This window comes from Peribacillus deserti, assembly GCF_016909175.1.
Lineage (GTDB): Bacteria > Bacillota > Bacilli > Bacillales > DSM-1321 > Paraperibacillus > Paraperibacillus deserti.
Map to the genome: position 1 here is coordinate 57,672 of NZ_JAFBFI010000009.1, position 57,671 is coordinate 115,342.

The following is a 57,671-nucleotide window of genomic DNA, read 5'->3' on the forward strand; positions in this document are numbered from 1 at the left end:
TTTATTTCACGTTCAGTTAATGCCATCGGAACTCCTCCTAAACGAAGAATTATTATTATTTAGTATAGCATAGGAAGGATAAAACCCCGTATCGAGACAAAAAAAAACTCCCCAAAATAGGGGAGAAAGAACCTTAAAGATTTGCTAAACGAGTTACATCACGGGCAATCATTACTTCCTCGTTCGTTGGTATAACCATAACTTTTACTGGAGAATGCGGATAGCTGATGAATGCTTCTTCACCATGTGTTTTATTAAGAGCCGGGTCAAAATAAACGCCCATGAATTCAAGGCCTTTCATAACTCTCGCACGGACCGCTTCACTATTTTCGCCGATCCCTGCAGTAAAGATAATGGCGTCGACTCCATACATGCGCGCAGCATATGAACCAATATACTTATGAATTCGATTCGCAAAGACTTCCAGTGCTAATTCTGCACGCTCGTTTCCTTCATTAGCAGCCTCAGTAATGTCGCGAAGGTCGCTTGAGAAACCGGAAACAGCCAGCATACCGCTCTTTTTGTTCAATACATCAAGAACCTCTTCAGCTGTTTTGTTCGTTTTTTCCATGATATATGGAATCAAAGCCGGGTCAATGTTACCGGAACGAGTCCCCATTGTCACACCTGCAAGCGGAGTGAAGCCCATTGAAGTATCAATAGACTTGCCGCCCTGAATGGCCGCGATACTTGCCCCATTCCCAAGGTGGCAGGAAAGAAGACGCAATTGTTCCACCGGACGTCCAAGCATTGCCGCTGCACGTTCTGACACATACTTGTGAGAAGTTCCATGAAAGCCATATTTCCGGATTCCATAATCTTTATAATACTCATACGGCAAACTATATAAGAAAGAACTCTCAGGCATGGTCTGATGGAAAGCTGTATCGAATACAGCTACTGCTGGAATGTTAGGCAGAATCTGCTGGAATGCTTTTATCCCTGTAAGATTTGCAGGGTTATGCAATGGAGCAAGATCAGAAAGTTCAAGAATTTTGTCCATAACTGAGTCATCAATCAAAGCTGAGTCATTGAAGGCTTCTCCGCCGTGTACTACACGATGGCCGACACCCGTAATTTCATCATACGACTTAATGATTTCATGCTTGATTAATTTTTCTAATAAAATTCTAACCGCTACATCATGGTTAGGAATTTCAGTTGTTTCTGTTATCTTTTCTCCGTTGACGCTTATAGTGAAAACGGCATCATTTAAACCAATTCGTTCAACAAGCCCTTTTGTAATAACTTCTTCACTCGGCATTTCAAACAACTGAAATTTTAAGGAAGAGCTTCCGGCATTGATCGCCATAATTTTAGACATGTATAACGCTCCTTCAGATATAAAAAATAAGTTCTCTATTCAATAGAATGGGTAAAGACACTTGGATTAATCCGAGATTTTTTCACAGGGAAAGTTCTTATTTCCCTTACCATACCCAATTTAAGCACTGTACTAGCATCTTTTCAAGGTTGGCAACGTTTTCATATAAAAAGTAATTATATTCTGAGTATTCGGGAGTCTAAGCGGCAGGAAATAAATAAAAAAGCCCTATCTAGAACTGATAGGGCTTCACATTTATTTCGATTTTTGTTCAGTAAACCATGAGTTAATATTCTTCATCATCGACTGCATAGCATCCACATTCGAAAATTTTGGAAGTTCAGCAAGCAAAGCGTTCTTTGGAGCCGTTACACCTTCAGCCTTCTTTTGGAGAACAAAAATGCTCTTGGCAGCGGCTTTACTTTTAAACATGGATTGAGGAAGCTGGATTAAACCTTGAATGTAAGCCTGTTCCGTAATAAAAGCATTGAGTTTCGGCGCTTCCTCAGTTTCAAATAATGAGTTAGGAATAACCAGAAATAAAAATCCGCCCTTTTTCACATGGTTCATGCTCTTTTCAATTAGTAGATGGTGGGCATATGAATGACCTTTATCCGATTTCAACTCATATTCAGCAGCCCTGACATCGTTTGGATAATACCCCACAGGCAAATCACATACCACTGCATCAACAGGATCAATAAGCAGCGGTTCTAGACTGTCCTGGTTATAAAGCTGAACAGACTGCTCCTGCAGGTTAGCCCCCACATAAGCAAGCCTTATAAGCAAATCATCAATATCTACCCCAAATGAGTCAATATTCCTGTGAGCCTGATTATTTAAAATAGTGAACAGCAGATTACCTGTTCCTACTACAGGATCCAGCAGCGTATAATGCTTTTTGCCCTCCATGAACTTATCCATGATATAACTCACAAACATTCCGACTGCATCAGGAGTCATCTGATGATTAGGCTGCACATTCTCCTGCATCCCTTTCAAAATGGCAAGCTGAAACCCTTTTCTAACATCCTCGTGTGAATAAGATTTGAGCTGCAGCGAATTGTACTGCTTCAACAGCCGCTTCTTCGTCATTTCACTAAGCTCATCCTGTAAAACATCTCCGTGGAATATATTCTCGCCTGTTTCTGCAAGAGCTTCCAGATATGAGCTTGGCAGCTCTTCCTGCAGAATCACAGCTGTTTCATTAAAAAGATTAAATAACTTCTCTACCTTCGATATACTATTCAAGAGATTCTTCCTCCCGGACTATGGTTCATTATAATTTTAGCTTGTTAGGGATAAGGATACAAGTTTGAGGATTTTGGCAGGCTGGGGATGGTAAGGTTAAATGTTGTGGTTGCGGACAATGTATGAAGTTAAAGGCAAGAGAATATTTAGTAGAGGGCCGCGGATTTTTAGCGGCGGGGTGCTGTTGCTGTAAAACCACGTGTAATTAGTACCAGGGTCACTTTTGGTTATGTTCATAGGTAACTGCTAACTTTATCTCTCATTTAGCAGGATGGCGGGGGGAGGATATAGGTGGTTCCTTTTTTGCTGCCAGTTGAACTTAGACCAAGATTATGTAATAGCTGATATGCTACAAATCTGGTTTCAACATGTAAAAAAGAACGACATTGTGAATTACTAATCACATTTCCAAATAATAAGGAATAATCGTTCAGAGCTTCTATATGGGCATCATTACATTTATGACCACAATTCGGACAATGCCAATTTGCTGTAATCCTCTTCATAGGTAAAAAAGAGCAAACAGAGCAATACACACCGGTAAGGATACTAGATTTTTCAATCGAATAAAGATTCATCACATCAGTTTGTAATGGGTTGTGATTTTTTATCAATACTCTAATAAGCTTTTGGATGGTTTTCTGTCCTAATATATCTGCCTGATGATTACGTTCCAGATAAGTTATTTTATCCTCCAGATTTGCTGCATGAGTTATTCTAGTTACTAATTCAGGATGGTTATCACTGAACTTAAGGACGGTAGAGGAATTACTTATAATAATTAAATACTCAATTGGCAATTCTGGAATATTAAATCCTGCTAAAAATGACTTTAATTTAGTACGAAGTTTTTTTGCCTGTGTAATAGGGTCTTGGAAGCCATCTTCTTGTTCATTTTTCGTTCTAATCATCTGCTGAGTAGTTTTATCAAAATAGAGTGTTCCTGATATATTTTTTACTTCAACAATTAGGAGATACCGGGAAGTAATGAGGAGAGTATCAATTTGGAAATGGTATTTACCGTGAGGAAGACGGAGATCATGTAAAATGAGGTACTTTAGAGGGTTCAATTGCTCCAAGTGAAAGTTTAAAGACTCTTCCCCTTTATAACCCGCAACCCACTTAGCTAAATCCTTCTTAATATCCGCCCGTTTTAGGTGGTGCTTAGGAAGCCTCCGTAATAATACCTCGAGTTTTGGAATAATCAGCGGTGTTTGTCTTTGTTTTTTTATCAAAAATTTATCAACTCCCTACTGTTTTAATTAGAAATTCTATGCTGAGGTATAAGAATCCTGCTATATTAGATGAAATTATAGCGGCGTTTTCTACAAAAAAGGACTTTCAAAAGAAATTAAGAGCGAGAATCAAAATATAAGAGTGAAGTTTGAAATTTAAGAGTGAGAAATGAATTTTAAGTGCGAGATTTAAAATTTATGAGGATCTTGCCTTTTTATGTTTAAATTAACCTATAAGGAATGCTGTCCAGATAAAAAAAGCCCAAGTCCCAAAAACAGAACTCAGGCCATGAACCACATATTTATTTAGCTGCCTTAACAGCTTCAATAGCTGATTCGTAGTCAGGGTGATCAGTTGCTTCGCTTACATATTCGGCATAGATAACTTCATCGCTGCTGTTCACTACAAATACGGCGCGGGCCAGAAGTCTTAATTCTTGAATGGCTACACCAAAAGCTTCTCCGAAAGATAAGTCGCGGTGATCGGATAAAGTTTGGACGTTTTCAATACCATTAGCTCCGCACCAGCGTTTTTGAGCGAATGGCAGATCTACGCTTATCGTTAAGATCTTTACATTTCCGAGGTTTGAAGCTTCTTCGTTAAAGCGGCGTGTCTGCGCATCACAAACACCCGTATCTATTGAAGGAACTACACTGATTAGACGAACTGAACCTTTAGAATCCTCTAGAGATACTTCTGATAAATCGTTTGCTAATACTGTAAAGTTTGGAGCCTTATCCCCAACTTTCACTTCATTTCCAAGCAGAGTTACCGGATTTCCTTTAAACGTAATAGCCGCCATTATAATTCCTCCTTTTTCCTTTTAAAACTGTATGTATTGTACAGTGTAATCATATTCCTTCCCCCAAAAATATGCAATTAATTAATCGGAAAATTCATTTTTAAAAGAATGCCTGACTCTTTCTATCTTCTCGCCAAATAAGGGTCCCAATAAAAAAGTTAACTTCACAAACGAAGTTAACCTTACTCTCATCTTTAGATATCAAAATCTATATTTGAAGTGTCATCCTTCTTTTGGCCTTGATCTTTTTTTTCCGAGGAGCTTCCTTTGTCATCTCCAGATTGCTTTTTGGAAGGATCTTTGCCTTGGTCTTGCCCCTGGCCTTTATCCTGCTGGCCTTGTTTTTGATCCTGATCCTGCTTTTGACCTTTATCCTGACCTTGCCCCTTTTTATTCTGACCCTGTTCCTGACCGTTCATCTTGGAAAACATGCTTTGTATTTTTTCAATTGCTGCTGGAGCGGCATCGAGCAATTTTTCATAAAGGTGGGTGCTTTGATCAAGATGAAGCATTTGGACTCCATTTGAATTCACAACTAGGAAGGCTATCGGAGTGATGGAGACTCCTCCGCCGCTGCCGCCGCCAAAAGGGAGCGCCGATGAGTTTTGGCTATCGCTGCCTGAGGAACTGCCCTGCATGTTAAATTCACTGCCGCCTGCCGCAAACCCAAAGCCCACTTTAGAAACAGTAATGATTACACTTCCGTCAGGTGTTTCAACTGGATCTCCGATGATGGTGTTCACATCAATCATTTGTTTGAGACTATCCATGGCAGAATTCATTAAGCCTTGAAGCGGATGTTCTGACATTCTCTTTTATCCTCCTATTTATATAGACTGATCCTTTGCCCTGCTTGACGCCTTTTCAGCCGGCTTGCGCCTGCCAAGCATCCAATGTTTAACAAGCAATAATCCTGTTAATATAGCATTTCCGATTCGAAACTCAATTATGCAATTCATTCTGGTTTTGGAAGTAACGCCCTGATAGATAGAGTTAACTGAATAGGATGGTATTTTGCTAAAGGTAAGGTATTGGGAAATTACACCGATAATCGTGCTTTTAATTCCATATGCCGCACCAGTCAGGACTGCGGTTTCCGCAGCATTTCCAGTACCAATCTGACTATGCCAGTTCAATTCTTGTATGTTGATTTTGATAAGGAATTTCTTTAAAGCATGAATCATACCGCTCTTTCGGCTGAATCCCCCTCGCATGGCATCTATGAAGGATTGTCTTTTTTCTTTAGCAGGCCTCATCTTCTTTTTTTCAAGATTGTCTTCTTTTGTCTCCTTGCTGCCGCTAAAGCTGACCTTTTTTGTATAACGGAGGAGGCCGAACCATGCTCGAAAAGTTAAATGAATTTGCCCTGGGGCTTGATATTGATTATAAGTTATATGAATTCTTACTTTCGTAAACAGAAACACTATTATGATGCCTAATAAAATGATGCAGACTAGTAAAAATATCATGTCTTCACATCCTTTCAGGCTTCCATTATCACCGATTTTCCATAAAAATAAACCCGGAGCAGCAACGCCCCCGGGTTATAATACAGAATCATCTTTTCTCAAATACTACAGCCGTATCTGCAAATATATCATGAAGACCCTGCTTTTTTGGAAGAAATCCCGCGACCGCATATCCTATTAGGATAAATTTCGATATAAAGCGGCCGACCAATTCGCGAAAAATAATGGTTCCCCAGGTCAGACTGTGGTGTTTTAGGCTGATTACCTTTAAGCCAAATACCATCTTACCAATCGTTTGTTTAAAAAAACGAACCATTAGAACAAAATACAAATAAAAGACAATAGCACTTCCAGCTTCATACAAAGAAAAACCAAGTACTTCTTTATGAGCTGGATTTAACAAATAAACGGCAGGCTTCACCAGCAGTCTGCTGATACTCCAGATAACCAGCAGATCTAGCAGATAGGCCCAGAATCTCATCCAAAAACCTGCAAAGTGATGTGGATCAACTTCCACGTTTAGCGTTCCGCTATCAACCAGATTATTCTCATATGTTTCTTCTTCATTCACAACGGTACCTCTATTAGCTTGGTTATTTAATTCGTCCATATTAAATCCCCCTTTTTATTCGGCATAGAGATACATCAGGCGGGGAGAATTAGGCTTAGACAACATTTTCATCAAACCTAGCATTTCCATATCCTGACCTGCTAATTTTTTTGCACCCATACTGAAAAGGGAGTTCAGCCCTGCTTCTTGTGTATAACGGACCACCTGAGCGTCCTTAATCTGAAGTTCATCTTCCATGCTCTTCCATACATCATCCATATACCCAAACTCATCAATAAGGCCAAGCTCCTTCGCCTGTCTGCCATCATATACACGCCCGTCTGCGATTTTCTTGACCTGCGGCTCTGTCATGCCTCTTCCTTGTGCTATGACCTTCACAAATTGCTGATATGAGTTATTGACCATAGATTGCATAATGGCTCTTTCTTCTTTTGTCATTTCGCGGGTAGGGCTCATAATGTCCTTATGTTCCCCGCTTTTTATCGTTACGAATTCAACTCCGTACTTTTCCGCTAGTTTTTCATAGTTATATCCCTGCATAATGACTCCAAGAGAACCGGTCAATGTTTCTGGCACAGCAAATATTTTATGGGCAGGGGCGGAAATATAATATCCGCCTGACGCGGCCATGGAGCCCATTGAAACGTAAATCGGCTTTTTTGTCTCCTTTTTAATGTCCATGAGACTGTCATGGATTTCAGCACTTTCCACAACCCCGCCGCCAGGAGAGTTAACCCGCAAAATAATTCCCTTAACCGTATCATCCTCTTTAACCTGTTTCAGCTGATCGAGAAAGGCTTTGTGATTATACCCGGCACTTCCTAAAAGAGAAGAAGTATCCGTTCCTCCCTGAATGACTCCTTCCACTTCCAGTACGGCGATTTTTTTATTGTCATCCCCTTCTTCTACAATTTCTTCAATAAATCCGTCTTCCTCACTTGAAAAGAATTGGTCTATAACACTCTCCGTATCTGTAGTAGCGTACGAAAAAGCGATATTGAACACAATGGAAACAACAAATAATACGAATGCTGTTCCAAGAGCTGCCCACCTTTTACTATTCATTTCCTCGACCTCCCGCACTTGCTGTAATTTTCAAAAAAATTAAAGACATGTTAAACTAATTTCATCTGACAATATTGTAACAAAATATTTTCAGTACAGAAAGAATCTGGAAACTGTTTCGACCTCTACGATGAAAGGAAGGATTAATACATGCAAGATCGCAGAAATTTATATTTTTACCATAATAAATCAACTGAAATGATCGCTACAGCACAGCCTTTATATGAACTAGCCGAACAGTACGGCTTTCAAATTGTGCAGGATTATAGAAAAGCCAATATCATTGTCAGCCTGGGTGATGATGGTACCTTCCTTCAGGCAGTAAGGAAGACAAACTTTCGTGAAGATTGCCTTTATGCAGGCATCTCAACTACTGGCAATTTAAATATGTACTGTGATTTTCATAGCGATGACACTGCAAAAATGATTGATGCCATGTCAAATGAAAACCTTGAAGTTAGACGGTACCCTGCTCTTGAAGTTACCTTGAATGGGGAAAGCTCCTTTTACTGTTTAAATGAGTGCAGCATCCGTTCATCGATTATTAAGACGTTTGTCATTGATGTACTGATCGATGATCTCCATTTCGAAACTTTTAGAGGCGATGGAATGGTTATCTCTACACCTACCGGAAGTACAGCCTATAACAAGTCCATCAATGGGGCCGTTGTTGATCCTCTGCTTCCCTGCATTCAAGTCAGCGAAATGGCTTCCCTAAACAATAATACTTACCGAACGCTCGGCTCCTCTTTTATTTTAAGCAATGATAGAACCTTAACTCTTAAAATTAATCAGGATCTTAATAATTATCCCATTATCGGAGCAGATAATGAGGCGATGAGTATCAAACATATAGACCAAATTGAAGTGAAATTGAGCGACCGCAGAATAAAAACGGTTAAATTAAAAGATAATTCCTTCTGGGAAAAAGTAAAAAGAACATTCTTGTAAACATCTTTTTCGGTCCGTCTGCAAACCGCTTCCATATCTTCAGCAAGGAGGCGGTTTATTCATTTCAGCTGCCAATCATGGGCCGCGCCCCATTGATTTTCTAGTATTCCTATTCACGCATTCACGGAAAGAACCAGCAACAATCCTAAACTGCCTAATCTAAAAAGGGCCTCATCCCCTGATGGAATAAGTCCCTTTTTTATGTTACGCACTATTTTTTTCTTTTACTTTGGCTGTACGCATTCTCGGCCATTTCGTTTTGGAAAGAGTGTATATGGTTAATGCGCTCCAGATAAACATAAATGCCAGCAAATGGACTCTGGTAAACGTTTCATGATAAACAAATACACCGAGAATAAGTGTAAGAGTCGGCGCTATATATTGCAGAAAACCCAGCATGGATAAAGGAACCTTTTGTGCACCTTTAGCAAAGTACAGAAGCGGCAAAGCTGTGACCACGCCTCCTCCAGCTAATAAAAGACCTGTTCCTGCGGAATCAAAAAACATTCCTCTTGACTGGAACAACAGATAAATAAAGTAGCCTACTGCAAATGGAGTTACCATTAAGGTTTCCAGAGTAAGACCAATCGCAGAATCAGCATTAATCATTTTTTTTGCGAGGCCATACAAGCCAAACGTGATGGCTAGTAAAAGAGAAACCCAGGGTACGTTTCCATAATGAATAGTTAGCACAAGCACCCCGACTGCGGCTAGGAGGAAAGATACAATCTGAGCCGTGCCCAGCTTTTCACGAAGCACGATTACACCTAAGAGAACACTCACAAGAGGATTTATATAATAACCCAGGCTTGTTTCTAAGATCCGGCCGGAGTTTACTGCCCATATAAAGATTCCCCAATTTGCACTAACCAGTACAGAGGCGGTCGTCAGGGCTGCCAGTTTACGAGGCTGTTTCATAATTTCTTTAGCATAAATCATAAATGCAGGCCACTTACTAGTTGACACTAATAATATAACCATAAAGATGAAACTCCAAAAAACCCGGTGTGCAAGTATCTCATCTGCCGGGACCTCCTGTATCCATTTCCAATAAATCGGAACGATCCCCCACATGGCATACGATAAGGCAGCAAAAAAGACACCGTCATTTTCTTTTATTGTTTTCAAAGAAATTATCCCCCCTTTTATTTCTGATTCCGAAATAATATCTATTATAAACCTGTGTACAAACAAATTCCATTTTATTTTTTTGAAGTTTTTGTTAATAAACCGTCAGCCCTAACTGCTGCACCTGCAGCTTGGGGCCTAATGGCTTGGTTTAATTGTGACCTGCCAGAAACAACCCCATTTTTCAAAATATAAAGAGTCCCGTATCTTTGATAGATCAGGGTATTTTGACAAGATAATCACGAGGATATATCCAGCAGCATCTATACCTCGTATACGATTTCCCCATTAATGACAGTCATTACAGCCCTTGTGTGCAGCAGCGCTTCAGGAGTTACGGTAAATGGATCTTTATCAAATACTGTAAAATCAGCATAGAAGCCGCGCTGGATCATTCCTCTTTCATACTCACTGTTAATGGCAAAAGCACTTCCTTTCGTAAATAAGCTTATAGCTTCGTACATGGACAGCCTTTCCTGTTCACCATAAACCGCAGGATCGCCATTTAATTTTGTTCTATATACCGCAGCATATATGCCTAGCAGCGGATTCAGCTCTTCAATCGGGGCGTCTGAGCCGCCGGCACATTTTAATCCTTCTTCTAGCAATGTCTTCCAGGCATAATTATATTTCATATGATCTGAACCAACCCGATCAATCACCCATGGAAAATCAGATGTAACGAATACAGGCTGAATATCAAGAACGACCGGCAGTTTTTTTGCTCTATCAATGAGTTCCTTCCTTAATATTTGGGCATGAATAAGCCTGTCTCTCTGCGGCTCCTTAGGAGGGTGTTCTTCAATTGCATCTAGTAAATATTCAAACGCCAGGTCACCGATCGCATGAACAGCGACAGGCATCTCATATTCACGAGCCTTTTTCACAAGTTCCATTAATCTTTCCGGAGTATGAATAGCGACTCCATTTGTAGAAGGATCGTCTTGATACGGATGCGCTAATAAGGCAGTTCTTCCTCCAAGAGAACCATCGGCAAATATTTTCATCGGGCCAAATTCGACAAGTCCTTCTGCCGTTTTAAACCGATAGCCTCTTTCCTGCATTTCATCCACGACCTCATGGTGTACCAGCAGATGAGCTTTCAAAGCAAGTCCGTCTTTTTCAATCACCCTTAAAAAGGTATTGTATGTTGGCTCAAATCCAGAATAGTAGTTCAAATCCTCAGTATGAACGCCGGTTAATCCAAGGCGATGGCAGTCCTGAATGGCCATTGTCATGCTTTTTCTTAAATATTCCTCAGAGACCGGCGGCATTGCTTTCAAAACAAAATCCTGTGCTGTATCCTTAAACAGCCCGTTCAGCCTGCCGTTTCTATATCGCCCTATTACTCCTCCAGCAGGCTCTGCCATATCCTCTGAAAGATTTAACATGTCCATTGCTTTTGAATTCACGACAATTGCATGTCTGCAGACTCTCTTTATTAAAACAGGATGATTGGGTGCTATGCGGTCTAGATCATCCGCCAAAATTAGCTCAGGTGCATTCCATTCATTTTCATTCCAGCCCTCTGCTATAATCCATTCATTATCAGAAAACTGGCTGCACTGCTGCTTTAATGAGTTAAGAACGTCCTCTTTTGACTTCATTCCGGATAAATTTAATCTCATCAATTTTTCGCCGTGGCCGATTAAATGCATATGGCTGTCAACCAGCCCTGGAAACATCGTTTTACCTTGAAGATTAATTTTACGTTCGATGGAATCCCCGTATTTTGATAGCAGCACCTCCAAATTACCTGTATCGAATACTTTTTTCCCATCTGTGAGGACAGCTTCTGCTTTTTCGTTTTCTTTTCTCATTGTATAAATCGTACCGCCATGCCATAAGGTTATTGTCATATAGTATCTCCTTCTAAAAACAATTCTTGCTTTTTAATTTTAAAGCCCGCCGTTCGGCGAGCCTAGTAATCTGCTTATTAATAGCTTATTTTTGCTTCTTTCTCTTTTTGCCGCAGCTCGATTCTTCTTATCTTTCCAGAAGTTGTTTTAGGCAATTCTTCAAGAAACTCAATTTTCCTTGGATATTTATAAGGTGCTGTTAATTGTTTTACATGCTCCTGCAGACCTTTCACTAGTTCAGGGTTACTCGGATCCGTACCTTCCTTTAGAACAACGAAGGCTTTAACAACACTTCCCCTTACTTCATCAGGACTGGCTACAACGGCGCATTCTTTTACAAGAGGATGTTTCACAAGGGCATCTTCAACTTCAAAAGGTCCTATCGTGTAACCAGAGCTGATAATAATATCATCGCTTCTTCCCTCGAACCAGAAGTATCCATCCTCATCTTTTACTGCCTTATCGCCCGTAATATAATAATCTCCCCTAAACTGCATGGCAGTGCGTTCCGGGTCTTTATAGTAATTTTTAAATAATGCAGGTGTCTCTATATGAACGGCAATATCTCCAGCGGTTCCAGGTTCGCAGGGTCTGCCTGATTCATCTATGATTTCGACAGAGTTTCCAGGTGTCGGCTTGCCCATAGATCCTGGTCTGACTTCCATTCCTTTCGTAATCCCTACCAGGAGAGTATTTTCAGTCTGCCCATACCCATCCCGGACTGTTACATTAAAGTGATTTTTAAAAGTATCAATCACTTCTCTGTTTAAAGGCTCGCCTGCTGAGACTGCGCTGTGGAGGCTGGTAAGTTTATAGTCTTCTAAATTATTGACCTTGGCCATCAGTCTGTATTCAGTTGGAGTGCAGCATAAGACATTTACTTCATGTTTGTCTAGAAGCTCCAGATATTTATTTGGATCAAATTTCCCTTGATAAACAAAACCTGTCGCTCCTGATCCTAATACGGATAGAAAAGGGCTCCAAATCCACTTCTGCCAGCCGGGGCCTGCAGTTGCCCAGACTACGTCTCCTTCATTTATACAAAGCCAGGATGGAGCTGCCGTCCTTAGATGCGCATACGCCCATCCATGAGTATGTACCACGCCCTTTGGATTCCCAGTTGTCCCGGAGGTATAAGACAAGAAGGCCATATCTTCACTGCAAGTATCCGCAAACTCTAGTGTATCCGGAGCGTTTACGAGTAATCGGTCAAGATGCAGCCACCCCTCAACATCCTTTCCTAAAGAAAATCGCCGGATATCTTGTGCTTCTTCCAGGCTGGCAAATTGATCCGCATACGGATAATAGCTTACCACCGCTTTTACATCACCATGTGAAACCCTGTATTGAAGATCTTTCGCTTTGAGCATTTCAGAGCTTGGAATAACAGCTATCCCAGCCTTTAACGCTGCTATATATACTTGATACGCCTCAATAGAACGAGGAATCATAATTAATATGGTATCACCCTTTTGTAACCCTTGTTCTAAAAAAACATTTCCGATCTTATTTGCTTGTTTCATTAACTCAGAATATGTAATTTGAGTGATTTCACCGTTTTCAGTTTCCCACTTCAGTGCAATATTTTTTGGATTATCGGCATACTTTTCAAATTCCCTTACCAGGTTATATTTGTGGGGTGCAAGCAGATCTTCTCTCTTCATCCAGTTGTTCCTCCTCTTTCTCTTCTGTGTTTCCTATCGCTTATAGTATACAAAATATTAGAATTTTTAGAAAATATTTTCGTGTTTTAAGGCCAAAATAAAAAAGCGGGCTTTCACCCGCTTTCTTGCAGCCATCTTATTGAATTATCTCTATTAAATCTGCCCACCCCTAAAGACGGAAGGCGAAGGCCGTCTGTGAAGTCCAGCAAATCTCATAAAGTCAGGGTTTTATGCCCTGTACATATAACATACGAGAAAAAGCAGCCGGCTATTCAATGTATTATTGGTAACTTTTCTTGGGTGGCTTAAAATAAATCTAAACCATCGCCTTCTTCTATCTTTTGCTCCGGATAAATAGTAACTGTCTCTACTCCATTAACAGCTTGCTCGACTAGCTCATTAAAGTCCACAAAGCTTTCGTAAAAATTTACCTTTTCTCTCTTCGGCTTTGTTTTTGGGTTTGCTGGAGTGAAGACGGTACAGCAGTCTTCATAAGGCCTGTTGGAGATCTCCAGTGTGTCGATTTCTGTTGCAATTTTCATAATATCTATTTTATCCATTGTAATAAGCGGACGGAGAACGGGAGTATTTGTGGCTTCATTAATGGCAAACATACTTTCAAGTGTCTGGCTGGCAACCTGGCCCAGGCTTTCTCCGGTTACTATGGCCAAAGCTTTTTGATTTTCACGGATCCTGTCGGCTACACGAAGCATCAATCTTCTTGTACTGGTCATCGTATAATTTTCCGGGATCTGTTTTTGTATCAGCTTTTGAATGTCTGTAAAAGGAACAATATGCAGAGTGATACGGCCGCTGACTGCAGCCAGCTTTCTGCAAAGATCCAATACTTTCTGTTTAGAGCGCTCACTTGTGAAAGGAGGGCTGTGAAAATGCACACATTCCAGGTCCAAACCTCTCTTCATCGACAAATAGCCTGCCACAGGACTGTCTATTCCTCCTGAAAGCATAAGCACAGCTTTGCCGCTGTTTCCTACAGGCAGTCCTCCCGCTCCCGGAATTATTTCGCCAGAGAGATATACCGCTTCTTTCCTGATCTCAACGCGTAAAGTTAAGTCTGGATTCTTCACGTTAACCGATATCCCCTCTATATTTTGCAAAATGTGGCCGCCCAGGATATGATTCACTTCATCTGTGTTATACGGATAGTTTTTATCTGATCTTCTGGTATTAATCTTGAAAGTAGAAATTCCGCTTAAATCCGATACATAGGCAAGTGCTGATTCTTTTACTGCCTCTATATCTCTTTCGGTTTTCATAGCAGGACTGAAGTTTTGAATGCCAAAAATACCTGTAAGCTTACTAGCGACAGCCTTATGATCTTCACCATTTAATAACACATACATTCTATCTCTATCTGCCTCTACACGAATGCTCTTAAATTCCTGCAGAGCCCTTTTTATGTTGCTTTTCAGTTTATCTATAAATCCTTTTCGATTTTTTCCTTTTGTTGAAATTTCTCCATAACGGATTAATATGTGATCATATATCATATTTACCTCATTACCTCTCGTAGTTTGATAATCGCTTCTTTTGCTGCAGCAATAACAGATTCTGCCTCGGCAGCCGTATTGTGATAGGAAAGACTGATTCGTACTGTACTTTCTGCACGCGCTTCATCCTTAAACATGGCAAGCACCGTGCTGCTTATCGTTTTTCTTTTAGAAGAGCAGGCACTGGTTGTAGACACAAAAATGTTTTTTTCTTCAAGGGCGTGTACGAAAACCTCTGATTTAAGCCCGGGAATGGAGAAATTTAAAATATGGGGAGCTGAATCTTTTTCGGGCGAATTAATTACAGTTCCTTCTATTTTGTTCAATCCTTCCTTAAGCTGATTCCTGACTTTAATCATTTTGGAAATTTCTCTATCCCGCATCTCCATTGTCATCCTCAATGCTTTTGCCATGGCAACAATCCCCGCTACATTTTCAGTGCCTGAGCGAAATTTCCATTCCTGGCTTCCTCCTGAAAATAAAGGAGAAATATGGACTCCATCTCTTATATATAAAACTCCGCTTCCCTTTAATCCATGAAATTTATGTGCTGAAATAGTGAGCAGATCAATTTTACACTTTTTTATATCAAGCGGAACCTTACCAGCTCCTTGAACATAATCCACGTGGAATATTACTTTCGGATATTTGGATAATATGTTCCCGATTTCCTGGATAGGCTGCAGCGTTCCGACTTCATTATTAACATGCATAACAGAAACTAGAATCGTATCAGAGCGCAAGGAACGCAAAAGGTCCTTTGCTGAAATCCTGCCCTGTGAATCCACCTCCAAGTACGTTACATCAAAATCAAATTCTTCACTTAGCTGTCGGAAAGCCTCCAGTACGGACGGGTGTTCTACAGCAGTCGTGATCATATGCTTCCCGCGCTTTGCATGGATAAGAGCTGTTCCCTTAACAGCCAGGTTATTGCCCTCCGTACCGCCAGATGTAAATAACACCTCCGACTCTTTCACCTGTAATAAATCAGCAATCTGCTGCCGGGATTTAGAAAGAAGCTTCTCGGACGCTGCTCCTAATGAATGCAGTGAGGATGGATTGCCGAAAAAGTTTTCAGAAACCTTCATAAATGAGTCAAGTACTTCTTTATATGGTTTTGTTGTTGCACTGTTATCGAAATATATCAACTTATACACCTTCATTCCTGCTCGAAAAATTGCGATTATTTGTAGTATGCTTCCAAAAAACGATTCACTCTATAAAAAACCCGCTTTCTAATATGTTTGATCATTAAAAAAGAAAAGTCTCCTTTAAAAAAAGAGACTGATGTTCATTATATATAGTTAAGATTCAAGTTCAAGTTCAATTCTTTTCAGGCAGCCCGGCTCTACCTTTTCAAGTACCGCAGCAGCCTGTTCTAAAGCTTCCTGGTATTGGAAATTATGAAAGTTATTTTCTGCTTTTCTCAGTCCTTCAGCGACCGAAGGATATTTACTTCTATAACGGTTGCCGTATTGTATAACTTTTTCCGCAATAACCATATGCTCCACAAGGTCTTTTGATAGATCATATAGCTTTTCTACGGATGTCTCAGCCTTTTCCAGATAAATGCGTACGGAAGCCATATCAAGCGGTATTTCTTCCAGTTTATCCTCCACATCAGACAAACTTTCCCTTACCTCACCAACATAGGACACATAGTCTGAAGGAAGTCCTGGAATATTGCTTTTACTTATCATACGGGAAATTTCCGACATGCGCTTTTTAAGAGTATTTACCGTATCTCTTGCTTCGAGCTCATCTTTTCTCAGGGCATGAAGCTTAGCCGTAAATACAGCCTGTTCTTCTTTTAGCTGCTGCATTTGCTCCTCAAGCTCTCTCAATTCATCGCTAAGTATAGATTGAGCCTGATTATCTTGATCAAGCTTATTTTGAATCAGCAGAAACCTCTTAGAGACCTGGCTGACCATTTTATCCATATTCCTTTGGAATTCAAGGTCATTTTCGGGTAAATGATAACTTTGAAGCACCTTGGATGTTTCCGTTTTTAATTTCTCATTTTCAAATTCGAGAATCGAGATATCTTCATTCAAGACTGGATGATTTTGATAAATATATTGTCTTGCCATAACTTCCTTCTCAAGCAGATCATATAAATCATTAACGCTTTCTTGCATGTCTGCAATTCCATTCTTAGCTTCAGATGTTTCTCCTGCTTCTAAATAGCTTCGGTAAACGTCCAGCTCACTTTCAAGCCTGTCCATTTCTGTTTCAAATTGAATATGCTCCAAAAGATAGCCCTGAGCGCTCATTTCAGCAAAACCGGATTTTAACTCTTCTAATTGTGATGGGATTCCCGTCTGGGTTTCCAGCAGTAATTCAGGGATCAGCTCCATTTTCTCCTGTACACTATTCAGCAAGGACTTAATCAGCAATAAATGCTCCCTGGCCTTCAAATAATTCCCATTCACTGTGCATTCATCGAATTCCCCAAGCTTCTGAACTACTTCCTCTAATATACTTTCAAGCTTCCCAGCGGCTTTAGAGTAGGAATGTCTGTGCGCTAATAACGATTTTTTCAAGCTGCGGTATGTTTCTTTTAATTCTTCAATTTCTGCCCTGTTTTTTTCTTCACTGCCTACAAGTTCATTTAGCTCATCTAAGATCTTTTGAATACTTTTCTCTATTTCTACAAGCTTAGTTTCTATCAGTTTTTGAACCTCTTTGGATCTTTTAAAGCGGAATCGGTCAGCATATTCCTCTCCGTCGAACAATAGCTCTTCTATTTGGGGCATATGAAGAGTGATAATTTCGTCCCACTCTCTTCTCCACCGTTCAAACATCTCTTCTGTTTCACCAGTCATATTTAATTGTTTCACTTTGGACAGCTCATCCAAAACAGGGCGGTTCATAATGTCCATTTTCCAGGCTTCCAGCCTGTCTAGTTCTTTATAGTGTTTCTTTTTTGAAAAATAACCTAATGTAAAAAATAACAAAATGATCAGTATGGCAATAATTATGTATTCCATCTCAGGCCCCCTGCTCTAAGGAAAAAATCAATCTATATACAACATCCATAGTTATAATTAATGTCAATGCTTTTATGATACCATGTTCACAATCATTTTTAACTAGAAAAATGATTTTTTTTGGATAATTTATTTCCAAATCTTGTTACTATGCAATTCCTTGTATTATTTTTCATCTCGTTTCACCAAAACTCATTCTAATACTATTACAGAATAGTTATGGCAAAAGTGTAATAAACAAAGAATCAATTTAATTATAGCAACTTTAGCGGATGATTACCCTTAATACATCTTTAGTAATATTATATTAAAATTCGGCTAAGGGAGAATGGACCTAACTTCTTTCAATCGAAGGGGGCATTTCTTTAAAGGAACTTAAAAATTCAGGTGGAAAAATAGAGGATTAACTGTTATGAAATGATTTTTTGAGCAGAATGAGGTCTTAGAGAAGCTAGACTTTCATCTTTATCTTATTCTTCTCATTGGAATGGGAGGCTGCATTTCTAAGTACAGCCTTACTATAAGACCACTTCCTCACCTGCAAGAACAAGAGGAAATTCCTTAGGTGCGTCTATGATATTTCTGTCGATAAACTCATATAATTCTTCGAGATATTTCATAGTGAAGTATTCTTCCTGGGGAAATTGATATAAAACTTCCATTGAATATTGTGCATGCAAAAGCGGGGCAGACATAAGCCCTTTTAATTGCAATATAAAGATAGGCAGAGACATGCTTCTAAAGACGCCTTTTTGTATACCTGTCTCCATAAGTGCTTGAAGATAGAACTTCTCTTTCGTCCAATAGGTAGATAGAATTTCTCTATTCAGGCTTGAATCAAAAGAAATTTCACTGTACACAAATTTTGCGGCAAGATAATTCTTTCTTTGAAATAGAAGAATTTCCTTTACCAGGCTTTTTAAGCATGCAGCTGGATCGCAGGATTGTATGGTTTCGAGATGGTTTTCAATCAACTGCAGGTATTCTTCAAGAAAAGAAGTAAAGCAATATTCGAGCAGACCATTCTTATTTTTGAAATAATAAGAGATCGTTGCAGAGTTGACTCCTGCTCTATTTGAAATATCTCTTACAGATGTTGCATGATACCCTTTTATTTGAAAAAGATATAAGGCAGCTTCAATGATCGCTTCTTTTGTTTCATTTTTCCGGCTCAAAACGTTTCACCTGCTCTTTCAGAAGTCCTTTCTTAATATATTCTTGATATGACTATATTTTCCTTTGAAAAATACTCGACAAACTATATGATTAAACTACAAACCAGCCACTAAATATGTTGAAATAGATAGAAAAAGGAGAGAAACCTATGTTTAATGTTCAATCATACAGCGGTACAAAAGAAAAAGATTATGAGCTTGTGATCAAACAGCTTAAAGCGCTTATTGAAGATGAACCAAACAGAATTGCCAATCTAAGCAATGCTGCTGCGCTGCTTACCCAATTCCTAGATCGTGTTAACTGGGTTGGCTTTTACTTAATGGATGGAAAGGAATTAGTTCTCGGACCTTTCCAGGGCCTTCCAGCTTGTGTAAGAATTCCACTCGGCAAAGGGGTATGCGGGACTTCAGCCACGAAGGAAGCAACAGTCCGTGTAGAAGATGTTCACCAATTTCCTGGACATATAGCATGTGATGCTGCTTCTCAATCGGAAATTGTAATACCTCTGCTGGTAAATGGCGAGCTGCTCGGTGTTCTAGATATTGATAGTCCTGAGAAAAATAGATTCGACGAAAAGGATCAGGAAATGTTGGAAAAATTCGTAAAAACTCTTGTTGAGCACTTGTAATATACCTCAGACAAAACGCCCAATCCATTAGGATTGGGCGTTTTGTCTCACATCATTTTCAGGGCAGCAGCACAATGTCATCTTCATGGATAATAAGTTTGTTTTTTCCGGATTTTTTTGCTCTATATAATGCTTCGTCTGCACGCTTGAAGAGCGATTTGGCTGAATCCATACGGCCTTTTTTCCAATGTGACATTCCGGAGGAAATCGTAACCTTTGGATTTGAAGTCATATTAACCTTTTCCACCAGCCTCTTTGCAATAGCTACACCGATGGACAAAGGAACATCCGGCAGATACACAGCCAGCTCTTCACCGCCCCATCTGGCTCCTATATCTGTACCTCGGATATTTTTCAGAATCAAATTGGCAACCTGCACAAGAACCTCATCCCCAACCTGATGCCCATACGTATCATTAACAATTTTAAAATCATCAATATCCATAAGAATAAAAGTTCCCTGTTCGTCTTTTTCAAAGGAAGAGGCAATTTTCTCATCCAGAAAGTTTCTTGAGAACAGCTTTGTCAGGGAATCAGTGATAACCATTTTTTCAAGCTCTTCCCTCAGCATCGAATTAGCAAATGCAAGAGTGGAATGATGAATGAGAGACTGCAGCAGTTTAAACATATCAAAAGTAAAAAAATAGGGGTCCTGATGCAAAACCACAGCATACCCTTTAAGTGAATCAATTTGGATCATCGGAACAGCCATAATAGAACGGTACTTCTTATTTAATATCGCCTCCTGTACAGCCGTATCCCCAATATACAAAGGCTCTCTGTCTATCGTTATTTTTTTTGTTAAAAACTCAATGTAAGAAGCTGAATCCTGCCTATGGAAAAAATCCGTACTTTCCACCAGAACAGCAGGCTGTTGATTTGAGCCCAGTGTAATAAAGCCAATCTCCTCTGCCTGAAAGCTTTTGCTAATCTGATTTCGCATATAAAGGATAGTATCACTTAGACGGAGATTAGAGTTTAATTTATGAGACGTTTCATTTATCAGCTGCAAATCGGCAACAAGGCGCTTGGACTGCTGATACAGCTGAGCATTTTCAAGCGCTCCTCCTGCCGTATTGGCCAAAAGCCTTATAAACTCTACCTCATCCTTTGGAAAAACGACCGTATTGGCTGCAATAACCTGAAGAACTCCATATACTCCCTGTTTCCCTTTCAGTGGAGCATATAAAGAAGATATTCTATGAAGCCGCGAATCTTCCATTTGAATAGTGCCTGTTAAAAAGGCTTGCATAGCTGCTGTATTTTCACTGTCATATTCTAATCCCTTAATCGGCAGGCCCTTATGGCTGCTGTTGTCATGAGAAAGGAGCAGGTAATAGGTAAAATCGGGATACACATCTTGAAGAGTGTGAATAATTTCTTCAAGAACAGCATCCATATTCATGGAAGAGTGAAATTTTTCTGTCACTCGAAAGAGCTGTTTATAGCGCTTTTCTTCCTGGCCCATATTGGAAAGGCTTTTAGCCGCCTTTATTAAATTCGTACATTCCCCCGCTAATCTTTCCAGCTCCTGGAATTCTATTAAATCCAAAGAGCCCTGATCATTTTCCTTGATTGCTAATATACCCACTAATTGATGATGCGCTCTTAATGGCAATACCAGCCTAAATTCGCTTAGACCAGGACAGGGAGGTTCATTATAAAAGACTTTCATATGAGTTTTTTGAATTAAAGGATCGGCTGGATTCACATGTAGACTGCTGCTGCCTTCCATGAGCGTTGAAGATGCTTCCGTTATAAGTTCCTGCTTCCACTCGTCATATTTCATAAAAATAATCGTTTCAGTATCCAGGATTTCTTCCAGAGACTTGAGTAAAGCTGATATATATTCTTCAAACCTTATGTATCCATTATCAACGTCCAGTAAATCAAAAAAGGAACTCTTTAATTCCCCAGACCATTTACTTTTATGCAAGTTCATTCCACTCATCCCTATTTCAATATCTGCCAGCTTGTCTCTGATTAACCGCAACAATGTATATACATCATTATAAACTTTATTTAGTAAAATTTCCCTTAAAAATGTGTAGAAATTTTTTTACCTTTGGTTAAACAATATGTGTTGTTTATCAAACAAGCTGATGCTGTACAGCTGGATCCCCTAAAAACCTGAGACTGAACGATAATGATTTTCTAATCTTGGCACCAGTAACACCGCCATCCGATCCTTTTTGATTTACGATATTATTATCAACTCTATCTTTTAATTTGGTTTACCCTTTTAAAAATAACGAAATGCTGTCTGTAAAGGCTATTGACTTTATTATCATTAAGTAATATAATGACTTTTGTGTAAAATATCGCAGCCTATGTGAATACTTATACGTATTTCATTTTGTTCCTCGCATATGTGAGGTGCATCTCGTAACCCTGTGCTGCTAGGGCGAAGGTGCATGAAAACATAATGGCGTATAATCTTAATCACATCTGTTTTTATTTTACCAAAATAAAAACACTTAAAGGAGGAGTCATTCATGGCTCGCTATACTGGCCCAAGCTGGAAATTATCCCGCCGCCTAGGCATTTCATTAACTGGAACTGGTAAGGAATTAGAAAAACGTCCTTACGCTCCTGGACAACATGGTCCAAACCAACGTAAAAAGCTTTCTGAATACGGATTGCAACTACAAGAAAAACAAAAACTTCGTCATATGTTCGGAGTAAATGAGCGTCAATTCCGTACAACTTTTGACAGAGCTAGCAAAATGCAAGGTAAACACGGTGAAAACTTCATGATTCTTCTTGAAAGCCGCCTTGATAACCTAGTATACCGTCTTGGCTTAGCTCGTACACGCCGTCAGGCTCGTCAGCTAGTTAACCACGGTCACATCACTGTTGATGGAAGCCGCGTAGATATCCCATCTTACCGCGTGCAGCCTGGCCAAACAATCGGCCTTCGCGAAAAATCCCGCAACCTTGATATCGTTAAAGAAGCAATCGACGTTAACAACTTTGTTCCAGACTACGTAACTTTCGATGCTGACAAATTAGAAGGTACTTTCACTCGTTTACCAGAACGTTCTGAAATGCCTGCTGAAATTAACGAAGCTCTTATCGTTGAGTTCTACTCTCGTTAATGAATATGAAAGACAGATCCTCTTGGATCTGTCTTTTTTTCTGTTCTCTTATATATACGCCTGGTATTGTCCACAAATTAAACATATGCCCTGGGCTGTCGAAAATTCAATCTCACTGCTGATACGCCCCAGAACATAATTAACATACGAGTAAAAATATAATGGGCAGGCAAGTTGGAATGGAGAGCAGAACGTCAAAGTAAAAAACACCGGAATATATTCTCCGGTGTTCTGCCCTCTTATTTATATTGAATCATCGTGTATTTCTTCTTCCCTCTTCTGATAATCGTAAATTGGCCTTCAATGCGATCTTCTTCGGAAAGAATATGAGCTAAGTCCGTAACCTTCTCTCCATTAATGCTGACAGCACCATTTTGAATATCCTCACGTGCCTGTCTCTTTGATGGTGAAATTTTAGCCTCTACCAGTAAGTCTACCAATGTGGTTTCCTGATCTGCTTCATGTTCATAGGAAGGAACATCCTTGAATCCTTGTTTTATTTCAGCGGCTGACAGGTTTTTTATTTCCCCGCTGAACAAAGCAGCTGAAATCTTAATAGCCTGCTGCAGTGACTCCTCACCATGGATAAGGCGGGTCATTTCTTCAGCCAGAACTTTTTGAGCCTTGCGTAAATGCGGCTCGCTTTCAACTGAAGCAGCTAACGCATCAATTTCCTCATGAGATAGGAAGGTAAAGTATTTCAAATATTTAATAACATCCGCATCTGCCGTGTTGATCCAGAACTGGTAAAACTCATACGGAGACGTTTTTTCTGCATCAAGCCAAACAGCTCCACTTTCTGTTTTACCAAACTTAGTTCCGTCAGCTTTTGTGACAAGAGGAATCGTTAAACCAAACGCTTTAGCGCCTTCTTCTTGTTTCTTGCGGATCAGCTCAAGGCCGGTGGTAATATTGCCCCATTGATCGCTTCCCCCGATTTGCAGCTTACAATTGTACTCGCCGTATAGGTGATTAAAGTCCATCGCCTGTAAAATGGTGTATGTGAATTCAGTATAGGAGATACCTGTTTCTAAACGGTTTGCAATAGTATCCTTTGCCAGCATGTAATTTATCCCGATATGCTTCCCAAAATCCCGAAGGAAAGTAACCAGGTCAATAGCACTTGTCCAGTCATAGTTATTAACCATGACAGCCCCGTTTTCCCCTTCAAAGTCGAAAATCCGCTTCAGCTGAACCTTGATGCTGTCTGCATTGCCTTTTACAGTCTCAAGTGTTAATAAATTTCTTTCCTCACTTTTCCCGCTTGGATCCCCAATCAATCCGGTGGCTCCTCCGACAAGAGCAAGCGGACGGTGCCCGTGCTGTTGAAAACGGCGCAGTGTAAGGAACGGCAGCAAATGTCCTATGTGCATGCTGTCTGCCGTCGGATCTATTCCACAGTAGAGTGAGATGCTCTCTTTATTCAATAATTCCTTTAGGCCTTCCTCATCGGTCTGCTGGTAAATGATTCCGCGCCATTGTAAGTCTTGTAATAAATCCATGTTCGTTTCCTCCCGGCATCTAGTAATTTCAATAAAATAAAAAACGCCCCTTCATAATTAAATGAAGGGACGATTAATATCGCGGTACCACCCAACTTGAGAACTGCAATAGTTCTCCGCTTAAAACGTTAACGTACGTCATCCGTTTGCTGCTACACTTCTATCAGGAATTTCGCAGCAAAAGCTTAAGGAGGTAATTCATTCGTCTATTTGTACCAGTTCCCACCAACCACCGGCTCTCTGTAACAGGGATAGAAAAACTACTGAATCCTATCGTTGCTTTTATCATATTTCTATTAATGAATTTTTATCAAATTTTAGCGCTGATGTCAAATGTATTTTTACCGGCGTAATTTGAAAAATGACGAAAATTGGGGATATTACAAGTCTATTTATGCTATAATGTATCTGATTTTAGGGGGTTGATAAAGTGGAAAATAACAGAAATCCTTTTAAAGATACTTTCAAAAAAGTAACTTCTTTTTTGGAGGAAGAGAAAACAAAGAGATCGTTCAGCATTACATACCAGGTAATATGGAATTTGCTATTAATCTTTATAATCGTTGCCGTTTTAGGAGCTTCATTTGCAGGCGGAGTCGGTGCTGGCTATTTTGCCTCACTTGTCAAGGATGAGAAAGTCCGCTCGAAAGAGGACCTGAAACAGGATATTTACAACTTTAATGAAACATCAGAAATATTCTTTGCGAATAATGTGTATATGGGAAAAATGAGATCGGATTTAGAAAGAGAAACAGTAGAAATTGACCAGATCCCCGAACATTTATCCAACGCATTAATTGCCACCGAAGATGAATACTTCTATAAACATGATGGAGTAGTTCCTAAAGCGATTCTAAGGGCGATCTTTCAGGATATGACGAATGCGCCCATCCAATCCGGGGGAAGTACTCTAACCCAGCAAATCATCAAAAACCAAATCCTTACCAATGAGGTTTCCTTTGACCGAAAAGCGAAAGAAATTCTGCTTGCGCTCCGGCTTGAAAAGTTTTTTGACAAAAAAGAAATTCTTGCTGCCTACTTAAATTTATCTACATTCGGCAGAAATTCAAATGGAAGAAATGTAGCAGGTGTCCAGTCAGCTGCAAAAGGAATATTTGGGATAGACGTTAAAAACCTGAATCTGCCTCAGGCAGCATTTATAGCCGGACTGCCACAGAGTCCTTTCGGCTATACTCCATATACCCAGAATGGGACTTTAAAGCAGAACCTCCAGCCTGGGCTCGAGCGGATGAAAACAGTTTTGAGCAGAATGCACCGCGAGGGCTTTATCACAGAAACTGAATACAAAGCCGCATTAAATTATAATATTGTGAAAGACTTTATCGGAAGACACCCTGAGCCGCAGGAAAAATATCCATGGCTGACCTATGAAGTAGAAAAACGTTCTATTAAAATCCTTGCTGAATATCTTGCAAAGCAAGACGGAATATCAGTGATGGATTATAACAAGGACTCAAAGATTCGTGATAAATATCAAACTCTTGCTGATAGAAACATACGCCAGCAAGGCTATAAAATTCATACAACGATTGATAAAACAATACTAGATAAAATGGAAGCAGCAAAGAGTAAATATCGAAACTTTGGCCCAGATAAACAAATAACACCTAAAAGTTCTGCTGTAGAACCGGTTGAAGTGGGTGCAATGCTCCTTGAAAACTCGACAGGAAAAATACTAAGTTTCATTGGCGGCCGCGATTATAAAAGAGAACAAACTAATCACGCAACCAATTCACTTAGATCAAATGGTTCAACCATGAAGCCATTGCTCGTATATGCTCCAGGCCTTGAACTTGGCGCCCTCTCACCGGGAAGCATTGTTGCTGATCTGCCTATAAAGGTCCCTGCCGGCAATAGCTATTATGAGCCCGGCAATTACGGTGAAAAATTCCATGGCATAACGACCGCAAGGACAGCGCTTTTAAATTCATATAACGTACCAGCAGTGAAATTTTACATGGATATACAAAGCCGAAATCCAGTAAGTTACTTAGAAAAGATGGGTTTTAGCAGTTTAACAGAAGGCGACCATCATCATATTTCCATGGCCCTTGGAGCTTTACAAAGAGGGGTTTCCGTGGAAGAGAATGTGAATGCATATACGACTTTCGCAAATAATGGAAAGTTTGTAGATGCCTATATGATTGAGAAAATCGAAGCGGTTGATGGAAAGGTTATTTATCAGCATACGAAGAAGCCGGTAAATGTGTTCAGTCCGCAGACTGCCTACCTTACGCTTGATATGATGAGAGATGTGGTTAGAAAAGGAACAGCAGCAAGTGTAAACAGCCGTCTAAAATTCAGTGGAGATTGGGCAGGTAAAACAGGAACAGGACAGGATTACCATGATGCCTGGTTTGTGGCTTCTAATCCGAAAGTAACCTTTGGTACATGGATGGGTTATGACACACCTAAGCCGCTCGAGAAAAACTGGAGGGGTCTCACATACTCTCAAAGAAACTTGTTTCTTTGGGCAGATCTCATAAATGCTGCCTATGATGCGAATTCAGCTAAGGTCGCCACCAATAAAAGGTTTGAGATGCCAGGCGGAATTGTTACAAGATCCTCCTGTGAAGTTACCGGGCTCCCTTCAGATATATGCAGCCGTTTAAATATGACTGGTTCAGATATCGCTAATGCAAAATTTGCGGCTGCAAAAGTAAACGGCACCTATAATCAAGGCAGATTCGTCAGGGTGGGCGGGAGAAGCTACACGGCTCTGCCAACCACACCACAAGAATTCACCGAACCCGGCTTAATGCTCAGCTCGGCGATCCTGCAAAAGATCGGCAGTAAATATTTAACAGATCCCGGGGCACTTCTCTCTGGAAAATCTGGAGAAAAAAGCAGCAGCCGTGTTTCAAGCAATTCTTTAAGTGAAAACGGTAAATCTCCAGGCGCTGTAACAGTTTCTGTAAAAGCTTCCTCCATCGTATGGGGAGCAAGCCCTGATTCGGATATTATCGGATATAGAATATATAAAAACTCAGCTAAAGTCGGAATTGTAAAGTCAGGATCTCCGCTGATATTCAACGGCGGAAATGGTTCTTATATGGTTAAAGCAGTCGATATAGCAGGCAATGAGTCTCCTGCCTCTAATCGTGTAACCATTGGCGGCGGGCAAAAGCCTCCTGCTAAGGAACCGGCAAAAGCAAATCCAGCTTCAGGGACACCTGCAAAACCAAATACCCCCGCTGAAGAGTCAGAAGATGATCCTGATGAACAAGAAAACGAAGAAACTGAAGAGGAATAGAAAAGGCACGCTCACATTGAGCGTGCCTTTTCCATTATATAGCTCTAAAAAAACGTCTTAACGACATCCTGCTCTGTTTCACATTCTGTACAGCGGTATTCTATTTCAAGGGCGTCCTCTCTGGCCATCTGGACGGTTTCTTTCTTGCAGTGCTCACAGTATTTCACAATTTTTTTCTCTACCATACTAACACCCCCCCGGTTTAAGATCCGTCTCTTTTTGTTTTATCCAGAATCATAAACTCCAAACATCCTGCCGCCAAGGATGAAGAGAAGCTATTGGATTTCACCTTGAAACCGTTCATGTTTTTTTATTTGGCTGATCGTATCCTCTATCTCTGATATGTAATCAGTAAACAAACGGTTCTTACCATGAACAGTAAAACGCTCTTGATCCACAGAATTCAACAGGGCAATAACCGCTTTTAATTTCAAATCATCATAATACTCCATTTCGGAATCTCCCTTTATTTTTCCGCTTACTACCAATTCACCTTTAGAATCTTCCATTTCAAATATGTAACTCTGCTCTTCATTTGATTGCATATGCTTGCCCTGCCTTCCGAAAGAATAATAATGATTACCTTAAAGAGAGCCCCTTAGGCTATCCAGATACTATCCTGTATATAAAAACTCTAATTAATACAAAATATAAGCGAAAAAGGTGGTGAAAAGATGTTAGAAAAAGGGAAAGAAAACACCAGCATAGAGCAAAGGCGAAGCGATCAGGACTCCCAAACTGGTTTCCGTACAGATGGAGACAAAAATAAACAAACCAAAAAGAATAAGTAGGAATAAGGATGGGAACCTCTTCTGGTTCCCTTTTGTGCATGCTAGGCCGAGGCAGCAGGTTTAAGGTGATTTACTGCAAATCTCCATCAAAGCCCACCGGAGACCCTGTAGAAGTATGCTCATTCACCCATTCCCTTGCAGTATCAGATACCGATGACCAATTAGGAATTTTATCACTGTTCTGTTCAATCCAGCTCATACAAAACTGCGGATCAATACTATCCTGCTCACATTGAGACAAGAATGAGGCAACTGTAACATCATTACAATTTTCCCAGGTCCCGCATGTTGTTTTCCAAATGTCCTCCATTCTCCGCAAAACTGGGACATCTGCCGGTGCAGTTTTATATTGGTTATGATCACTCATACATTAGCCTCCTGAATACAAATTTACATTTTTCAGTATGTCCCAAGCAGACGAAAGCATGTAGATAAGGTGATGGAGGCTTGTTTTTTTAGGATGGGTTAATCATCGGGTTATAAGAATGCAGATGGTCTTCATGGTTGAGGAGCTTTATATTTGGCAAAAATTATTGATTGTTTATGTGACCAATTTGCAGCCATACGTGCTGCATTTGCAAACCTAGTTTAGTAAAAGGGAAGATGTTTACAGTTAAGCATGGCTGGATTTTAATAAAACCATTGAGGTTCTACGAGTATGCGTAGATGTGACGTTAGCATTTTCAATCATAAGCAGATAATTTAAACAATAAGCATACAACTTTCATATTAAGCAAAAATATACAAATGCTAAGCAAAGAAATTTCACTCATAAGCATAAAGTTAATAAAGTTAAGCATAAAATCCAAAAACATAAGCGTGAACTTCCAAAAGTTAATCATAAACCTTAAATTCTTAAGCATAAATCCTATGCAGGAACTTAGATTCTTCTTATACGGTGGTAAAAAGACAGATTTTTGTATTTTTTAAGAAAGAATTGTATGAACCTGTTTAATAACTGAAAGCATATGTGGCACAGCAGCGGATTTATGTGGCTAATTGATGTTTTTATGTGGCCAGCCTTGAAGTTTTAGGTGGCTAACTAATCTTTTACGTTGCCAGTTTGAAGTTTTAGGTGGCTAACCCATCCTTTTACGTGGCCAGCTTGAAGTTCTATGTGGCTGACCCATCCTTTTTCGTGGCCAGCTCGAAGTTCTATGTGGCTGACCCATCCTTTTTCGTGGCCAGCCTGAAGTTTTAGGCGGCTAATCCACCCTTTTACGTGGCAGACTATCTAGATGTGCATCTATTAAAAGCCCCACGCACTAAACTATATTTCCTCTTCGCCATAAAACTCAACCAAATCCCGCTTTGCCGCGGCCCACCCAATTACCGAAAAACCCATCTTATCATTCCCGATAATGCCCACTCTTTTAGTCATTTGCCAGCAGCCTGCCTAACAGCAGCTCCAGAACCACCACCATTCGCATCCTCCTATACACCAATTATTTCCCGACAAAAAAGCCGACCCCCTTAAGTCTATTACAACTCAAAAGGATCAGCTCTTCTAAAAATCAGTCTTCCATCGTTGACAGGTCTCCTGTCGGTAAATCTAATTCCCAGGCTTTTAAGACACGCCGCATAATTTTTCCGCTTCGTGTTTTTGGAAGTTTGTCCCGGAATTCTATTTCTCTTGGTGCCGCATGAGCTGCCAGTCCTTTTTTGACGAATTGGCGGATTTCTTCAATAAGGTCATCGGTGGCTTCATAGCCGTCCCGGAGGGCGATAAAGGCCTTTATGATCTCCCCTCGGACAGGATCAGGCTTGCCGATAACGCCAGCTTCAGCAACAGCTGGATGTTCGACGAGCTTGCTTTCTACTTCAAACGGACCCACACGTTCTCCAGCCGTCATGATTACATCATCAATTCTACCCTGGAACCAGAAATAGCCATCTTCATCTTTATAGGCTGAATCTCCTGATACGTACCAGTCTCCTGGCATAAAATAAGATTCGTACTTCTGCTGATTATTCCAGATGGTGCTCATCATGGACGGCCAGCCTTTTTTTATAGCCAGATTGCCCATGCGGTATGGCGGGAGTTCATTGCCCTGATCGTCTACAATGGCTGCCTGGACTCCGGGAATCGGCTTGCCCATTGAACCTGGCTTAATTTCCATACATGGGTAATTGCTGATAAGCTGTGCCCCTGTTTCGGTCATCCACCAGGAATCATGGATCCGCTTATTGAATACTTTCATTCCCCAGCGTACGACTTCGGGATTAAGGGGTTCCCCTACACTGATTAGGTGGCGCAGGGCACTCAAATCGAATTTCTTAATAATTTCATCTCCAGCCCCCATTAACATCCGGAACGCAGTTGGAGCACTGTACCATATAGTTACACCATAATCTTCAAGAGTCTGATACCATGATTCTGGCTTAAACCGTCCTCCAACGATCACATTCGAAGCCCCATTCAGCCAAGGACTAAAAATACCATAAGAAGTTCCTGTCACCCATCCCGGGTCAGCCGTACACCAATAAACATCATCCTCTTTGAGGTCCAGAACCCATTTCCCGGTCTGATAATGCTGAATCATTGCATTATGTACATGCAATACTCCCTTTGGCTTTCCAGTTGAACCAGAAGTATAGTGAAGGATTAATCCATCATTGCGGCTTACCCATTCAATCTGGAACTTATTGCTTGCCTCTTTTATTTTTGCATTGAAATCGATATGCGTTTCATCTTCCTGTACGTTCTCCCCAACAAGGAAAACGGTTTTCAATGCAGGAAGTTCATTTACCGGTACACGGGAAAGCAGCTCAGGAGTAGTAACAAGAACTTTAGCCTCACTGTCCTCCAGGCGGTCGCGTACAGCTCCCTCCATAAAGGCTTCGAACAATGGACCGACAATGGCACCAAGCTTAATAGCACCCAGCAGTGCGAAGTACAGTTCAGGGGATCTGGGCATAAAGATAAATACACGGTCGCCTTTTTCTACATTTCCATAAGCCTTCAGTACATTTGCTGCTTTGTCTGTATACTCCTTTAATTCTTTAAAGGTATACTTTTCATTGCGCTCAGCATCCCTATAATAAAGCGCAACCTTATTTTTTCTAAAAGTCTCAGCGTGCCGGTCAATTGCTTCATATGCCAGGTTTACTCTGCCTGTCTCGTACCATGAAAATTCTTTTTCTGCTTCTGACCAGTCGAAAGTTTGATATGTATCTTCATAGCTTTGGAGATTATAGTCCCCTCTGATTACTGATAACGCTTCCACTTTCATCATCGCTTCCCCCTCTGTTAAATATACATCTATAATTATAGTATAAAGAATTTCTATTCTCAATTTTTAGATAACTTACAGGAGTAGATGTACTGCTTTTGAAGCACCTACGATCTCACCACATTTGCTTTCAAAGAAAATGCAATGAAAATAGATTGCTAAATTACTATTTTATGTATAATAAGAGGAGAGTTGAAATAGGCGGTGAACGAATGGAATATAAAAAAATCTATAATGCCACAGAGCTAAAAACCAAACATGGAACTTTAATTATTGAAGGACCCGTAAAAGGCGAAAAGCTTAAAGCCTATGATTTCCACGAAGATTTAACTGCATTCCGGCCAGCATTTCAGCAGCACAAGGCGCTGATTGAGATTGCCGATCTTCCTGAAGGCAGAATCATCCTTGCAAGACATATGGATACAGTAGTCGGCTATGTAACCTTCTTGTATCCCGATCCACTGGAAAGATGGTCTGAAGGAAAGATGGAAGATTTAATTGAACTTGGGGCGATTGAAGTTATACCTCAGTTCAGAGGAGCCTCTGTAGGAAAAAACCTATTGAAAGTTTCCATGATGGATGATGCCATGGAGGATTATATTATCATCACGACTGAGTATTATTGGCATTGGGATTTAAAGGGGACAGGGCTGAACGTCTGGGAATATCGGAAAGTAATGGAAAAAATGATGAATGCAGGCGGCTTAGTTTATTATGCCACTGACGATCCGGAAATAAGTTCCCACCCTGCAAATTGTTTAATGGCCCGGATAGGCAAGAGAGTCAGTCCAGAGTCTATTCAGAAATTTGACAACCTGCGCTTTATGAACCGATTTATGTACTAGATTGAAGCTGTAAGGGGGAATTCCAATGATTTTAGAAGAAATCATGAAGACTGATGTAATTACGCTTGCGGAATCAGATACGATCAAAACAGCCATACAGATTGTAAACGAAAAAAAAATACGGCATATCCCTGTAGTTAACCAGGAAGATCATGTTGTAGGGCTTATCACCGACAGAGACCTGCGCGATGCAGCACCATCTATTTTTCATGCAGAAGAGCATCAGGAGGACCTCGAACGCCCACTAAGCTCCATTATGCAAAAGCAGGTCATTACCGGCCACCCGCTGGACTTTGTTGAAGAAGTCTCTGCTCTCTTTTATGAACATGATATAAGCTGTCTTCCGGTCGTTACAGAAAAAAAATTGGTCGGTATCATAACTGAAACAGACCTTCTTCATACTCTTGTTAAACTTACTGGGGCTAACCAGCCAGGATCTCAAATCGAAATACGGGTGCCGAACCGCACTGGGCTGTTAAGTGAAATTGCGACACTTATTAAAAGTAAAAATTCTAATATCAACAGCATTCTTGTCTATCCTGACAAAATGGATGAAGCTTATAAGGTTCTTGTAATCCGTGTGCAGACTATGAATCCATCCGCAGTTATCCAGGAATTGAGGGATGCGGGGCACGAGGTGCTTTGGCCAAAATTGCCGGGGTTATCTCTATGAAGAAAGCAGTTTTCGTCTTTTCTGACCAATTTTTAAGTTATAAATTCAATAATGAGCATCCCTTTAACCAGCAAAGAATCCGTTTGACTTTGGATCTTCTTGAAAAACACGGAGCCATATCAGATGATGATATCATTTTCTCGAGAAAGGCAACGGACGAGGAGCTGGAATTAGTTCATGACCCAGAATATGTAAACGCTGTCAAGCTAGCCGGCCAGGGTCTTCTTCCCGCAGAAAAAGCGCAGAACTATGGGCTAGGCACAGAAGATACCCCTATCTTTCCTGGCATGCATGATGCCAGTGCATACCTTGTAGGCGGCACACTTACCGCAGTTGACCAGGTTATGATTGGAAAAGCAGAGCACGCTCTAAATCTCGGAGGCGGACTGCATCATGGTTTTCGAGGGAAGGCTTCTGGGTTTTGCGTGTATAATGACAGCTCGGTAGCTATTAAATATCTGCAGGAGAAGTATGGTGCACGTGTGCTGTATATTGACACTGATGCTCATCATGGTGATGGGGTGCAATGGACATTTTATGATGATCCTGATGTCTGCACGTTATCTATTCATGAAACGGGAAGATATCTATTTCCCGGTACCGGAAACGTAAACGAAAGAGGCCAGGGAAAAGGGTATGGCTATTCGTTTAACATTCCGCTTGATGCATTTACAGAGGATGAATCCTGGCTTGATGCTTATCAAAAGTCATTTACAGAGGTTTGTGAATTCTTTAAGCCTGATGTCATCTTAACGCAGAATGGTACAGATGCTCATTACTATGATCCTTTAACTCACTTATCTGCAACTATGAAAGTTTATAGAGAAATACCTAAGCTCGCTCATAAGCTTGCACATCAATATTGCGGTGGAAAATGGATAGCTGTAGGCGGGGGCGGATACGATATTTGGAGAGTTGTCCCTCGTGCTTGGTCCTTCATCTGGCTTGAAATGACTGATAACCCCAACAATTCGGGCCTGCTGCCCCAGACGTGGATTAATGCCTGGCAGCAAAAGGCACCGGTCAGCCTCCCCACAGCCTGGGACGATCCTGTCGGAATATATGTACCAATTCCCCGAAAGCCCGAAATAACAGAAAAAAATGAACAGACTGTAGATAAAGCCCTTTACCCCATCCGTTCTATTAATAAAAAGGATGCTATGAACAAAATATAAAAAAAGCCGGACTTGGCTCATGCCTAGTCCGGCTTTCAGTTTCTTATATAAGATTTTATTTAGTAGAATCTCTTTCCTCAATACGGTGAGGAAGGATTACAGACTGCTCAGACACTTCTTCCTTATTCATCAACTTAGTTAAAAGCCTCATAGAGACAGCTCCTATATCATATAGGGGCTGAACAACTGTTGTGATCCTAGGCCTTACCATCAGCGTAAGTCTCGTGTTATCAAAGCTGATAACTTCAAAATCATCTGGAACATTAGCTCCCCTGTCCTGAGCGGCATGAACGACTCCAAGGGCCATTTCATCTCCACCGACTAAAAGGGCTGTTGGTTTCTCGTCATTTTTCATAAGCTTCTCAAAAGCTTCTATACCGGAATCGTATGTATAATCGCCATCGACAAGAAAATCCTCATTAAACGAAAGCCCTGATTCCTCTAGAGCCTTTCTATATCCATCAAGCTTTCTCTCGGTAGTCGGCTCTTTATGGACGCCCGTAATGAACGCAATTTTTTTATGGCCTCTGTCTATAAATGATTTAGCAGCATCATAAGCCGCCTGCTCGTTATCTATATTAACAGATGGGATTTGTCCAGATTCCTCTATGGTGCCGGCCAAAACAATAGGTACAGGGGATTTCTTAAATTCCTCAATATGCTCTTCTGTAATATTTGATCCCATAAATACAATTCCGTCCACTTGTTTTCCAAGCATTGTATTCAAAAGATGAAGCTCTTTTTCCGTGTTTTGGTCAGAGTTGCTGAGGATAATATTATACTTATACATCGTCGCAATATCTTCAATGCCGCGTGCCAATTCAGCAAAGAATATACTGGAGATGTCAGGTATAATAACTCCTACTGTTGTTGTTTTCTTGCTGGCAAGCCCTCTAGCTACAGCGTTGGGACGATAGCCCAGCCGGTCGATCACTTCCATTACTTTTTTTCTTGTAGCTGGTTTTACATTTGGATTTCCGTTCACAACTCTTGAGACTGTAGCCATGGAAACATTAGCTTCTCTTGCTACGTCATATATGGTTATGTTCATAGTCACCACTCCTTATTATTCTTTTTCCCCATAGACATTAGGTTTATTTAAAATTAATTAAGCTAAAATGAACAGAATAAAATTATTCTGGTATAGGTAAAATAAAAATTTGACGTTTCAAACCGTACCTTAATTGTTCTATTTACCGCTAGCCTTTAATTTAAACATATAATGGAATATATAACTTGTCCAATCTATATGTATTTAATATTACGATACGGTATTCGATTCCTGCAATCATAAGCATAGTTTTTCAAGATAATTATTGTAAAAAACCCGTTTTTTTCGGTATTAGGCAAAAAAAAAAGAAAAAACCTCCACAAAAGGGAGGCTGATTTGGAAATATTAAACGGTTACCCAATTCAATTTTTGAATTTCTTCCCAGAATTGATCAAATTGTTCAAAGTCCATTTGCTGAGCAGAATCTGACAATGCAACAGCAGGATCCGGGTGGACTTCTGCCATTACCCCGTCAGCACCTATGGCTAAGGCAGCCTTAGCAGTTGGAATCAGCAGGTCTCTGCGGCCGGTAGAGTGAGTCACATCGACCATTACCGGAAGGTGGGTTTCCTGTTTAAGAATGGGAACGGCTGAGATATCTAATGTATTTCTTGTGGCCTTCTCATATGTTCTAATTCCTCGTTCACAAAGGATAATGTTGCCATTGCCCTGGGACATGATATACTCAGCAGCATGTATAAACTCATCAATTGTCGCTGCAAGTCCGCGCTTTAACAGGACAGGTTTATCAACTTGGCCGGCGGCTTTAAGTAATTCAAAATTCTGCATATTTCTTGCGCCGATTTGGATAACATCTAAGTATTCAACAGCTGTTTCAATATCTGCGGGGTTTACGATCTCGCTTATTACAGCCAAATCATATTCGTCGGCTACTCTTTTAAGAATTTTCAAGCCATCGAGGCCTAGTCCTTGGAAATCATATGGAGATGTCCTTGGTTTATAGGCACCGCCCCTCAGCAGCTTTAATCCTTTTCTTTTTACTGCTTCAGCTACTATTGCCACCTGATCATATGATTCTACCGCACATGGGCCAAATACAAAGCTGGGAATTCCATTGCCGATAATTTCGCCTTTAAGGTTTATCAAAGTATTTTCAGGCTTTTTCTTTCTAGATACAAGAAGAGCTTTTTTCTGTTCGCTTTCCTGGAGGCCTAGACCGGCTTTGAAAATTTCCTTAAAAAGCTTTTCAATCGTAGAATTTTCAAATGGACCATCATTATGATCCTTAATAAGGTCTAGCATTTTTCTTTCGCGGACTGGATCAAATTTATTAACGCCCTGCTTCTCTTTTACTTTTCCAATTTCCTGTACAAGTTTTGCTCTTTCATTAATAAGCTTTAATAAATCAAGATTAATATCATCCAGCTTATTCCGCAATACATCCAATTCCTGGTTGCTCACTATCCTTCACCCTTTCATGATATCTAAATTCTTGGCCTGCCTGATTCACAATTTCGAAAAGAAGAATATTTCGCATCATCGATAAATGGAATCTTTTGTGAAAAAAAAATATATGGTACATTCATTAGTAATTAGTGTTCATTATAAATGATATTATTTTATATGTCACGAACTTTTTCTTTAACAATAAAACGCTTTTAAGCGTTAAAGCATAAAAATATAAAAGTAGGTGTGTTCATTGCCCGAAAAGATATTTGCCCTGGATATTGGAACACATTCCGTGGTAGGCATCATAATCGAAAAAAAGAATGATAGCTTTCATGTATTAGAAGTACTTACTAAGGAACACACTGAGCGGGCCATGCTGGATGGACAGATTCATGACGTCATTTCCGTTTCTTCTATCATTTCAGAAATAAAAGAAGCTTTAGAAATAAAACATGGCCCTCTCTCAAAGGTTTGTGTGGCTGCAGCGGGACGCGCGCTTAAAACGGAAAGAGCAGTTGTTTCAATTGATATCAACGGCAAACCTATGATGGAGAAGGAAGATATTCTCCATCTAGAACTATCAGCTGTGCAGCAGGCTCAATCCCAGGTGGCTGACAGTGCAAATGAACATAGCTACAACTATTATTGTGTGGGCTATTCCGTCCTTTTTTATAGACTCGACGGCCATGAAATTGGAAATTTAATTGACCAGAGCGGATCTGAAGCGAGCGCAGAAATCATCGCCACTTTCCTGCCAAAAGTGGTGGTAGAGTCGCTGATGGCTGCCCTAAAAAGAGCTGATCTTGAAATGCAGGCTCTTACACTAGAACCGATTGCTGCCATTAATGTACTTATTCCTCCTTCCATGAGAAGGCTGAATGTAGCGCTAGTGGACATAGGTGCCGGAACTTCTGATATTGCCTTAACCGATATGGGAACTGTCATAGCATATGGAATGGTTCCTGTAGCAGGAGATGAAATAACAGAGGCCATCAGTGATCAATTTTTGCTTGACTTCCCGCTGGCAGAACAGACAAAAAGGAAGTTAAGTGAAGCAGAGTCTATAAAAGTAACTGATATTCTTGGCTTTGAAACTGAAATTTTTAGAGGAGAAGCCATAAAATTAATAAATCCTTCTCTCAATAGACTTGCAGATACAATAAAAGATGAGATATATAATCTGAATAACCATAAGCCGCCTAAAGCTGTCATGCTTGTAGGAGGAGGAAGTTTAACTCCAGAGCTTCCAAAACTGTTAGCCGATAAGCTTAACCTGCCTGAAAACAGGATTGCCATTCGCGGTACAGAAGCTATCAGCCAGTTAACCTTTGAAGAAGGAATTCATAAAGGTCCAGAACTTGTGACTCCCATTGGAATTGCCATGTCAGCATTAAACAACCCGGTACAATACATTAGTGTAGTGGTAAACGGCCAGACTATACGTTTGTTTGATATGAAAAAACTTACGGTTGGAGACTGCCTTCTTGCATCCGGAATGAAGTTCAGCAAGCTATATGGTAAACCTGGAATGGCCATTATGGCTTCAATCAATAATCAATGGGTCACTATTCCTGGTTTTCATGGTTCCCCCCCTTCTCTGTTCTTAAATGGGAAGCCATGTGCTTTTAATACAGAGGTAAACAGCAATGACTCCATCCTGATCGAAAAAGGGATGGATGGAAAGCCTCCCGTTGTAAAGATAAGTGAGATATTAGACGATATTCCGCGGAAAACCGTCACGATAAATGGCACTAAATATATCGTAGAAGCAATAATAAAGCAAAATGGAATAGTGGCCACTGGGGACGAATTAGTATTGGACAGAGATGAAATTGTCTGCCGGCTCCCGGATACTATAGAATCCCTGCTTCAAGCGCTGAAGCTGAATCCTCTATTCTCTGCACTTCAGCCCTTTAAAATCAAAATTAACCATAAATTTTATATGATTGAAAGAGCCGCTGGCAAGCTCTTTAAAAATGGAATAGAAGCTAAAGCTCATTCACTGTATGATCATAATGATGAGATTTTGATAGACAAATCTGAGCAGCTTACGGTGAGAGAAGTGGCAGAAAGCTTAAATATTCTCTTAGATTATTCAATCATGGTCACATTCAATGAAAAAAAGATTCTCCTTAAGAAAGAAATCACTGAATTTTACCGGGGGGAAGAAAAGCTCTCAGATCAGGAAACTCTAAACAGCGGTGAAGAGCTCCGTATGGTACAAAGAAGAATAGAGCCCTTTATTTTTCAGGATATATTTAATGCCGTGCATATTGATATGCCTCCCAATCCAAAAAGCAGGTTTCTCCTTTTAAAAAATAATGAAGAAACCGCTTTTCATGAAAAAATTGAGGCTGGTGACGAGCTTAAGCTTTTCTGGCCGGCCGCCCAGTCAGTACCGCTGCACCTGGATTAAAGAAAGGCAGTAAAAAAGGAGCTGTCCATAAAATTAATGGATTGCTCCTTTTACATGTTACTGGGCTTGAATGGCTTCCCGAAGAGACTTAACTGTAATTTTCCAGTGAGAGGCATTCCAGACTGCTTCTCCATTTCGGAATAAAATGGCTTGAGGAGACTCATGCTTCACAGAATATTTTTCAGCTACATAGTTTGAAAGAGGACGTGCCTCTTGAACAGTTAGATAGGCTGTATTTACATCATTCTCTTCTGCAAATTGCTGATATTCTTCAAATGCTGCCTGGCTGACAGGGCAAGTTAAACTATGCTTAACTAACAAAAAAGATTCACTTTCTGCTAATTCACTAAATTGGTCTTGAGATAGTATTTTTTTTAATGACATAAAGTTATGCTCCTTTTTTCTTTATAAAATAAAGAAGGCGATGAAGCTATAATACCACTTCGCCGCCTTATATGCCAAAACGCTGCTTTAAGTTAAAGATTAACTGCCAAAATTACTTTTGGCTGGAAGAGCTATTATTCTGAGAAGACCCTTTGCTGCTGTCCTTGCTATTGGACACAGAACCTGATCCAGAAGTAGCGTATGAGCTGGTTCCAGCTTTAGCCGTACCAGAAGTTGTATTACCGGCAGAAGTGCTGCCTGTTGATGTCGTTGTACCAGCTGTAAAATCATTGGTTGAGGCTGATTCTATGCCTTCAGCTGCGGCCATATCTGCTGAGGTAAGGATATCTTCCATATCGTCTGTCGAATCAGCATAGTCGTTAGGTACAACAGCCTTGATAGAGTCTGCTGTATTTGACAGGCCATACTTTTGTGAATCTTCTTCTGTGCCTGTGCCCTTGTCTTTGCCTGTCATCGTCTTCACTTTATTCATTAAGTTTTGAGATGTGCTCGTCACAGTCTCTGTTATAGTGTTTGTGCGGTCTTTAGCAACACCTGCAATCTGCGTTCCTTTTTCCATTGCTGTCTGGCGGATCTTTTCTGTTTTATCAAGAAGATTAGTGGTTTGTGTATTTAAATCACCACGTAATTCCTTCCCTGATTTAGGAGCCATAAATAAAGCAGTGGCTGCCCCTACAATTCCGCCAATCAGTGTACCGATTAAGAAATCCTTTGTGTTAATGTTCTCTCTGTTTTCTCTGTACTCCTGGTGTAATTGTTGATTATCACGGTAAACTTGCCCGTTTTCCCGGTAAACTTGCCCATTCTCTCTAAATGCTTGATTGTTTTCTCTTTGTGTCATAATAAATTCCCCTTTCAATTTATATTAAATAAAATTTAATAACGGGATCTTAAAAATCTCTTTTTTGGAAGATTATCGCTCGCTTGTGCCTGCAATTCAATTCCGCCGGCATTAGCTTGTTCAGGATAGGCATTTTTAGTTTTCCATCTATCACGGAGCTCCATAATTGCACTGCTCCATTGAATGATTTGAGCGATTTTATCTTCATTGTGGTCTAACTTGTTTTGAGCTTTAGCCGATACTTTTTGAAGAGTAGTGTTAAAGCCCTGAATGGATGTGCCGACATTTTTGACGGCAACGAAGACCGAATCAAGGTTCTCCGTCTTTTTCTGGATATTTTCAGCGAGTGTATTGGTCTTATGTAACAGCTGAGCTGTTTCCTGAGTTACACCCTGGAGCTGATTCTCCAGTCCTGATAACGTTTGTGAAACGCTATCGAGCGTACTTTGTAAAGATTTTAACGTTTTTGCGAGATACAGTACCAATATTAAGAATGCTATTGCGATGACTGCAACGCTTAAGTATAAAATAATTCTCACTTGAACACCTCCTTGTGTATACAGTAGTTTAATTACCCGGTTGTTGACATTATAAACTACTAAGTATTTTTTCAATATAATCATAAAAAATTCCTGCTTTTCTAAGAATGAAATAAAAATATTATTTTTCAGCCTGCATATAAGTCTTAAAATAGTAAAACTTTTTGAAGATTTCGGTTACAATAAGAATTGTGAAAAGAAATTTTTGGAGGAATACATATGAAGGATCCTAGAATTCAGAAGCTTGCGAAGAATTTAATCAATTACTCTGTACAGCTTAAGAAAGGCGAAAAAGTCCTTATCGAAAATTTTGGGCTTCAGAGAGAACTTGTTACAGCTCTTGTAAAAGAAGCATATGAAGCTGGTGGCTATCCATTTGTACTATTAAAGGATGCACAAGTGGACCGCGCTATGCTTATGGGAGCACAGGAAGAACAATTTAATATGATTGCAGATTTTGAAGCAAATGTTATGTCCAAAATGGACGCATATATCGGCCTTCGCTCTGGCGACAATATCAATGAGCAGGCTGACGTACCGTCTGATAAGCTGAAGATCTACGGTGACACAGTAGGTAAAAAAGTCCACCGTGAAATCCGTGTTCCGAAGTCAAAATGGGTTGTTCTTCGCTACCCGACATCATCAATGGCACAGCTTGCCAAAATGAGCACAGAAGCTTTTGAAGATTTCTATTTTGATGTATGCAACCTGGACTACAGCAAAATGAGCGAAGCTATGGACAGCCTGGTCGATCTAATGGTTAGAACCGATAAAGTGCGGATTACGGGTCCAGGCACAGATCTTTCTTTCTCTATTAAAGATATCCCGGCTATTAAATGTTCCGGCGAAATGAACATTCCTGATGGAGAAGTATATACAGCTCCTGTTAAAGACTCTGTAAATGGAACAGTTACATATAACACTCCATCCCCTTATCATGGCTTTACTTTTGAAAATGTTAAACTAACATTTAAAGATGGGAAGATTGTTGAAGCAGAAGCAAATGATACAGAGCGTATTAACAAAATATTTGATACAGATGAAGGGGCACGGTTTGTAGGCGAGTTCGCAATAGGAGTAAATCCACATATTCAGACTCCGATGCAGGATATCCTCTTTGACGAAAAAATCGACGGAAGCTTCCACTTCACTCCTGGGCAATGTTACGATGAAGCTTTTAATGGCAACCATTCTAATATTCACTGGGACATGGTGAACATCCAGCGTCCGGAATACGGCGGCGGAGAGATTTACTTTGACGATGTATTAATTCGAAAAGATGGGCGTTTTGTCCTTCCTGAATTAGAAAAATTAAATCCAGAGAACCTCAAGTAAATAGAAAAGCGAAGGACGGTGCTTTTCTGAACAATATGTGATCAAAAGGTTAAGCTTATGGCTTAGCCTTTTTTATCTTGCCTCAGACTAATGAAAAGCAGACACCTGACAGGCATAAGGCGAGCGGCAGCGAAAGGCCGCTCTTGCCTTTTGATGGCGATTGGCTTATGACCGAAGGTGTCAGTTCGAAGCTGGACAGATAGAAAAGCGGAGAACGGTGCCTTTCTGAATAATATCTATATTCTGGGGTATTTTTAGGTTTCAAAGACTACTTATTCATACACAAAAATGATAAGAAAGGCAGCCTTCCGACAAGCATAAGACGAGCAGGCCGTGGGAGGCGCCTTTCCCTCCCATGGACTGATTGGCTTATGACTCGAGGAAGGCAGTTCGCAGCTGGACAAAACGAAAAGCAGAGAACGGTGCCTTTCTGAATAATATGTGATCAAAAGGTTAAGCTTTTGGCTTAGCTTTTCAAACAATTTTTCTCTTTCTTATTAAAAAATCCACATTCCATTACAGAATGTGGATTTCTTTTTTATTTAGGTAAAACTAGATCCTCATAGGCCACCTGGAATTTTTGAATGTCCCCTGCTCCCATAAACAAGATGACGGCATTCTGGTGTTCCATCAGCGGTGCGGTATTTTCTTCATTAAGCAGCTCAGCACCAGGAATCTTTTCTCTTAAATCCTCAATGGATAATTTCCCCTGATTTTCACGGGCCGATCCAAAGATTTCACATAAATAAACTTTGTCAGCCAGATTCAGGCTGTCAGCAAAATCGGAAAGAAAGGTTTGAGTCCTTGTGAAGGTATGCGGCTGAAAAACGGCCACAATTTCTTTATTAGGGTATTTCTTACGGGCTGAGTCAATTGTTGCAGTGATTTCCGTCGGATGGTGGGCATAATCATCAATAATAATTTGATGGCCCAGCTCCTTTTCGGAAAACCGGCGTTTAACCCCTGTAAAAGTTTTAAGCTGCTGCTTCACAGCTTCCACTTCAATATCTTCGTACTGGCACAAAGCAATGACGGCAAGAGCGTTTAGAACGTTGTGGTTTCCAAAGGTTGGAATGGAAAAGGACTCATAGTACGTATTCCTAACATATACTTCAAATGACGTACCCTCGCCAGACGTAGAAACATTTCTTGCTTGGAAATCATTTTCCTCGCTGAAGCCGTAAAACAGGACAGGTACCTTAGCTTGAACACGCTGAAGCTGTTCATCATCGCCGCATGCGATAATCCCTTTTCCAACCTGTAAGGCCATATCCTGGAACGCTTGAAATACATCTTCTATGCTTGAGAAATAATCCGGATGGTCAAAATCAATGTTTGTCATGATCGCATAATCCGGATGATAAGATAGGAAATGACGGCGGTATTCGCATGCCTCAAATACAAAATATTGAGCATTTTCATCACCCTTGCCTGTACCATCGCCAATTAAAAAGGATGTCGGCTTCGCGCCCCGCATAACATGGGCTAATAACCCTGTAGTGGACGTCTTTCCATGGGCTCCTGTAATTCCTACGCTTGTAAAGTTTTTCATGAAATCACCTAAAAAGCGGTGATACCTGATAACAGGGAGACCAAGCTCCATTGCACGCTGGATTTCCATGTGACTGTCTGGAAAAGCATTGCCTGCAATAATAGTCATTCCTGGTTCAATATTCTCCACATCGAATGGAAATATTTTAATTCCTGAACGTTCTAATCCAGCCTGGGTAAAGAAGTGTTTTTCTATATCTGAACCTTGAACTGAATAGTTCATATCATGAAGGATCTGAGCCAGTGCGCTCATTCCAGATCCTTTAATTCCAACAAAATGATAAACAGTCATAGAGAGAACCTCCAGCAATCGTCTACTGTATGACAGTAAAGGACGTGATCTTTTTTAGTCTGTAGATGTTAATAGATTTTCTTGTTCGATAGGGACAATTAAATACAGCTTGTTAATTATAACATTTTAAAACTCTCTCATCCATGAATAGCATTATAACATAGTTTAAACTAAATGCCGCAGGGCATTGATTCCACTTTTTCACGTTGATATCGTTCATAAGCAGTGTGCCTTAGTCTGCGCTGGTACAAACCAGCTTTTTGCAGACTGGATAAATAAGAATGCACAACTATAAATTTAAAAGGGTTTTAGATCATTATATACAAATGCTCCCACTGATGTTCTAAGGGCAAGCATTCGGGCCGTACAAGCTGATTTATGACCTCAGATGAAGGCATGTATGTAATTTCATGAAAGGGATCCCGATAAGACAAGCATCGTATTCTTTATACTATACTATTCTTTTTATATTTCACAGAAAGAATACCATGAACTAGGCCATGGTATTCGCATTTATATATTCAAGTTCGTCTTCGGAAATTAATACTTCTCTTGGTTTACTGCCTCTTGCTTCAGAGATAATTCCTTTAACTTCCATCATCTCAATTAACCTGGCAGCTCTATTATAGCCTATATGAAATCTTCTCTGCAGACTGGATGCTGAGGCCATAGTCTGATTGACTACAAATTCACAGGCATCAAAAAACAATTCATCAGCATCCTCAACAATCTGCGTTTTCTTCATGAGTTCTTCCTGCTCAAATAGATACTGCGGCTCCTGCTGCATCTTGACATGCTCTACAACCTGGTCTATTTCGTCATCAGAGACAAAGGTCCCCTGAATCCTAACCGTTTTGGAAGAGCCATTTTCAGCAAACAGCATATCCCCGCGCCCGAGCAGTTTTTCTGCTCCCGCTGTGTCAATGATCGTTCTAGAATCAATCTGAGATGAAACAGAGAATGCAATTCTAGTTGGAATATTTGCCTTAATAAGTCCAGTAATAACATCCACTGACGGTCTCTGGGTCGCTAATATTAAGTGAATTCCGCATGCACGCGCTTTTTGTGCAATCCGGCAGATCGCTTCTTCCACTTCTCCTGGGGCTACCATCATTAAATCAGCCAGCTCATCAATAATAATGAGAATTAAAGGAAGTTTTTGAGAAAATTGACCGGCCTGCTCGGCTTTTTGATTAAAGCGGTTAATATCCCTGACACCGGTATGAGCAAACACCTCATATCTGCGTTCCATTTCCTCTACAGCCCATTTTAGAGCAGCGGTAGCTGCTTTAACATCCGTAATTACCGGGCTTACAAGATGAGGAATATGGTTATACGGAGCAAGCTCGACCATTTTAGGGTCAATTAATAATAATTTAAGCTCATGTGGCGCGGCCTTATATAATAGACTGACTAGCATAGTATTGATGCATACACTTTTTCCTGAACCAGTAGCTCCTGCAATTAACCCGTGAGGCATTTTTCTAAGATCCGTTACAATAGGTTCCCCTGAAATATCTAAGCCTAATGCTACAGATAGAGGTGAGCTCTCTTCTCTGAAAGCATCGCTCTCAAGAACTTCTCTAAGAAAAACAGGCTTGCTTTTTCTGTTAGGAATTTCAATTCCAATTGTATGCTTGCCTGGTATCGGCGCTTCCATCCTTATATCCCTCGCGGCAAGACTAAGCTTTATGTCGTCTGCCAAATTGGTTACCTTATTTACTTTTACCCCTGGCTCCGGCTGTACCTCAAATCTTGTCACAGAAGGTCCTTGTGCCACATTTACTACCTTGGCTCTTACATTAAAATTTAATAGAGTTTCATTTAAAATTTCGGATTGCTCCAAAAGCCATTCCCGGTCATCTTCAACAAAAGCTGCAGGAGTCAGGTGATCTATGGACGGAAATGTATACTTCCCCGCCATATGGGACAGGTCTTCTCCCTCGTTCGTAAACTCCATACTGGATTCTTTTACAGTTCTATGCTCCATTTTCGCCTTGATCGGAAGCACAGTGCTCTTCTGGCTGTTGTTTGCTTTGGCAGGAGTATATTTATTCGGAAGCTTTTTCTTATCCTGCTTGAGCATCACTACATTAAAGGGTATTGTTTTCCTTTTCTTTTCGGGTTCAGGTTCATTTAACACCGCTGTCTGCTTATCTTCCTGTTCGCTGCTGCTCAAAGGTTCCGCATATACTTCTTCGACAGGAAGCTCAGGTTCGCTTTCTGCGCTCTGATACAGCTGGACAGTTTCTTCCTCTTCAATCGGGCTGTGCTGAATAGGTTCTGTTGTCTGATCCTCATATACTTCTTCGTAAGTTTCAGGGTCGCTTTCTGCGCTCTGATACAGCTGGACAGCTTCTTCCTCTTCAATCGGGCTGTGCTGAATAGGTTCTGCTGTCTGTTCCTTATATACTTCTTCGTAAGTCTTAGGTGTGATTTCTGCGCTCTGGTACACCTGGACAGTTTCTTCCTCTTCAATCGGGCTGTGCTGAATAGGTGTTGCTGTCTGTTCCTCATATACTTCTTCGTAAGTCTCAGGTTCGCTTTCTGCGCTCTGATACAGCTGGACAGCTTCTTCCTCTTCAATCGTGCTGTGCTGAATAGGTTCTGCCTCATCCTTCAGCTGCTGCTCGGCTCTATCCAGGTATTCACTGTTTAATTTCCCATCTGTCTGCAGGTCAGCACTTTCAATTCCAGAAGAATGATGTACGGGCCTGACTAAGTAATGATGACCGCTTTCCAGCTGTATTTCACTGCCTTTTTCATCTGCCTCATTTTGAGGAGTATTTGAAAATACTTCTTCCTTTTCGAACGAATGACGTGGTTCCGTGTATTTCTGAGATTCATAGATTAATCCGGGAATAGGAGCAGCCTCATTATGTCCAGTTAATGGAGCAATGTTATCCAATAAATCAGCGGACAATTGATCTTCATATACAGGTACGGACGGTACATCGGCTCTTCCCTCTTTCGGAGGCCTCTGTTTAAAGCCGTAAATTGGCGATGGTATCTCCGTTGGTCTAAAAGGGCGTTTCTTGGGTTCAATTTTGGCAGAAGAATTTCCTCTATTCCCTGTTGTATAATCAGGCAGCGGCTTTTCTGCTCCGCGCGCTTTTTGTTTCTGTTTGGAGCTCCTCCGATCAGGCTCACGGATTCCAGATTTACGTTTTGTACGAGCTTCCTCATCAGAAATAACAGGAAAGCGGAATTGTCCTTTCGGATATTGATACGAAATCTTCGCATCCACATCCCGCTTTTGCCGAGATGCCTCACCGATTATTGGCACGATTGGTTTATAATTCTTATGTTCTTTTGGTACATATTCTTCAATAATCGGTTCAGGCATGGCAGGCTTTTTCTTGCCGCCAGGTGAACCGGATTCTATGATCTTTGCTTTTGCTTGTTCAATTTTACGCTGCAGTTCTTCAGCTTCCATGGAATCATCTACAATGATTTCCTCAACCTCAATAATCTCCTCTTCATGATGGAAGATATTTGATAGCTTTTTCATTAGCCATTTCAATGAAATCACTCTTTCTATTTATGTCTTAGTCAGATTAGTTTAATGTTCTGTGTTTTTGGCATAAGTACATCCAGCCCGGTATGTATGATATCTTCCTATTAACAAGGAAAAGAAAAAGACACTGTCAAATATTTGCGTTTTGTATGCTTTTGTTCTAGTTTAACAGTATTTTAGAAAATTTCGAGTAAAATAATAAGATTAGTTAAATGTATATAAAGAATGGGTTTATCTGGATTATCACAGTGCTTCCAACCTCTTTTTTAACCCGCCGAAAACATTTTCCCTTTCCCGCTGAACCTTAAACTAAGCTTAAAGGCTCGATTTATTTCTAAAATATGCCTACTCTGCATATTTCGGCAGGTAACGAGAAATTGTTAATTTCAGCAAAGGTGTATCTTTTTGCGAAAAAATAAAAAACCGCTGCAGGCGGTTTTTATCATTTGTTCGTATTATTTTCTTGAGGCTGGTTTTTTCCAAGGATAAAAATAGGTTCTAATTCACCATCTTCATATAAGAAAGATAGCGCAGTTATAGGAACATGTCCACTTGCAAAAAAACTCATAGCCATCTGCGCCAGTATATCGTACCCAGTTTGGTTCCGGATGTCAGCAATTATAAGAACATCCTGATGAGGAACAGCCAGCGCCATCGTTCCGGAGATTTCGCTTTTAATTGCATCAAGCCACGATGAGTTCAGAATCCTGCTGGCATCATATCCATCATTTGTGTTCATAAAGTAAAATACATTTCCTGCAACCTGGTCTTCTTTTAGAGAAACAGACAGTGACCTGACATTAAAGCGGGCAATTTCTCTAATTCTTTCTTTTTCCCATCCTTCTTTGTGAATGATTTGTTCATCAATCAGACGGTAGGTTTTTCCTAAATCCAGTGCGTAATAAATTCTAGTCTCTGCCGTATGACTGTCGAAGAGAAAGGGCACTCCTTCTTTTGACTCCTGTGGAAAGGAGGCAGAACGTATAACCGGCAGGATATTCTTCTCATTTCCTTGCAAGGAATGAGTTTCCCCCATCACCGATAACCCTTCATTCACGTAATAAACAACTTCTTCAATTGCCTTTTCTTTACCTGTCTCCCAATTGGCGATAATTCCGGAAAGAGTGACCGTGATACCTTTTCCCGTTTTATCATTGATAATTCGAAGAGTATCCTTTTCCTTATCCCATTGGAAAGAGCGTTCAGGGTTTTGTAATTTTTCTATAAGGATGTTCTTCATTTTAACAGCTGTCATTTTCACCGCAATCTACCTCCCAGCCGGTGATTTTTAAAAGCCGCAACTTTCCCAAATAGCCAGCAGGCTTCAGGAAGGTGCGGGCTGATTTACTTATAAAGCTTCAATGAATTTCTCAATCTCTTCCTGAGTTTTTCGGTCTTTGCTGACAAAACGTCCAAGCTCTTCGCCATTTTGATAGGCAATAAAGCTCGGTATGCCATAAACATCGTTTTCAGCACAAATATCTATAAATTGATCTCTATCTACATATGTAAACGTAAAGTCTTTATATTTTTCTTCCACTTCAGGCATAAATGGTTCAATAAACCTACAATCCGGGCACCAGTCTGCTGAAAATAAAAATACTGATTTCCCCGTATTCTTTAACTCCTGAAATTGTTCAGCTGATTCAAGTTTTTTCATGATAAAAACTCCTTCATTTTTCTGTATTCTGCCGATTATTTATATATAGCCTGATAATATCAAACATTAATCAGATAGACTATTAAAAAGTATCGGTTCACAAGCATATGCGTGTATTGAAGAATTATGTTGTTAATTGTCAAAAAATAAATTAAATTTAAACAAATAGGAAAATTAATCCATAGTGCATGTAAAAAGGCAGGGGGAAGCAATGAAAACCATTAGAGCAAAAGTTCGATTTATCCTTATCATTTCGCTAACCGGATCCATTTTGTTAAGCATATTCAACATTATCTCCAATAGCATTCAAAACAACGCAAAAAAAGAGCAAATCCTGCTATATGATGCAGTAGGGGCAAGCAAGGATATTAAATATAATATGGCTGTGACCAGAAAGTTTGAACAGCAATATCTTCGTGAACCGATGCAAGTGACAGCTGATATAGCTATACGAAATAATTCTCAAATCAGAACTAAATCAAAAGAATTGGCCAAAAAATATAAAGACTATCCAGAACTATCAGTACAATTTAAGAAAATTGAAGAAAGTGCCTCCAGTTATAGAGAACAATACATAACTCTCATAAAAATGTATCAGGAAATTGGATATAATCAGAATCAGGGTTTAAAGGGAGAAATCGCCGAGGCAGAGAATGCGATTCTTGCTTATTTTGCAAAAAATAAGGATGGACAGCTATCCAATCAGTTTGCAGAGATTACGATGTATGAAAAACAATATCTTGCCACTAAAGATGAAGATCTATATAAGCAATTTTTACTGCTTTCCAGTTCATTCGAACAAAATGTCTCCGAATCTAAATTAAATCAAGACCAAAAAAAGTCCCTGCTGGCTTTATTTGATACATTCCATAATTCAACAAAAATCATGGTTGCCAACTATTACATTACAGATGACTATATTGAATCCTTTGATAAAGCTGGCACCGCTATTGAGAAAGCAGCACTAGAAGTAGACCAAAAAGTGGGAGAAGCCCAGCAAGAATTAACTAAAAGCCTCAACAATCAATCCCGATTTATGTTTATTAGTTCGATGCTTATTAGCTTTCTACTTGTTGCTGTGCTGCTGAGCATTGGCATATTCCTCATTAGAGCCATCAGTGCCTCTATTGCGTCCCTGAAAAGCGGCGCTGAGAAAATCGGTTCAGGTGATTTGACCCACCGTGTTAAAAAAGTCACAAATGATGAAATGGGCGAATTAGCTCATACCTTTAACCAGATGGCGGAAAAGGTCCTGATTTCTTTGACTGATGTCATGCATTCTGCAGACAAGCTAAACTCTTCCTCGCAAAATCTCGCTGCCATTTCGGAAGAAACTTCTGCACAGTCGAACGAAGTGAACCAGGCCATCAGACAGGTTGCTATAGGAGCCTCCAGCCAAACAACACAGCTGGAGGAAAGTAATACAATCATTAAAAATGTCACTGTATCCATTAATGAATCTGAAAAACTAACGCATGATATTGCACTCGAAGCGAAGAGAACAGAATTGGAAGGACAGTCAGGGCTGGATGTAATCCAAAGCCTTCAGTTAACTTCAGATCAATTTCTTGAGCTGGCCAACCACCTTACCCTGCAGATCCAAAATGCTTCAAAGCAGTCGCAGGAAATTTCAAGTATTGTAGGAACCATTCAAGAAATTGCGGAAAATACGAATCTGCTTGCTTTAAATGCTGCTATAGAATCTGCAAGAGCAGGAGAAGCTGGCCGCAGCTTTGCGGTAGTTGCCAGTGAGGTAAGGAAGCTTGCGGAGCGCTCAAAATCTGAGGCGCAAAACATCCAAAAGGTAATTAAGAATATGAATGGGCAAATGGCCAAGCTCATGTATGAAGCAGAGAAATTTAACGAATATAAAGAAAAACAAAGCACTTCCGTTGACCTGACTAAAAATGCGTTTGGAAACATTGTGCAGAACGTTTCCAGTATCAATACGAAGATCTCCGCGGTCCAGCAGTCTATTACAGGTATCCAAAGCTCAAATAATATACTTTCGGAACAAATGGAAACTGTATATGAAATCTCGGAACAATCTGCTGCAGCCTCGGAAGAAGTCAGCGCTTCAAGTGAAACTCAATTGCTTGCAATCTCTCAAGTCAATGAAGCTGCTTCAGCCTTAAGCAACATAGCATCCGGCCTCCAGGCTATAGTTTCTCAGTTCCAGCTCGAAGGAATTGATTTAAACCAGGATAAGATCACACCTTCAGAAAAAGGAACAGACAGAAAAAGAGAATATAACATTTTTAGCAAAGTGAAATTAAAAAAACTGGTAAAGAAAATTCCGTCCTTGTCAAAAAGGAAAAAATCATAATAATTTTCTAAAGGATAAAAAGGACAGCCCCAGCTGCTTATCGGGACTGTCCTTTTTTTGAATCCATTTTTATCTTATGTAAACACTGTACTCTTCTAGATCATTGAGCTTCATCTTATATGTTTTAGCGTCCTTATAAAAAGTAATCCTTATCTACGCACCTGGCTGTATTCCCATTGTCCGATCAGCATTTTCACCACATGCACAAACATTTCAGATCTGACAATTCGTTCATTAGTGAATACGCCAATCGCTCCTTCTTCTTTTCGGATATTATTTTTCTTCGTGTAATTCTCCATAATGGGGCCCAATTCTTCACCAGCAAGCAGCCTATCTGCCACTGCCGCAGGCAGAGGAATCCGTGCTCCTCCCGCAATGAATGTGTCTCCTTCTTTTGTTACAAGAGCACCCCAATTACATACAAAAACTCCACGGTCTGTCTCGACTACCCCGCCTTCTAAGCCGATACCAATATCAGCGTTCTCATGCTCCAGGCTAAATGCAGCCCTATTGATTGCACCGCTTATCGTTTCTTCGTCAGAAAAAGGCTGTTCAGCAACTCCTGATTCTGCATTCAGAGCCGTCAGGCTGATCAAGCGGCTATCGATCACATCTTCCACCGCTTTTACCTTTGCAGAATTTTCACTCCCTATTGCAGCTTTAATCAAAACACTCATCCTTTTAAATTAATGTATGGTAAGGGAGCCGTCCCAGGAAAATGGTTAAACGTTGCTGTGGATGGTTTCCACCATCGTTTTATCAGCATTTTTTACCAGCTTTATAAGAAGTTCCTTGGCAGCTGCGTAGTCATCCACATGAATCATAGATGCAGCCGTGTGAATATATCGAGAACATATTCCGATCACGGCACTTGGCACACCTTCTCCGGTCAGATGTACACTTCCCGCATCCGTGCCGCCGGCTGAAACAAAGTACTGGTAAGGTATATTATGATCTTCAGCGGTTTCAAGGATATATTCTCTCATTCCCCGATGCATAACCATTGTACGATCCAATATGCGAAGAAGCACTCCTTTTCCAAGCTGGCCAAACTCATTGCGGTTACCGGACATATCATTTGAAGGGCTTGCATCAAGAGCGAAGAAAAGATCGGGTTTTATCATACGAGCCGCGGTCTGAGCTCCCCTCAGCCCTACTTCTTCCTGTACCGTAGCACCTGAATATAACACGTTCGGCAGAGTTTCATTCTGCAATTCCTTAAGCAGTTCAATAGCAAGGCCACAGCCATATCGGTTATCCCACGATTTAGCCAAAATCTTCTTCTCATTTGCCAAAGGAGTAAAAGGACAGATTGGGACGATCTGCTGCCCAGGCATTACGCCTATTCTTTTAACATCTTCTCTATCATCAGCACCGATATCAATCAGCATGTGTTTCATGTCCATTGGTGTATTTCGCTGAGATTCCTGAAGCAAATGCGGCGGAATAGAACCAATCACACCGATAACTGGACCATTCTTTGTAATAATTTGAACGCGCTGTGCCAGAAGCACCTGGCTCCACCAGCCTCCAAGCGGCTGAAACTTAATCATTCCATTATCCGTTATTCCAGTTACCATAAAACCTACTTCGTCCATATGGCCAGCTACCATAATGACCGGTCCGCTTCCATTTCCTTTTTTCACTCCAAATATACTGCCCAGTTTATCTTGAACAACCTCATCTGAATATCTCTCTAGTTCATTTCTCATATAGTCTCGTACTAAATATTCATTCCCAGGTGCTCCTGGCAGCTCTGTTAAGGTTTTAAACATAGATAATGTTTCTTGATTCATATATCCAGCCCCTTGCTGTATTTGTGTATGTACATGGCAATTTTACAGAAACTTAAGATCGCTTACCAATATCTTTGCCTAACTTTAAGCAAAATTGGAATAATTCCTGTTATACTAAAACAAAACTAAGAAAATATACACTATTAACCGTGAGGTGCAATTATGAATTGGAAATCATTGCTTCTGGGCATTGGCGCTGGTTTTGCAGCAGGGTACACAGCCAAACAGCTACTCGACAACAAGCCGGAAGCTTCTCCGGAGAAAGTCCTTTCCCATGTAAAGTCCCTGCTGAAAAAAGGCGGAAAAATTCAGGGATCCTGGATTTTAATGAAACCAGAAATGTACCAGAAATTCGATCTGCCTTATAAAGTGTACCGTGGAGGGATCACAAAAAGTACGCACGGCCTCCAAGAACAATTCGAGTTTGTTGCAGATGCCAAAACTGGAAGTATTTTAGAATTAACGGCTTATTAAAAAGAAGGGCAGCTGTATCCCTCAGCCTGCCCTTTTCTTTTTGAATCTTATTTTTTTCTTTCAAGTTCTTCAACTATAGTCCTGCCAGACTCGTCCCACTTTACCGCACGATAAACCGCATCATGATAAAACGTAAACCAGGCATTCTTGCTAAGGCCATACGTCATCCATTTTTGCTTCTGGTCAATGGAAGTCATCGGGTAGTCATCATAAGCCAGGACCCATAATACATTGGAGTGAGCATGCGTTGGCATCAAATCCGCCATATGGATGAGAGTTTGTCCTTCATCCTCCATGATTAGAATGCTGTGGCCGTCACTATGCCCCCCCGTATGAACCATTTTAAGTCCAGGTATGATTTCCCTCTCTTTGTTAAAAGGCTTCACCTGATGTGCAACAGCCTCCCAATTTTCTTTCCAATATGTATTTGCCGAACGAATATTAGGGTTGCGCACTTCGTTCCACTCCACATCCGAAGTGATAATTTCCGCCTTATCAAATATAGAAACCCAGCTATCATTCTCTTTCCTTGTCAACCCACATGCATGGTCAAAATGCATATGTGTTAACAGCACAAAATCAATATCTCCTTCAGTCAGTCCCAGAGCTATTAAAGATTGTATGAGCTTAGACTCCTCAGCCACTCCAAAATTTCTCTTTTGTTTCTCAGAAAGCTTCCCGCTGCCAATGCCGCTTTCAACTAGAATATTATACCCATCCTTCTGAATAAGAATAGGATCTGTCCTGAGTTCAATCTGATTTAATTCATTTACAGCATATTTCTTAGACCACAATGCTTTCGGTACTACACCGAACATCGCTCCGCCGTCGAGATTCGTCACCCCGCCGTTTAGCCATGTCAGTGAAAAACCTCCTGCTTTTAACGTCTCCACATAAACCCCTCCTCCCGATAAGTGTAACATCAGATTCGGAAAGTTTAAAATATTTTCACAAAAACTATCCAGGGAGCAGTACTCGGTAAAATGCACTTGAACCGGTGAGGGGGGCGCACACCTTAAATCTTATAAAACTTTCGAGTCATAAATTGGGTGTTCTGATGGGACACTTTTGTGCACAAAGTTGGTTTTTAACGGCAGCATAATAAGGATCATCACTCCAGTCAATACTATGGCCGGAAATTCACTTGAGATTTCCCAGATGCAACTTTCCGGGTGAATTCAATCATTATTCAACGAAAAATTAATTATTTCTTGAGAAAAAGAAACATCGACGTGTGGAATCCCTATCTTTATTATCAATTTCATTCCATGAGCGGTATTAACGCCTTTAACCAATACTTGTTTAGGGGGTTATGCTTATGTTTTGAAAATTTTTGCTTAAGTTTTAGAGATTTACGCTTATGTTTTTAAGGTTTGTGCTTATGTTTTAGCGATTTATGCTTATGTTTAATTTTCCTATGATTATCTCCTGGTTTTTATGATTATTTATTGGACTTGTGATTGTGATTTTTTATTTATGCTTATTTATCGGACTTGTGATTGTCATCTGTTATTTATGATTATTTATTGGACTTGTGATTGTCATCTGATATTTATGCTTATGTTTGGTTAGCCTGCTTAATCTCTGATATTGATGCAACTAAAAAAGCCCTATGAAACACAAAGTTTCACAGAGCTTCCTTAAATTAAGCGTTAAACTTAGCTTCCAGGCGGTAGATTCGGCTGCCTTTTTCTGAAAATTTCTTTTCGTATTCTGTCATGATGTTTCCTTCGTAGCTGCTGTTATGCAGATCGAGACTGACATATAGGAGGGTCATTCCATATTGAGAAAGGCTTGTTAGAGAATATTCGAATAATCCTTGATTATCGGTTTTGAAATGAATTTCACCGTTATCGCGGAGGATATTTTCATAGACCTTCAGGAATGATTTAAAAGTCAGACGTCTTTTTTCATGACGAGTTTTTGGCCAGGGATCTGAAAAGTTCAAATAAACTCTGTCTACTTCTCCTTTGTTAAAAAATTGCTCTAAGTCATTTGCATTTACATTCATGATCTTTACATTTGGAAGTTCCTCTTCGATAATCCGGTCCAAGGCTGTGATGATGACACTTTCTGACAGCTCAATTCCAATATAATTAATATTTGGATGTGCCTTTGCCATTCCAGTAATAAAACTCCCTTTGCCGGTTCCTACTTCAATATGGATAGGGTGATCATTTCCAAATACACTTGTCCATTCACCGCGGCAGTCTGCGGGAGACCCAATCGCATATTGTGGATACTGGGCCAATTTATCCTTTGCCCAGGGCTTGTTTCGAGTACGCATTGTAACACTCCTTAAATAGGTTCTTTTTTATATACAAGAATTTAATGATAGTGCTCATTTATAGTATAAAGATTTCAGCATACATCATGTCCAGATCCAGCGCCTGGCGACTAGTGTACTTCGCTCTCCTCATTACGATAAGTCAACATCAAATCGCTTTTTGTCCAGCTCCAAGCTGAGACCCTCGAGTAGGCCAATCAATCCATGAGAAGAAAAAGCACTTCTCACGGCCTGCTCGTCTTATTCAAGGCTTGCGCATAAGTGCGACTAAGCTTCTGTCTTCGCTATCGCTCGCCAGTCAGCAAATCTTCTTTATCGGGTCTCTGCCAGCTTTTCCGCTTAGTTATTTACTATATATAAGCTTCATCACTGAGATTACAAATAGTTAGCAGAAGGCAGGCACCGCTTTCCGCTTTTCTAATTAATTTGCTTCAAAATTTACAAATAAACAGAAAAAAAAGGCTGCAAAGGTATTACAGCCATCCATTAAATCGCAGGGTATAAAAGCAAAGAAGAAGAGGTATTCTATGAAGGAATTTTTTCTTTTTTTACCTACTTCTTTTACTAAGAAAGGTTGTGCTTTTATGCCGCTCTCGTACGAACATCAGGTTTCCCTGTTAACAGATATTCTAAATAATCATCAAACAGACTGCTGTGGATCTGTAGCTGAATGTGAACAGCTGGAAAGGCTGATTAAATCTCTAATGGTAAATACCAGCATAGATGCTGGCGTAAAAAACATTTTAGAAGAGGTTTACCGCTATAGCCAGGGTGGCAGGAATTCTGCCGATTTAGACAGCCATATTTTGTCGCATCAGAACCAAATTGCTCAGTGGGTAGAGGATATTGGACAGTTATCTTAACTTTTAATGATCGATTTCAGTGATTCGAGCCAATATCTGCTTTCCTCAATGCGCTCTTTATTCATATGCCACTGGATAGATAAGATGGTCTGGCATATAACATACCATTTCATTCTTAGCTCTAAATCGTGAGTTTGATCAATTCCGTATAAGCGGAGCCAGTCGGCCCATTCTTGTTTTGGGATATACCAGTACAGGAGCATTCCCAAATCAATGGCTGGATCTGCTATCATGGCTCCGTCCCAATCTATTAAATAAAGCTCATCGGTTTGTGACAGCAGCCAATTATTATGATTTACATCAGAATGGCAGACCACCCATTCCTCGCATTTTATATATTCCAATTCCTTTTCTAAAAAAGAAAGAGACTGCTGTATTACGGGCTCAGCGGCAAGGCTTTTATCCAGCTCATTTTGAAGCTGTTCTAAAAGAGCCTCAGGTTTTAAAGGCGTTTTACCCATTCGTTTTAGCATATTTAAAAGCGGGTGGGATTGATGAATTTTCCATAATAGTTTAGCGACATTCTCTTGATTCATTTCATCCGGTTTAAGTTCTCTGCTGTTTAGCCAGTGCTGGGCAGTAATAACATCCCCGTTTTCAAGCCTCTTTGTCCAAACAAGTTTCGGAACAATTCCTTCAGCTGATAGAACGGCTAGGAATGGGGAAGAATTTCTTTTCAGAAAAAGTTTCTG

General features: G+C 40.3%; 47 protein-coding genes, 1 pseudogene and 1 other annotated feature (2 of these 49 cut by a window edge). Of the genes and pseudogenes, 12 read left to right on the top strand and 36 right to left on the bottom strand.

The window, feature by feature from the left end; all coding sequences use genetic code 11:
* The 9 genes and pseudogenes from JOC77_RS11130 to sppA form a co-directional block, all read right to left on the bottom strand.
* A protein-coding gene (locus JOC77_RS11130; protein WP_204543208.1) for an EcsC family protein crosses the window boundary here: on the bottom strand, positions 1-26 show its 5' end (the start). 811 nt of this gene lie to the left of the window's left edge; 26 of the gene's 837 nt are visible here — the first part of the coding sequence; its start codon is at positions 24-26; the stop codon falls past the left edge of the window.
* A gap of 107 nt (positions 27-133) precedes the next feature.
* Complete coding sequence (locus JOC77_RS11135) at positions 134-1,324, bottom strand: acetate kinase (protein WP_204543210.1); 1,191 nt, start codon at positions 1,322-1,324, stop codon at positions 134-136.
* Between the two features lie 255 nt (positions 1,325-1,579).
* Entirely contained in the window at positions 1,580-2,575 is a 996-nt protein-coding gene (locus tag JOC77_RS11140) for a class I SAM-dependent methyltransferase (protein ID WP_204543212.1), read from the bottom strand.
* 263 nt (positions 2,576-2,838) lie between these two features.
* Entirely contained in the window at positions 2,839-3,810 is a 972-nt protein-coding gene (locus tag JOC77_RS11145; RefSeq protein WP_204543214.1) for a nuclease-related domain-containing protein, read from the bottom strand.
* A 302-nt stretch (positions 3,811-4,112) separates the two neighbouring features.
* Positions 4,113-4,613: a thiol peroxidase gene (gene tpx, locus JOC77_RS11150; protein WP_204543216.1), complete on the bottom strand. Its 501-nt coding sequence runs from the start codon at positions 4,611-4,613 to the stop codon at positions 4,113-4,115.
* Positions 4,614-4,963: 350 nt separating this feature from the next.
* Positions 4,964-5,422, bottom strand: a pseudogene (gene ytfJ / locus JOC77_RS11155) (GerW family sporulation protein); the annotation flags it as partial.
* An 18-nt stretch (positions 5,423-5,440) separates the two neighbouring features.
* On the bottom strand, positions 5,441-6,082 hold the full coding sequence (locus JOC77_RS11160) for a DUF2953 domain-containing protein (RefSeq protein WP_204543226.1): 642 nt from the start codon (positions 6,080-6,082) through the stop codon (positions 5,441-5,443).
* Positions 6,083-6,170: 88 nt separating this feature from the next.
* Positions 6,171-6,692: an RDD family protein gene (locus tag JOC77_RS11165; RefSeq protein WP_204543228.1), complete on the bottom strand. Its 522-nt coding sequence runs from the start codon at positions 6,690-6,692 to the stop codon at positions 6,171-6,173.
* A gap of 15 nt (positions 6,693-6,707) precedes the next feature.
* Positions 6,708-7,718: a signal peptide peptidase SppA gene (sppA, locus tag JOC77_RS11170; protein WP_204543230.1), complete on the bottom strand. Its 1,011-nt coding sequence runs from the start codon at positions 7,716-7,718 to the stop codon at positions 6,708-6,710.
* A 150-nt stretch (positions 7,719-7,868) separates the two neighbouring features.
* Here sppA and JOC77_RS11175 point away from each other — a divergent pair, with 150 nt between their 5' ends.
* Positions 7,869-8,669 (top strand): NAD kinase, encoded by an 801-nt coding sequence (locus tag JOC77_RS11175; protein WP_204543232.1) that lies wholly within the window; start codon positions 7,869-7,871, stop codon positions 8,667-8,669.
* 204 nt (positions 8,670-8,873) lie between these two features.
* On the opposite strand, the gene rarD is transcribed toward JOC77_RS11175, so the two are convergent.
* The 7 genes from rarD to refZ form a co-directional block, all read right to left on the bottom strand.
* Positions 8,874-9,797 carry an EamA family transporter RarD gene (gene rarD, locus JOC77_RS11180; RefSeq protein WP_204543234.1) on the bottom strand — a complete coding sequence of 308 codons (924 nt, stop codon included), beginning with the start codon at positions 9,795-9,797 and terminating at the stop codon, positions 8,874-8,876.
* A 263-nt stretch (positions 9,798-10,060) separates the two neighbouring features.
* Positions 10,061-11,656, bottom strand: a complete 1,596-nt coding sequence (locus tag JOC77_RS11185; protein WP_204543236.1) for an amidohydrolase — start codon at positions 11,654-11,656, stop codon at positions 10,061-10,063.
* A gap of 77 nt (positions 11,657-11,733) precedes the next feature.
* Entirely contained in the window at positions 11,734-13,320 is a 1,587-nt protein-coding gene (mbcS, locus tag JOC77_RS11190; RefSeq protein ID WP_204543238.1) for an acyl-CoA synthetase MbcS, read from the bottom strand.
* Positions 13,321-13,625: 305 nt separating this feature from the next.
* Entirely contained in the window at positions 13,626-14,831 is a 1,206-nt protein-coding gene (gene thiI / locus JOC77_RS11195) for a tRNA uracil 4-sulfurtransferase ThiI (RefSeq protein ID WP_204543240.1), read from the bottom strand.
* Positions 14,832-14,833: 2 nt separating this feature from the next.
* On the bottom strand, positions 14,834-15,979 hold the full coding sequence (locus JOC77_RS11200) for a cysteine desulfurase family protein (RefSeq protein ID WP_204543442.1): 1,146 nt from the start codon (positions 15,977-15,979) through the stop codon (positions 14,834-14,836).
* Positions 15,980-16,135: 156 nt separating this feature from the next.
* Positions 16,136-17,821, bottom strand: a complete 1,686-nt coding sequence (gene ezrA, locus JOC77_RS11205) for a septation ring formation regulator EzrA (RefSeq protein ID WP_204543247.1) — start codon at positions 17,819-17,821, stop codon at positions 16,136-16,138.
* Between the two features lie 518 nt (positions 17,822-18,339).
* On the bottom strand, positions 18,340-18,996 hold the full coding sequence (gene refZ, locus JOC77_RS11210; RefSeq protein ID WP_204543255.1) for a forespore capture DNA-binding protein RefZ: 657 nt from the start codon (positions 18,994-18,996) through the stop codon (positions 18,340-18,342).
* Positions 18,997-19,145: 149 nt separating this feature from the next.
* Here refZ and JOC77_RS11215 point away from each other — a divergent pair, with 149 nt between their 5' ends.
* On the top strand, positions 19,146-19,625 hold the full coding sequence (locus JOC77_RS11215) for a GAF domain-containing protein (protein ID WP_204543258.1): 480 nt from the start codon (positions 19,146-19,148) through the stop codon (positions 19,623-19,625).
* 58 nt (positions 19,626-19,683) lie between these two features.
* Here JOC77_RS11215 and JOC77_RS11220 read toward each other — a convergent pair whose 3' ends face one another.
* Entirely contained in the window at positions 19,684-21,567 is a 1,884-nt protein-coding gene (locus JOC77_RS11220; protein ID WP_204543266.1) for a diguanylate cyclase domain-containing protein, read from the bottom strand.
* A 553-nt stretch (positions 21,568-22,120) separates the two neighbouring features.
* Here JOC77_RS11220 and rpsD point away from each other — a divergent pair.
* Positions 22,121-22,723: a 30S ribosomal protein S4 gene (gene rpsD, locus JOC77_RS11225; RefSeq protein WP_204543274.1), complete on the top strand. Its 603-nt coding sequence runs from the start codon at positions 22,121-22,123 to the stop codon at positions 22,721-22,723.
* A gap of 239 nt (positions 22,724-22,962) precedes the next feature.
* On the opposite strand, the gene tyrS is transcribed toward rpsD, so the two are convergent.
* Complete coding sequence (tyrS, locus tag JOC77_RS11230) at positions 22,963-24,225, bottom strand: tyrosine--tRNA ligase (RefSeq protein ID WP_204543276.1); 1,263 nt, start codon at positions 24,223-24,225, stop codon at positions 22,963-22,965.
* 62 nt (positions 24,226-24,287) lie between these two features.
* Positions 24,288-24,511: a binding site (T-box leader), on the bottom strand.
* A 144-nt stretch (positions 24,512-24,655) separates the two neighbouring features.
* Here tyrS and JOC77_RS11235 point away from each other — a divergent pair.
* On the top strand, positions 24,656-27,499 hold the full coding sequence (locus tag JOC77_RS11235; RefSeq protein WP_338047216.1) for a transglycosylase domain-containing protein: 2,844 nt from the start codon (positions 24,656-24,658) through the stop codon (positions 27,497-27,499).
* A gap of 44 nt (positions 27,500-27,543) precedes the next feature.
* On the opposite strand, the gene JOC77_RS11240 is transcribed toward JOC77_RS11235, so the two are convergent.
* From JOC77_RS11240 to acsA, 4 genes are all read right to left on the bottom strand, one after another.
* Positions 27,544-27,684, bottom strand: coding sequence for a hypothetical protein (locus JOC77_RS11240; RefSeq protein WP_204543278.1), 141 nt, complete (start codon positions 27,682-27,684; stop codon positions 27,544-27,546).
* 90 nt (positions 27,685-27,774) lie between these two features.
* Positions 27,775-28,044, bottom strand: coding sequence for a hypothetical protein (locus tag JOC77_RS11245; RefSeq protein ID WP_204543280.1), 270 nt, complete (start codon positions 28,042-28,044; stop codon positions 27,775-27,777).
* A 316-nt stretch (positions 28,045-28,360) separates the two neighbouring features.
* Positions 28,361-28,657, bottom strand: a complete 297-nt coding sequence (locus JOC77_RS11255; RefSeq protein WP_204543284.1) for a hypothetical protein — start codon at positions 28,655-28,657, stop codon at positions 28,361-28,363.
* A gap of 1,147 nt (positions 28,658-29,804) precedes the next feature.
* Entirely contained in the window at positions 29,805-31,523 is a 1,719-nt protein-coding gene (gene acsA, locus JOC77_RS11260) for an acetate--CoA ligase (RefSeq protein WP_204543452.1), read from the bottom strand.
* A gap of 212 nt (positions 31,524-31,735) precedes the next feature.
* On the opposite strand from acsA, the gene JOC77_RS11265 reads away from it, so the two are divergent.
* From JOC77_RS11265 to JOC77_RS11275, 3 genes are read left to right on the top strand one after another with little or no spacing between them, the layout of a single operon-like run.
* Complete coding sequence (locus tag JOC77_RS11265) at positions 31,736-32,368, top strand: GNAT family N-acetyltransferase (RefSeq protein ID WP_204543286.1); 633 nt, start codon at positions 31,736-31,738, stop codon at positions 32,366-32,368.
* Between the two features lie 25 nt (positions 32,369-32,393).
* A complete protein-coding gene (locus JOC77_RS11270; RefSeq protein ID WP_204543287.1) occupies positions 32,394-33,041 on the top strand; it encodes an acetoin utilization AcuB family protein in 648 nt (215 codons plus the stop codon).
* On the top strand, positions 33,038-34,216 hold the full coding sequence (locus JOC77_RS11275; protein WP_204543288.1) for an acetoin utilization protein AcuC: 1,179 nt from the start codon (positions 33,038-33,040) through the stop codon (positions 34,214-34,216). The genes JOC77_RS11270 and JOC77_RS11275 overlap by 4 nt, the downstream gene beginning before the upstream one ends.
* Positions 34,217-34,271: 55 nt before the next feature.
* Here the strand turns inward: JOC77_RS11275 and ccpA are convergent, their stop codons facing one another.
* Complete coding sequence (gene ccpA, locus JOC77_RS11280; protein ID WP_204543290.1) at positions 34,272-35,267, bottom strand: catabolite control protein A; 996 nt, start codon at positions 35,265-35,267, stop codon at positions 34,272-34,274.
* 345 nt (positions 35,268-35,612) lie between these two features.
* Positions 35,613-36,689, bottom strand: a complete 1,077-nt coding sequence (locus JOC77_RS11285) for a bifunctional 3-deoxy-7-phosphoheptulonate synthase/chorismate mutase (RefSeq protein WP_204543291.1) — start codon at positions 36,687-36,689, stop codon at positions 35,613-35,615.
* A 238-nt stretch (positions 36,690-36,927) separates the two neighbouring features.
* On the opposite strand from JOC77_RS11285, the gene JOC77_RS11290 reads away from it, so the two are divergent.
* Complete coding sequence (locus JOC77_RS11290; RefSeq protein WP_204543293.1) at positions 36,928-39,093, top strand: cell division protein FtsA; 2,166 nt, start codon at positions 36,928-36,930, stop codon at positions 39,091-39,093.
* A 57-nt stretch (positions 39,094-39,150) separates the two neighbouring features.
* Here JOC77_RS11290 and ytxJ read toward each other — a convergent pair whose 3' ends face one another.
* The 3 genes from ytxJ to JOC77_RS11305 form a co-directional block, all read right to left on the bottom strand.
* Complete coding sequence (gene ytxJ, locus JOC77_RS11295) at positions 39,151-39,477, bottom strand: bacillithiol system redox-active protein YtxJ (RefSeq protein WP_204543294.1); 327 nt, start codon at positions 39,475-39,477, stop codon at positions 39,151-39,153.
* Between the two features lie 112 nt (positions 39,478-39,589).
* Entirely contained in the window at positions 39,590-40,339 is a 750-nt protein-coding gene (locus JOC77_RS11300) for a YtxH domain-containing protein (RefSeq protein ID WP_204543295.1), read from the bottom strand.
* 35 nt (positions 40,340-40,374) lie between these two features.
* The gene (locus JOC77_RS11305) at positions 40,375-40,878 is read right to left on the bottom strand and encodes a DUF948 domain-containing protein (RefSeq protein WP_204543296.1); all 504 of its coding nucleotides are present in this window, start codon (positions 40,876-40,878) and stop codon (positions 40,375-40,377) included.
* Positions 40,879-41,097: 219 nt separating this feature from the next.
* Here JOC77_RS11305 and JOC77_RS11310 point away from each other — a divergent pair, with 219 nt between their 5' ends.
* On the top strand, positions 41,098-42,213 hold the full coding sequence (locus tag JOC77_RS11310; protein WP_204543297.1) for an aminopeptidase: 1,116 nt from the start codon (positions 41,098-41,100) through the stop codon (positions 42,211-42,213).
* Between the two features lie 538 nt (positions 42,214-42,751).
* Here the strand turns inward: JOC77_RS11310 and murC are convergent.
* The 4 genes from murC to JOC77_RS11330 form a co-directional block, all read right to left on the bottom strand.
* Positions 42,752-44,056, bottom strand: coding sequence for a UDP-N-acetylmuramate--L-alanine ligase (gene murC / locus JOC77_RS11315; protein WP_204543298.1), 1,305 nt, complete (start codon positions 44,054-44,056; stop codon positions 42,752-42,754).
* A 493-nt stretch (positions 44,057-44,549) separates the two neighbouring features.
* Positions 44,550-47,579: a DNA translocase FtsK gene (locus JOC77_RS11320; protein WP_239558716.1), complete on the bottom strand. Its 3,030-nt coding sequence runs from the start codon at positions 47,577-47,579 to the stop codon at positions 44,550-44,552.
* A 436-nt stretch (positions 47,580-48,015) separates the two neighbouring features.
* On the bottom strand, positions 48,016-48,828 hold the full coding sequence (locus JOC77_RS11325) for a DUF1444 domain-containing protein (RefSeq protein ID WP_204543455.1): 813 nt from the start codon (positions 48,826-48,828) through the stop codon (positions 48,016-48,018).
* Between the two features lie 93 nt (positions 48,829-48,921).
* Complete coding sequence (locus tag JOC77_RS11330) at positions 48,922-49,233, bottom strand: thioredoxin family protein (RefSeq protein ID WP_204543300.1); 312 nt, start codon at positions 49,231-49,233, stop codon at positions 48,922-48,924.
* Positions 49,234-49,444: 211 nt separating this feature from the next.
* Here JOC77_RS11330 and JOC77_RS11335 point away from each other — a divergent pair, with 211 nt between their 5' ends.
* A complete protein-coding gene (locus tag JOC77_RS11335) occupies positions 49,445-51,559 on the top strand; it encodes a methyl-accepting chemotaxis protein (protein WP_204543302.1) in 2,115 nt (704 codons plus the stop codon).
* 149 nt (positions 51,560-51,708) lie between these two features.
* Here JOC77_RS11335 and JOC77_RS11340 read toward each other — a convergent pair whose 3' ends face one another.
* A complete protein-coding gene (locus tag JOC77_RS11340) occupies positions 51,709-52,224 on the bottom strand; it encodes a DUF84 family protein (protein WP_204543457.1) in 516 nt (171 codons plus the stop codon).
* Positions 52,225-52,281: 57 nt separating this feature from the next.
* Complete coding sequence (locus JOC77_RS11345) at positions 52,282-53,355, bottom strand: M42 family metallopeptidase (protein ID WP_204543304.1); 1,074 nt, start codon at positions 53,353-53,355, stop codon at positions 52,282-52,284.
* Between the two features lie 162 nt (positions 53,356-53,517).
* Between JOC77_RS11345 and JOC77_RS11350 the strand changes: the two genes are divergently transcribed.
* Positions 53,518-53,829: a hypothetical protein gene (locus JOC77_RS11350; protein WP_204543306.1), complete on the top strand. Its 312-nt coding sequence runs from the start codon at positions 53,518-53,520 to the stop codon at positions 53,827-53,829.
* 47 nt (positions 53,830-53,876) lie between these two features.
* On the opposite strand, the gene JOC77_RS11355 is transcribed toward JOC77_RS11350, so the two are convergent.
* Positions 53,877-54,722: a YtnP family quorum-quenching lactonase gene (locus JOC77_RS11355; protein ID WP_204543308.1), complete on the bottom strand. Its 846-nt coding sequence runs from the start codon at positions 54,720-54,722 to the stop codon at positions 53,877-53,879.
* Between the two features lie 752 nt (positions 54,723-55,474).
* Positions 55,475-56,116: a tRNA (guanosine(46)-N7)-methyltransferase TrmB gene (gene trmB / locus JOC77_RS11360; RefSeq protein ID WP_204543310.1), complete on the bottom strand. Its 642-nt coding sequence runs from the start codon at positions 56,114-56,116 to the stop codon at positions 55,475-55,477.
* A 584-nt stretch (positions 56,117-56,700) separates the two neighbouring features.
* On the opposite strand from trmB, the gene JOC77_RS11365 reads away from it, so the two are divergent.
* Positions 56,701-56,979: a YtzH-like family protein gene (locus JOC77_RS11365; RefSeq protein WP_204543458.1), complete on the top strand. Its 279-nt coding sequence runs from the start codon at positions 56,701-56,703 to the stop codon at positions 56,977-56,979.
* On the opposite strand, the gene JOC77_RS11370 is transcribed toward JOC77_RS11365, so the two are convergent.
* On the bottom strand, positions 56,976-57,671 hold the 3' portion of the coding sequence (locus tag JOC77_RS11370; RefSeq protein ID WP_204543312.1) for a phosphotransferase family protein. It continues 84 nt past the right edge of the window; 696 of the gene's 780 nt are visible here — the last part of the coding sequence; its start codon lies beyond the right edge, outside the window; the stop codon is at positions 56,976-56,978. The genes JOC77_RS11365 and JOC77_RS11370 overlap by 4 nt on opposite strands.

What these genes read in the sequence shown, in the direction of transcription:
- JOC77_RS11135 (WP_204543210.1), bottom strand. Translation starts at nt 1,324, where the DNA reads ATGTCTAAAATTATGGCGATCAATGCCGGAAGCTCTTCCTTAAAATTT.
- tpx (WP_204543216.1), bottom strand. Translation starts at nt 4,613, where the DNA reads ATGGCGGCTATTACGTTTAAAGGAAATCCGGTAACTCTGCTTGGAAAT.
- JOC77_RS11160 (WP_204543226.1), bottom strand. Translation starts at nt 6,082, where the DNA reads ATGATATTTTTACTAGTCTGCATCATTTTATTAGGCATCATAATAGTG.
- JOC77_RS11165 (WP_204543228.1), bottom strand. Translation starts at nt 6,692, where the DNA reads ATGGACGAATTAAATAACCAAGCTAATAGAGGTACCGTTGTGAATGAA.
- sppA (WP_204543230.1), bottom strand. Translation starts at nt 7,718, where the DNA reads ATGAATAGTAAAAGGTGGGCAGCTCTTGGAACAGCATTCGTATTATTT.
- JOC77_RS11175 (WP_204543232.1), top strand. Translation starts at nt 7,869, where the DNA reads ATGCAAGATCGCAGAAATTTATATTTTTACCATAATAAATCAACTGAA.
- JOC77_RS11185 (WP_204543236.1), bottom strand. Translation starts at nt 11,656, where the DNA reads ATGACAATAACCTTATGGCATGGCGGTACGATTTATACAATGAGAAAA.
- mbcS (WP_204543238.1), bottom strand. Translation starts at nt 13,320, where the DNA reads ATGAAGAGAGAAGATCTGCTTGCACCCCACAAATATAACCTGGTAAGG.
- thiI (WP_204543240.1), bottom strand. Translation starts at nt 14,831, where the DNA reads ATGATATATGATCACATATTAATCCGTTATGGAGAAATTTCAACAAAA.
- ezrA (WP_204543247.1), bottom strand. Translation starts at nt 17,821, where the DNA reads ATGGAATACATAATTATTGCCATACTGATCATTTTGTTATTTTTTACA.
- JOC77_RS11215 (WP_204543258.1), top strand. Translation starts at nt 19,146, where the DNA reads ATGTTTAATGTTCAATCATACAGCGGTACAAAAGAAAAAGATTATGAG.
- JOC77_RS11220 (WP_204543266.1), bottom strand. Translation starts at nt 21,567, where the DNA reads ATGAACTTGCATAAAAGTAAATGGTCTGGGGAATTAAAGAGTTCCTTT.
- rpsD (WP_204543274.1), top strand. Translation starts at nt 22,121, where the DNA reads ATGGCTCGCTATACTGGCCCAAGCTGGAAATTATCCCGCCGCCTAGGC.
- tyrS (WP_204543276.1), bottom strand. Translation starts at nt 24,225, where the DNA reads ATGGATTTATTACAAGACTTACAATGGCGCGGAATCATTTACCAGCAG.
- JOC77_RS11240 (WP_204543278.1), bottom strand. Translation starts at nt 27,684, where the DNA reads ATGGTAGAGAAAAAAATTGTGAAATACTGTGAGCACTGCAAGAAAGAA.
- JOC77_RS11245 (WP_204543280.1), bottom strand. Translation starts at nt 28,044, where the DNA reads ATGCAATCAAATGAAGAGCAGAGTTACATATTTGAAATGGAAGATTCT.
- JOC77_RS11255 (WP_204543284.1), bottom strand. Translation starts at nt 28,657, where the DNA reads ATGAGTGATCATAACCAATATAAAACTGCACCGGCAGATGTCCCAGTT.
- acsA (WP_204543452.1), bottom strand. Translation starts at nt 31,523, where the DNA reads ATGAAAGTGGAAGCGTTATCAGTAATCAGAGGGGACTATAATCTCCAA.
- JOC77_RS11265 (WP_204543286.1), top strand. Translation starts at nt 31,736, where the DNA reads ATGGAATATAAAAAAATCTATAATGCCACAGAGCTAAAAACCAAACAT.
- JOC77_RS11270 (WP_204543287.1), top strand. Translation starts at nt 32,394, where the DNA reads ATGATTTTAGAAGAAATCATGAAGACTGATGTAATTACGCTTGCGGAA.
- JOC77_RS11275 (WP_204543288.1), top strand. Translation starts at nt 33,038, where the DNA reads ATGAAGAAAGCAGTTTTCGTCTTTTCTGACCAATTTTTAAGTTATAAA.
- ccpA (WP_204543290.1), bottom strand. Translation starts at nt 35,267, where the DNA reads ATGAACATAACCATATATGACGTAGCAAGAGAAGCTAATGTTTCCATG.
- ytxJ (WP_204543294.1), bottom strand. Translation starts at nt 39,477, where the DNA reads ATGTCATTAAAAAAAATACTATCTCAAGACCAATTTAGTGAATTAGCA.
- JOC77_RS11300 (WP_204543295.1), bottom strand. Translation starts at nt 40,339, where the DNA reads ATGACACAAAGAGAAAACAATCAAGCATTTAGAGAGAATGGGCAAGTT.
- JOC77_RS11310 (WP_204543297.1), top strand. Translation starts at nt 41,098, where the DNA reads ATGAAGGATCCTAGAATTCAGAAGCTTGCGAAGAATTTAATCAATTAC.
- murC (WP_204543298.1), bottom strand. Translation starts at nt 44,056, where the DNA reads ATGACTGTTTATCATTTTGTTGGAATTAAAGGATCTGGAATGAGCGCA.
- JOC77_RS11325 (WP_204543455.1), bottom strand. Translation starts at nt 48,828, where the DNA reads ATGACAGCTGTTAAAATGAAGAACATCCTTATAGAAAAATTACAAAAC.
- JOC77_RS11330 (WP_204543300.1), bottom strand. Translation starts at nt 49,233, where the DNA reads ATGAAAAAACTTGAATCAGCTGAACAATTTCAGGAGTTAAAGAATACG.
- JOC77_RS11335 (WP_204543302.1), top strand. Translation starts at nt 49,445, where the DNA reads ATGAAAACCATTAGAGCAAAAGTTCGATTTATCCTTATCATTTCGCTA.
- JOC77_RS11345 (WP_204543304.1), bottom strand. Translation starts at nt 53,355, where the DNA reads ATGAATCAAGAAACATTATCTATGTTTAAAACCTTAACAGAGCTGCCA.
- JOC77_RS11350 (WP_204543306.1), top strand. Translation starts at nt 53,518, where the DNA reads ATGAATTGGAAATCATTGCTTCTGGGCATTGGCGCTGGTTTTGCAGCA.
- trmB (WP_204543310.1), bottom strand. Translation starts at nt 56,116, where the DNA reads ATGCGTACTCGAAACAAGCCCTGGGCAAAGGATAAATTGGCCCAGTAT.
- JOC77_RS11365 (WP_204543458.1), top strand. Translation starts at nt 56,701, where the DNA reads ATGCCGCTCTCGTACGAACATCAGGTTTCCCTGTTAACAGATATTCTA.